Genomic DNA, 57489 nt, shown 5'->3' with positions numbered 1-57489 from the left:
GACCCCTCCGCGGTGATCCTCTCCGGCGGCCCCTCCAGTGTGTACGCCGAGGGCGCCCCGCAGGTCGACCCGGCCCTGTTCGAGGCGGGCGTGCCCGTGCTGGGCATCTGCTACGGCTTCCAGGCCATGGCCAAGGCCCTGGGCGGGGAGGTCGCGCAGACCGGTCAGCGCGAGTACGGCGGGACCGCCGCGGACCTGCCGGACCCGGCCTCCTCGACCCTCCTGAGGGACCAGCCGGCCGCGCAGTCGGTGTGGATGTCCCACGGGGACAGCGTGGCCCGCGCCCCCGAGGGGTTCCGCGTCACGGCCTCCACGCCCGGCACCCCGGTCGCGGCCTTCGAGGACGACGAGCGCGCCCTGTACGGCGTGCAGTGGCACCCCGAGGTCAAGCACTCCGACCACGGCCAGGACGTCCTGGTGAACTTCCTGCGCCACGGCGCGAGGATCGACCCGGACTGGACGACCGGCAACGTCATCGAGGAGCAGGTCGCGCGCATCCGCGCCCAGATCGGTGACGGCAAGGTCATCTGCGCCCTCTCCGGCGGTGTCGACTCCGCGGTCGCGGGCGCGCTCGTGCAGCGCGCCGTCGGCGACCAGCTCACGTGCGTGTTCGTCGACCACGGCCTGCTGCGCGCCGGGGAGGCCGAGCAGGTCGAGAAGGACTTCGTCGCCGCGACGGGCGTGAAGCTGCACGTCGTCGACGCCGTCCAGCGCTTCGCCGACGCGCTCGACGGGGTCAGCGACCCCGAGCAGAAGCGCAAGATCATCGGCCGGGAGTTCATCCGCGTCTTCGAGCAGGCCGCGCGCGACGTGGTCGCCGCCGAGGGCGCTGCCGGTGGCGAGGTGAGGTTCCTCGTGCAGGGGACGCTGTACCCGGACGTCGTGGAGTCCGGCGGCGGCACCGGTGCGGCGACCATCAAGAGCCACCACAACGTCGGCGGCCTGCCCGACGACCTCGCCTTCGAGCTCGTCGAGCCGCTGCGCGCGCTGTTCAAGGACGAGGTCCGCGCGGTCGGGGTCCAGCTGGGGCTGCCCGAGGCGATGGTCCACCGGCAGCCGTTCCCGGGCCCGGGCCTGGCGATCCGCATCGTCGGGGCGGTGACCCCGCAGCGGCTGGAGATCCTGCGCGCGGCCGACGCCATCGCCCGCGCCGAGCTCACCGCGGCCGGCCTGGACCGCGAGATCTGGCAGTGCCCCGTCGTGCTGCTGGCCGACGTCCGCAGCGTCGGCGTCCAGGGCGACGGCCGCACCTACGGCCACCCGGTGGTGCTGCGCCCGGTCTCCTCCGAGGACGCCATGACGGCGGACTGGACGCGCCTGCCGTACGACGTCCTGGCGAGGATCTCCACGCGCATCACCAACGAGGTGCCCGAGGTGAACCGCGTCGTGCTCGACGTCACGAGTAAGCCGCCGGGGACCATCGAGTGGGAGTGATCCCCGCCTGAGGCCGGCCGCGGGGTTCGGATCGTTGTGACAACGCTGCCGATCATCGGCAGCGTTGTCACAACGATCGCCACCCCCGCGCCCTCACAGGGAGTCGGCGAGGATCCCGACGGCCGTGGGGATGTGCTGCTCGGTGATGGCGGCGTAGCACAGCCGCAGGTGCGTGGCGTCGTCCTCGGCCACGACGTAGTGCCGGCCGGGGCCGACGACGAGGCCGCGTTCGCGGGTGCGGCGGGCCAGTTCGAGGTCGTCGGTGCCGCGCGGCAGCCGCAGCCACAGCGAGAAACCCCCGCGGGGGCGGTGGAAGCTGCACCCGGGCAGCTGCCGCGCCAGTTCGGTGGACAGCGTGCTCGCGCGCGCCCCGAGCGCCGCCGACAGCGCGCGCAGGTGCGCGTTCCAGCCCGCGCCGGTGACGAGCTCGACGGCGGCCTCCTGCAGCGGCCGGGCCACGATGAGGTGGTCGACGAAGCTCAGCCCGGCGATGCGCTGCGCCACGGGCCCCCGGGAGACGATGCAGCCGACGCGCAGGCTGGGGCCGGAGACCTTGCTGAGGGAGTTCACGGTGATGACGCGCCCGTCGGTGTCGTCGCGCAGCAGGGCCGGGGGTGCGGTGGGGCCGTGCCCGAGCCAGCGCGCGAAGTCGTCCTCGACGACGAAGGCGCCGGCCTTGGCCGCGATGTCCAGGACGGGGCGGCGCCGGTCGGCGGACAGCAGGGAGCCGTCGGGGTTGGCGTAGGTGGGCTGGAGGTAGAGCATCCGCGCGCCGGACTGCTCGAAGGCCCGTTCGAGGAGCTCGGGGCGGACGCCGTCGGTGTCGGTGGGCACCGGGACGGGCACCAGGCCGGCGCTGCGCAGCAGGGAGATGACGCCGGGGTAGCCGGGGACGGCGACGAGCACGGGGCTGCCGGCGGGCACGATCGAGCGCAGCACGGTCGACAGGGCCCCCTGGCCGCCGGGGCTGATGAAGACGTCCTCGCGGTCGGCGCCGAGCTGCTGGGCGAACCAGGTCCGCAGCTCGGGGACGCCGGCCGGCGGCGGGACCGTCCACGCCTCGGGGCGGCGGGCCGCGCGGGCCATGGCCGAGGCCAGCCGCGAGGAGGGTTGCAGGGACAGGTCCAGGTAGCCGCGGGCCATGTCCAGGACGCCGTGGTCGGGCACGGTCAGGGCGGCCAGGACGCCTTCGGAGCGGACGGGGGAGTCGCCGAGGGCGACCCGCTGCCAGGCGGTGTCGACGGTCGCGGTGCGGGTCGCGCGCGCGACGAAGGTCCCGGCGCCGGGGCGGGTGACGACGGTGCCGTCGGCGACGAGGGAGTCGATGGCGCGCTGGACGGTGACCGGGCCGACCCCGAGGTCGGCGACGAGCCGGCGGCTGCTGGGCAGCTTGGCGCCGGGGGGCAGCGCACCGGCCAGCTCCCGGAGGCTGGCGGTGACGCGTTGCACACTGCTACCGTAGTCCATGAGAACAGAGAATAGCGCTATCACCCACCGCGACGGTAGCAGCCGGAGCCGGTCGTGAGCGCCCTCGTCGTCCTGATCCTGCTGGTGGCATTGGCTGTCGCCGCTCCGATGTGCGGGGCCGACACCCGCTGGCCCGGTGCCGGCGCTCGCCCCGACAAGCCGCGGAGGGGAAAGCGCTACCGCTTGGTGCACGATGCCGCTACCGCCCACGCGGTGCGCCGGGACCAGTTCGACCGCACGAGCTGACCGGGCTCACAGCCCCGCCCCGTAGCCTGACCCGGTGGAGGAGGACCGCAGGAGCGCGCCGGGCGGGCGGGTCGTCGTCCTGACCGTCGTCGCCCTCCTGGTCGTCGCGGTCTGCTGCGGCCTCGGGGTCTGGCAGTGGCAGCGGGGCAACGTCGTCATCTCCGAACCCCCCGCCCGCCAGCCCGTCGTCCCCGTCGGGCAGGTCGTCGACGCCGGCGCCACGGGCGCCGACCGGGTCCTGTCCTCCGACGAGGTCGGGCACCGCGTCGAGGTCGCCGGCACGTTCGACCCGGCCGTGGACCTGCTCGTGCCCGGGCGCGCGCTGGACGGGGTCGTGGGCTCGTGGGCGCTGGGCGTCGTGGTGCTCGCGGACGGTTCCGGCGTCCCCGTCGTGCGCGGCTGGGTCCCGCCGGGGCAGTCCGCACCGGCCCTGCCGGCCGGCCCGGTCGACCTGACGGGCGTCGTGCAGCCGCCGGAGAGCTCCGACATCGCCCCCTCGACGGACGCGCTGCCGCCGGGGCGGACGTGGATCGTCAGCGCCGCCGACCTCGTCAACCGCGTCGACTACCCCGTCGCGAACGCCTACGTCACCGACGCCGCCCCGCCCGCCGGCCTGCGGGCCGTGCCGCCCGCCGACCCCGGCCAGGCGACCCGCCGGCTGGACCTGCGCAACCTGGCCTACGCCGCGCAGTGGTGGGTCTTCGCCCTGTTCGCCGTCGTCGTCTGGTTCCGGGCCGTGCGCGACGAGCGCCGGGAGGCCGGGCAGGATGACCCCGGACCGCAGGGGGAGCCCGGTGCTGGCCCCGTGAGCGATGGAGGACGAGACATGAGTGGTGCCCGGTGAGCGCTGACGGAGTGACCGGGCTGCGGTCCGCGCCGAAGGTGCGCGCGGCCCTGACCCGCTACCGCGTGATGGCGTGGCTGACCGGCATCGGGCTCGTCGTGCTCGTGCTCGTCGGCATGCCGCAGAAGTACCTCGGCCTCTTCGGCGGGGGCGACTCGGTCGTGGCGACCGTCGGCGTCGCCCACGGCTGGCTGTACGTCGTCCTGCTCATCACGACGTTCGACCTGGGCAACCGCGTGCGCTGGTCGTGGCGGCGGATGATCCTCACGGCGCTGGCCGGGACCATCCCCTTCCTGTCGTTCTACGCCGAGCACCGCAACACCCGGGCCGTGCGCGCGCAGCTGGGCACCCCCGCCGCGTGAGCCGCCTGCAACGGGTCGCGGTCCACGCGGCCGTCGTCGCCGACGGCTCGCTCCTGGTGCGCGACGGCGTGCTGCCGTGGGCGCTGCTGGCCCACGGGGAGACCCCGGCCGCCGCGCTGCAGCGGGTCCTGGGCCCGGGCGCGCGCGTCGGGGAGCTGCTGGCCGTGGTCGACGGCCGGCGCGCGCACGAGGGCCTGGACCTGCACACCGTCCACCTCGTCCTGGCCGCCACCGCGGCCGGGGACCTGCCGGGGACCCGGCGCGTGCCCGTCCCGACGGACTGGCCGCTGGCCGCCGACGCCCTCGTGGCCCTGGACCCGGCCGAGCTGGTGCGGCTGGCGCCGGCCGCCGACGCGGGCGCGCCCGTGGTGCGGCAGCGGCTGGCCTGCTACGCCGTGGTCGTCTCCGGGGGTTCGCTGCTGCTGACCCGGCTGAGCGCGCTGACGCCGAGCCCGGGGCGCTGGACGCTGCCGGGCGGTGGTGTCGACCACGGCGAGCACCCGCTGACGGCCGTGGTCCGCGAGGTCCACGAGGAGACGGGGATGGACGTCACGGTCACCGGTCTGGCCGAGATCGGCGCCGAGCACTTCACGGGCCGCTCCCCGCGCGGGGTGCTGGAGGACTTCCACGCCGTGCGCATCCTCGTGACGGCCGAGCCGGTGCAGGTCCGGGAACCGGAGGTCCTCGACGTCGGGGGCAGCACGGACCTCGCCCGGTGGGTGCCGCTCGCCGAGGCGGACGGTATCGGCCTCGTCGGTGTAGCTCAACGTGGCCTGAACATCGCACTGAGTAGTTTTTGAGGAGTTCAACCCCGCTGAGCAACCTGAAGTTCACGTGAGACCCCGCTCAGGGGTTCCCTTGACGTCACCGTGACTGACAGGATCGCGGCTCGCCCCCGACCCCCCTTGTGGAAGCGAGCCCATGCGTCCAGGTCGTCCCCTCGTCCGGTTCCTGTGTGCCGGTGCCGCCGTCACCGCCCTCGCGACGCCGCTGCTCGCGGTCCCCGCGCAGGCCGCGACCACGCCGGGCCAGATCCCGGACGTGCTGCCCGCGCCCGGGCCGGGGGTCACCCGGATCCAGATCGGGGCCTTCAACGACCTGCACGGTCGTCTCGAGGCCCCCGACGAGACCGACGACGGTGCCCCCGTCGGCGGCGCCGCGCAACTCGCGGGCGTCTTCGACGCGATGCGCGCGAAGAACCCCGACACCCTCGTGGTGTCCGTCGGCGACAACGTCGGCGCCTCCACGTTCACCTCGTTCATCCAGCAGGACGCGCCCACCGTGAAGGCCCTCAACGCCATGGGCGTGGCCGTCTCCGCCGCGGGCAACCACGAGTTCGACCAGGGGTACGCCGACCTCACCGACCGCCTCGGCGTGAACGGCCGGCCCGGAGCGGACGGCGCCGCCCCCCTGGCCGCCTTCCCCTACCTCGCGGCCAACGTCCTGCGGGCCGACGGGTCCCACGCGCTGCCCGCCTTCGCCACCACCGAGGTCGGGGGCGTCCGCGTCGGTTTCGTCGGGGTCGTCACCCAGCAGACCGCGAGCCTCGTGGCGCCCGACGGCATCCAGGGCCTGCAGTTCACCGACCCCGTCGCGGCCGCGAACTCCGTCGCCGCGCAGCTGTCCGACGGGAACCCCGCCAACGACGAGGCCGACGTCGTCGTGCTGCTCGCCCACGAGGGTTCGTCCGGGACCGACTGCGCGACCGTCGGGACCGAGGGCGCCTTCGGGCGGATCGTGCAGGGCGCCGACCCGCAGTTCGACGCCATCCTGTCCGGGCACACCCACCTGCGCTACGACTGCGAGTTCCCCGTCGCCGGCCGGGCCGTCCCGCGCCCGGTGCTGTCCGCCGAGAGCTACTCCACCGCCGTCGACGACCTGGTGCTGGACGTCGACACCGCCACCGGGGACGTCGTGGCCGCCGGCCACCAGGTCCTCGACGTCGTGGGTTTCGCCCCGAACGCGGCCGTGCAGCAGATCGTCGACGACGCCGTCGCGTTCGCCGACGTCCGGGGCCGCGAACCCGTGGGTTCGGTCACCGCCGACATCACCCGCGCGTTCTCCGGCGACGACGACGACCGCGGCACGCAGTCCCCGCTGGGGAACCTCATCGCCGACGCGCAGCTGCAGCAGACCGAGGGCGCCGGCGCGCAGATCGCGTTCGAGAACCCCGGCGGGATCCGCGACGACCTGCTGTTCGCCGCCTCCGGTGGCGAGGGCGACGGCGTGGTCACCTACGCCGAGGCCGCTGCGGTGCAGCCCTTCGCGAACTCCGTCGTCACCCTCACCCTCACGGGGGCCCAGGTCCGCCGGGTGCTGGAGGAGCAGTGGCAGCCCGCGGGGTCCTCCCGGCCCTTCCTCGCCCTCGGGGTGTCCCAGGGGTTCTTCTTCACCTACGACGACGCCGCCCCCGCCGGCCAGCACGTGAAGTCCGTGACGCTGGACGGCGCCGAGATCGACCCGGCCGCGCAGTACCGCGTGACCGTCAACAGCTTCCTGGCCTCGGGGGGCGACAACTTCACCACCCTGGCCGAGGGCACCGACCGCACCGAGCTCGGCAGGACCGACCTGGAGGCGTTCACCGCCTACCTCGGGCTGCCGCAGAACCAGGGGCTGGCCCCCGACACCGAACCGCGGTACGCGGTGGCGGCCGCGCCGGCGCCCACCGTCCCGGCGCCCGCGCCGACGACGACCGCGCCCGCCGCGGTGGTCCCGACGACGCCGCCCGCCGCGGTGGCCCCGACGGCCCGTCCCAGCACCCGGCCGACGAGCACGGCCGTCGCCGCCGCACCCTCGGGCGGGGGACCGCTGGCCTACACCGGGGCGCAGACCGCGCCGTGGCTCGCCGCGGGCGCCGCGCTCGTCCTGGCCGGTGGGTTGCTCGTCACCGCGGCGGCGCGGCGCCGCCGCGTCTGAAGAGGGGGCCGGTCGCCCCGAGCGTCGCCTCTCGGCGAGCGGCCGCTCCCAGCGGCTGGGGTCGAGGCCCGGGGACACGTACCGGGGCGACCGTCCCCCGACCATCGGCCTTCCGACCGCGTCCCTCGAGGGGCCGGGTCCGCGCGCGTCGTGCCGGCCGGTCCGGTCAGGCGCTGGGCGCCGGCCGCCCGGTGGCCGGCCCGCGGTCCCCGGCCGGCGCGGGCCGCCGTTCCAGCGCGGCCCCCTCCACGTCCAGCACGGGCAGCCAGCGCAGCCACCGCGGCAGCCACCACGCCGCCCGCCCCAGCAGCGCCAGCGCGGCCGGCACCGCGACCATCCGCACCACCACCGCGTCGGCGAGGATCCCGATGGCCAGCGCGAACGCGATCGGCTTGATCGTCGCGTCGCCCTCGGGCACGAACCCCGCGAAGACCGCGAACATGATCGCCGCGGCGGCCACGACGACCGGCGCGGCCTGCCGGAACCCCGTGCGCACCGCCTGCACCGGGTCGGCCCCGTGGGCGTGCGCCTCGTGCATCCGCGAGACGAGGAACACCTGGTAGTCCATCGCCAGGCCGAACAGGATCCCCACGACGATGATCGGCGCCAGGCTGAGCAGCGGGCCCGTGCTCTCGGCCCGCACCACGTCCTTCAGCCAGCCCCACTGGAACACCGCGGTCGTCGCCCCCAGCGCCGACCCGATGGTCAGCAGGAACCCCAGCACCCCCACCACGGGGACCAGCACCGAGCGGAAGACCAGCACCAGCAGGACGAACGCCAGCCCCACGACGAGGGCGAGGTAGACCGGCAGCGCCTCGGCCAGCGTCGCGGACACGTCCACGCTCACGGCCGTCTGCCCCGTCACGTACGCCGGGGTGGCCGAGGCGTCGGCGGCGACGAGGTCCCGCATCCGGTGCACGAGGTCCGTCGTGGCCTCCTCACCGGGGCCGGTCGTGGGGACCACCGTGACGAGCGCGGCGTCGCCGTCGGCGCTGGGGGTCGGCGGGGTCGCCAGCGCCACCCCGTCCAGCGCCCCGAGCTCCTGCGTCAGCTGCGCCCCGCGCGCCGCCGCGTCCGGCCCCTGCACCAGCACCAGCAGCGGACCGCTCACCCCGGCCCCGAAGTGCTCGGACAGCACCTCCTGCGCCCGCTCCTGCGTGCTGCCCTCCGGCCAGGCCGTCGCCAGCGTCGTCCGCATCGAGAACACCGGGACCGCCACCGCGCCCAGGGCGACGACGGCGAGCACCAGGCTCACCCAGCGGTGGGTGGAGACGGCCCGGCCCCAGCCGGCGAAGAACCCGCTGTCGCGGGAGTCCGTCGGGACGGCGGCGTGCCTGCCGCCCTCGTGCGTCAGCGCCCGCCTCGCCGAGCGCGGCAGCGCCCGCAGGCCCACGAACCCCAGGGCCGCCGGGACCAGCGTCAGCGCGACGAGCACGGCGACGACGATCGTCGCGGCCGCCGCGACACCCATCTCCGTCAGGAACGGGATGCCCGCGACCGCCAGCCCCGCCAGGGCGATGACCACGGTCGTGCCGGCCGTCAGCACCGCCGAACCGGCCGTCCCGACCGCCCGCGGGACCGCCTCGGCCACGGGCCGGCCCTCCAGCAGCTCGTGCCGGAACCGCGTGACGATGAACAGGGCGTAGTCGATGCCCACCGCCAGCCCCAGCATGATCGCCAGGATGGGCGTCGTGGACTGCAGGTCAACGAAACCCGTCAGGGTCGTGATCCCCAGCGCGCCGATCCCGACGCCCACCACGGCCGTCAGCAGGTTCATGCCGGCCGCCACGAGCGAGCCGTAGGTGATGGCCAGCACGACCAGCGCCACCACGACGCCGATCGCCTCGGCGGGCCCGCCCACCGAGGAGACCCCCTGGGTCGCGTCGCCCGTGACCTCGGCGGTCAGCCCGCCGGTGCTCGCGGCCGCGACCGCGTCGAACAGCGCCTGCCGCTGCGCGTCGGTGATGTCGGGGGACTGCACGGTGTAGGTGACCGTGCTGTAGGCGGCGCGCAGGTCGGGGGAGACGGTGGGGTTCGCCGCGTCCAGGGGGTTGCTCGCCCCGGCCACGGCGGGCAGCCCGCCCAGCGCCTGCACGGCCGCCAGGACCGCCGCGGCGTTCTCCGGCGAGGTGACCTGCTGCCCCTGCGGCACCTCGAACACCACCTGCGCCGAGGCGCTGCTGGCGGTGTCGCCGAACTCCTCGCCGATGAGCCGCAGCGCGGTCGTGGACTCCTGGCCGGGGATCTCGAAGGAGTTCACGGTCTGGCCCGACAGGGTCGCGGCACCGACCCCGGCCAGGGCCAGCAGCAGGACCCACAGCCCGACGACGAGGCCGCGGAAGCGGAACGCCCCGCGGCCGAGGCGGTGCAGGAACGTGGCCATGTCAGTCCTCCGGGGTGCGGTGCGGGACGGGGTGCCCCAGGGCGCCGAGGGCGGCGGCGACCAGGTGCGGGCGGACGAGGTCGAAGGGGATGTCGGCGCAGGCCAGCGAGGCGACGGCGAGACCGCCGACGGCGGTGGTGATGCGCGCGCCCCGCTCGGGGAAGGCGGGCGTGGTGGCCGGGTCGGGTTTCAGCTGCGCCCCGAAGGCCCCGAACAGGACCTCCCCGAGGGCGTCGAGCTGCTCGGTGCCGATGGCGCCGTCCTGACCGCTGAGGGCGGTGAGCACGAAGGCGACCAGGCCGGGTCGGCGGGCCGTGAGGTCGACGAGGGCCTCCACCACGGCGCGGTCGCGCTCGGGGCCCAGCGGGACGTCGCCGACGTCCGCCGCGACGGTGCGCAACGCCCCCAGGGTGTGCGCGACCGTGGCGTCCTGGAGGGCGTCCTTGCCGGGGAACCGGTGCAGCAGACCGGTCTTGGAGTAGCCGACGGCGTCGGCGATGCGCTGGATCGAGGTCTGCTCGACGCCGTGGCGGGCGAACAGCGCCGCGGCCGCGTCGAGGATCTCCTCGTCGATCTGGTCCTTCGTCATGCGAGGCACTGGACCACTGTAGACCGATGTGGACCGGAACGGTCCACCATCGACCGGTCTGGACCGTCCGCCGCCCGCCGGGCCCCTCCTCCCAGAGGACCGCGCCCCGGCCCGGCGCGCGCGCCGGCCCGTGTCCCCCCCCGCTCGCCCCCGCCCCGGACCCGCGCGCGGACCCGGCGCGCGCGGCGGGCCGTGTCGTCGCGGAGGCCTACCCTTGACGGACGATGAGCACTCTCTTCGACGACCTCCCCTTCGGCTCCGGCGACGGGACGTCCGGCCCCACCCCGGGCGCGCCGGTCCCCGCCGCCGCGCCCGCGCGCCGCGGCGGCCTCGACCCGGCCTCGCTGGTGGCCGGGCTGAACCCCCAGCAGCGCCAGGCCGTCGTCCACGCGGGGTCCCCGCTGCTCATCGTCGCCGGCGCCGGGTCGGGCAAGACCCGCGTGCTGACCCACCGCATCGCGCACCTGCTCGCCGAGGGGCGCGCCACGCCCGGGCAGGTCCTGGCGATCACCTTCACCAACAAGGCCGCGGCCGAGATGCGCGAGCGCGTCGCCGCCCTCGTCGGCGACGTCGTGGGCATGGGCGCGCGCAGCATGTGGGTCTCGACGTTCCACTCCGCCTGCGTGCGGATCCTGCGCCGCGAGGTCCAGCACCTGGGCCTGCGGTCCTCGTTCTCGATCTACGACTCCGCCGACTCCCAGCGCCTCATGGCGATGGTGGGCCGCGAGCTGGAGCTGGACCCGAAGAAGCACGCGCCGCGCGCCATGTCGCACATGGTCTCGAACCTCAAGAACGAGCTGGTCGACGAGGAGACGTTCTTCGACCGGGCCAACTCCGGGGACGGCACCGAGACCGAGCGGGTCCTGGCCCGCGCCTACCGGCTGTACCAGGAGCGGCTGCGGCAGGCCAACGCCATGGACTTCGACGACCTCATCATGTCGACCGTCCACCTGCTCCAGGCGTTCCCCGACGTGGCCGAGCACTACCGCCGCCGCTTCCGGCACGTGCTGGTCGACGAGTACCAGGACACCAACCACGCCCAGTACGTGCTCGTGAAGGAACTCGTCGGCACCGGCGAGGGCTCCGTCCCGCGCGGGGAGCTGACCGTCGTCGGTGACGCGGACCAGTCGATCTACGCGTTCCGCGGCGCGACGATCCGCAACATCGTGGAGTTCGAGCAGGACTACCCCGACGCGACGACGATCCTGCTGGAGCAGAACTACCGCTCCACGCAGAACATCCTCACGGCCGCCAACGAGGTCATCAAGCTCAACGACGACCGCCGCCCGAAGAACCTGTGGACCGCGTCGGGCGCGGGCGAGAAGATCACCGGGTACGTCGCCGACGACGAGCACGACGAGGCCGCGTTCGTGGCCGAGGAGGTCGACCGCCTCCACGACCACGCCGACGTGAAGTACAAGGACGTCGCGGTGTTCTACCGCACGAACGCGCAGTCGCGGTCGCTGGAGGAGGTGTTCATCCGCACCGGACTGCCCTACAAGGTGGTCGGCGGGACCCGCTTCTACGAGCGCCGGGAGGTCAAGGACGCCGTCGCGTACCTGCGGGTCCTGGACAACCCCGACGACACCGTCAACCTGCGGCGGGTCCTCAACGTCCCCAAGCGCGGGATCGGCGAGCGCGCCGAGGCCGCGATCGTCGTCCTCGCCGAACGTCAGCGCATCGGGTTCAACGCCGCCCTCGAACGCGCCGACGAGGCCGTGGGGCTGGTCTCCCGGTCCCTCAACGCCGTCAAGGGCTTCGCCCAGCTGATCGCCGACCTGCGCACCCTCGCCGAGTCCGGCGCCTCCCCGGCCGTCGTCCTCGAAGCGGTCCTGGAGCAGACCGGCTACCTCGCCGAGCTGCGCGCCAGCGCCGACCCGCAGGACGAGTCGCGCGTCGAGAACCTCTCCGAGCTCGTCGCGGTCGCCGAGGAGTTCGCCGAGGACAACCCCGAGGGCACCCTGTCCGACTTCCTCGAGCGCGTCTCCCTCGTCGCCGACGCCGACCAGATCCCCGCCGGGGCCGAGGACGACGGCGTCGTGACGCTCATGACCCTGCACACCGCGAAGGGCCTGGAGTTCCCCGTCGTGTTCCTCACGGGCCTGGAGGACGGGACGTTCCCGCACTCGCGGTCCCTGGGCGACCCCGAGCAGCTCGCCGAGGAGCGCCGGCTGGCGTACGTGGGGCTGACGCGCGCCCGGGAACGGCTGTACCTGTCGCGCTCGGCCGTCCGCAGCGCGTGGGGCGCGCCGCAGCAGTACCCGCCGTCGCGGTTCCTCGACGAGGTCCCCGCGACGCTGGTGGACTGGAAGCGGGGGGAGTCGACGTTCCAGGGCGCCTCCTCCTCGACGGCGATGTCGCGCGTCGGGCAGCGGCCCGGGGTGCGCTCGGCGGGCAGCCGCCCCGTCATCGCCCTGAACCCCGGCGACCGCGTCACCCACGACTCCTTCGGGCTGGGGACGGTCGTGCGGGTCGAGGGCGAGGGCGACAAGACCATCGCGCACATCGACTTCCGGTCCGAGGGCACCAAGCGGCTGCTGCTGCGGTACGCGCCGGTCGAGAAGCTCTGACGGCCCGGCGCCCACGCTGCGCGACCGGCCCCTGCGCCGGTCGGGTGGTGGGGGGTGCCGCGGTGAGGCCGGTCGGGTGAGGCGCCCTGCTGGCATCGGCCGCGGCGGCCGACCCTGAGGGGGAGCGCGTGCCGTGCTCAGGACAAGGGCAAACCCGTCGCGAGGCGGGGACGCAAAGCCCAGGGACCTCACGTCGTGAGGTGGCCCGGCTACCCAGGAGGAACGATGACCCGCCGCACGACCACCCTGACCCTCTCCCTCGCGCTGGCCGCCGCGATCGCGCTGCCGACCGCGGGCACCGCCGTGGCGGCCCGCCCGGGCACCCCGCAGCCCTCGACGACCCCCACCGCGACCTCGACGGTCACCGGGACGCCGACGGCCACCCCGACGGCCACCTCCACGGTCAAGCCCGGCCGCGGGTCCGCCCCCGTCGTGACCCGCGGGACGCGCACGCCCAAGGTCGTCGTCGCCGGGACGCTGAAGGCCGTCGACGCGGCCGCCGGCACGGTGACCGTCACCGTCCACGGCGGCCGGGACAAGGGCCTGCGCGGTCAGGACGTGACCGTCGCCCTCACCACCACGACCGTCGTGCGCCAGGACGGGGCCCTCGTCGCGGCCACCGCCCTGCGCGTCGGGGCGCACGTCAACGTGCAGAGCACGCGCGCGAAGGACGGTGCCCTGACCGCCCTGCGGGTGACCGTCGGCGGCGAGGACGCGACGGCCCCGACCGCCGCCCCCACCGCGGCCCCGACCGCCGCCCCGACCGCGACGCCCACCGCGACGGTCACGCGGACCACCTCCCCGACCGCGCACGCCTGAGCGGTCCCCGCACGGACGTCGTCCGGATCCCCCGGCAGCGCCCGCCGCACGCGGCGGCGTCCCCCGGGCGACGTCCTCCGGTCCCGGGGCCCCCGCAGGGCCCCGGGACCACCCCGTGCCGCGGTCAGCGCGCCCGGCGCCGGGGGGAGCGCACGACGTGCCCGGCGGGGATGTGGTCGGTGAGGGCGCGGGCCGCGCTGGCCCGCGCGAACGTCAGCTGCGCGACCCGCACGTAGAGGCAGTCCACCACGAGCAGCTGGGCGTGCCGGGCGGCGAAGGGGCCCTCCCGGAACGTCGTGCCCCCGGCGGCCACCGTCAGGACGACGTCGGCCAGCTGGGACAGCGGTGAACCCGGGTCGCCCGTGACGGCCACCGTCGTGGCGCCGCGGCGGGCGGCGAGCTCGGCGGGTTCGACGACCTCCCGGGTGGCCCCGGAGTGGGAGATCGCGATCGCCACGTCGGCCGGGGTCAGCAGCGCCGCTGACGTCGTCGCGGCGTGCACCTCGGTCCAGTTCCGCACGGGCACGCCGATCCCGAACAGCCGGGCGTCGGTCTCGGCCGCCATCGCCGCACTGCCGCCGACGCCGTACACGTCGACGCGGTGCGCGCGCGCCACGGCCTGGGCGGCCCGTTCCACCGCGTCCAGGTCGAGCCGGCGCGCGGTGTCCTGCAGGCTGCGGACGTCGGCGGCCGCCACGACGGCCGCGACCCGTTCGAGGTCGTCGTCGGGCCCGATCTCGGGGCCCACCTCCGCGGTGCCCCACACCGACGCGCCGGCCTCGTGGGCCCGGCGCCCCTGCTCGCGGGCGACCCACCGCACGAGGCCCTGGTACCCCTCCAGCCCGATGGTCTGGCAGAACCGCGTGACCGCGGCCTGCGACGTGCCGGCGCGGCGGGCCAGTTCCGCGGCCGAGCACTCCTCGACGAGCTCGGGCCGGTCGAGGACGAAGTCGGCGACCTTGCGCAGCGACGGCGGCAGCCCCGCCCGGACCGCGAGGATCCGCTGCGCCGGGTCGTGGGCGTCGACGCTCACCACGACCTCCTCGGGTGGGTTGGGTGGTGGATGACCGATCCAGTCGAAGCAGGCTAGCACCGGGGTGGGCGGCCGCCGACGCTCCGCGCGCGCAACGAGAACGTAACGGGCAGATGCCTTGACACCCCCTCTCCCCTGAGTGAACCATCCATGCAAACCGCAATGGCGCGGTGAATCAACTACTCAGGGGGATGCCTGTGCCCACCTTCAGCGACCACGTCGGACGGTTCGAGCGCGAGGTGACCGACCGCATCGGCCGGTTGTCCGCGCTCGCCACCGGGGGCGGTCTGAACGAGGCCGTGGAACTGCTCGCCGACTGCGTCGAGGGGGGCGGCATCGTGCACGCGTTCGGCACCGGGCACTCCGAGGCCTTCGCCATGGAGATCGCAGGCCGGGCCGGCGGCCTCATCCCGACGAACAAGGTGGCCCTGCGCGACGCGGTGCTCCTCGGCGGCCACGAGATCGCCGAGCTCACCGGCGAACCCCCGCTGGAACGGGACCCCCGCATCGCCGAGGACGTGTTCGCCACGGTGGTCCGCGACCCCCGCGACGTGTTCGTCATCGCCTCCAACTCCGGGGTGAACGGTTCGGTCGTCGGGCTGGCCCTGCTCGCCAAGCAGCACGGCCACCGCGTCGTGGCCGTGACCAGCCTGGAGCACACGAACGCCGTGGAACCCAAGCACCCCAGCGGAAAGCGGCTCGCCGAGATCGCCGACGTGGTCCTCGACAACCTCGCCCCGTACGGCGACGCCACCCTCGAGGGCGTCACCGACGTGGCCGTGGGGGCGGTCTCCTCGCTCACCGCGGCCTACCTCGCGCAGCTGCTGACCATCGGCACCGTCACGGCCCTGGCCGCGCGGGGGAAGGAGACGCCCCTGTACGTCTCGGCCAACGTCCCCGGCGGCCACGACCGGAACCTGACCATCGAAGCCCGGTACGGCGACCGCCTGCGTCGCAGTGCCTGAACGAGGAGGAACCACCGTGAGCGAGTCCACCCCCGTGCAGCGCCGCCGATTCCTCGGGCTGGCCCTGGCCGGCACCCTGCTGCCCGCCGCCACCGCGGCGTGCGCGGCCTCCGGCGGCGGCGACGAGCCCGCCGACGCCGGACCCACCGGGCAGGTCAGCGACGACAACCCCTTCGGCGTCGCCGACGGCACGGCCGTCGAGGCCGTCATCTTCGACGGCGGGTACGGCACCGACTACGTCTCGGCCGTCGCCGCCACCTACGCCGACCTGCACGGCGGGGCGGAGGTCACCGTCGCCCCCTCCACCCAGATCGCCCAGGAGCTGCAGCCCCGGTTCGTCGGCGGCAACCCCCCGGACCTGCTGGACAACTCCGGCGCGAACGCCATCGGGCTGGCCACCATCGCCGCCCAGCTGGAGGACCTCACGCCCCTGACGGAGGCGAAGAACACCGACGGCGAGGTCATCGCCGACACCCTCTACCCGGGCATGCTGACCGACGGCACCTACGACGGCCGTCTCGTGCAGCTCAACTACGTGCTCACCGTCTACGGGCTCTGGTACTCCAAGTCGCTGTTCGACGCCAACGGCTGGAAGGCCCCCACGACGTGGGACGACGCCCTCGCCCTGGGCGCGGCGGCGAAGTCGGCCGGCAAGTACCTGTTCTGCTGGGGCAAGGAGGCCGCGTCCTACTACCTCACCCTGGCCGTCGAGTCGGCGATCAAGGAGGGCGGCGACGAGGTCCGGGTCGCGCTGGGCAACCTCGAGGCGAACGCCTGGAGCCACCCCGCGGTGCAGGCGGTGTTCGCCAAGATGGCCCAGGCCGTGCAGTCCGGGTACTTCCGCCCCGGCGGCGCCGGGACGCAGTTCACCGCCGCCCAGGCCCAGTGGAGCCAGGCCCAGGAGGCGGTCCTGTACCCCTCGGGGTCGTGGATCGAGAACGAGATGAAGTCCCAGACGGCCGAGGGCTTCCAGATGACCGGCTGCCCGGCGCCGTCGGTGACCGCGGGCGCGGCCCTGCCCGCGACGGCCTTCCACGCCAGCGCCGGGGAACCCTTCGTCGTCCCCAGCCAGGCGAAGAACAAGGCCGGCGGCATGGAGGTGCTGCGGCTCATGCTGTCCAAGGAGGGCGCGTCGAACTTCGCCGAGACGAAGCTGTCGTCCACCATCGTCAAGGGCACCGTGCCCGCCGACGCCTTCGGCTCGACCGCGCTGGCCTCCCAGATCGCCATGCTGGACGCGGCGGGGGAGGACACCTTCACGTTCAACTTCAACGACGTCTACGGCTTCACCAGCCAGAACAACGTCCTGTGGAACGGCTTCCTGTCCGGCCAGCTCGACGTCGCGGGCCTGACGAGCGGGCTCCAGCAGCAGTTCGACCAGACCCGCGAGGACAGCAGCATCGTCAAGGTCCAGGTCAAGTGAGGGGTGCCGCGAGCAGTCCGGTGAAGACCCCCGCCGGACCCCGCCGGAAGCTGACGTTCGACCGGGTCAGCCTCGTGGTGGTGTTCCTCGGGATCCCCGTGGCGCTCTACCTGCTGTTCGTCCTCTACCCCTTCACCCAGGCCGCGTGGTACTCGCTGACGTCGTGGTCCGGCTTCACCGCCACCCAGGAGTTCGTCGGGCTGGACAACTACGTGAAGCTGGCCCGCGACGGGCTGTTCCTCGAGGCGGTCGGCAACAGCCTCGTGCTGCTGCTCGTCGTCCCGGCCCTGACGCTGGTGCTCAGCTTCGCCCTGGCCTGCCTGCTGACGTTCGGTGGCTCCTCGACGGGGGCGGTGCGGGGGCTGGCGGGCGCGTCGTTCTACCGCGTCGTCTCGTTCTTCCCCTACGTGGTGCCCGCCATCGTCGTGGGCATCATCTTCGGGCGGGTCTACGACCCCAGCGCCGGTCTGGTGAACGGCGTCCTCACCGGCGTCGGGCTGGACCGGTTCACCGACTTCGCCTGGCTCGGGGACCCCTCGACGGCGATGGCGGCCACGATCGCCGTCATCGTCTGGAGCTTCGTCGGGTTCTACATGGTGCTGTTCGTGGCCGCGATCCGCGGCATCCCCGCGGAGGTCTTCGAGGCCGCCCGCCTCGACGGGGCCGGCCGGTTCCGGACGGCCGTGTCCGTCGCCGTCCCCGGCATCGCCGGGTCGCTGCGCACGGCGTACGTGTACCTGGGGATCTTCGCCCTCGACGCGTTCGTCTTCCTCGCCGCCCTCAACCCCGACGGCGGCCCGGGCAACTCCACCCTCGTCATCACCCAGCAGATCTTCACGACGGCGTTCAAGGAGGGCCGGTTCGGCCTGGCCTGCGCCATGGGCGTGCTGCTGGCCGTCCTGACGTTCCTGTTCACCGGGATCGTCTTCGGCGCCGGGCGCGTGCTGGCCCGCCGCGGGGAGCGGACCGGCCCGCGGGGGGTGCGCCCGTGAGCGCCGTCACCGAGCGGGCGCTGGCCCCGCGCGCGGCCGCGCCGACCCGGCGCGGGCCGTCGGGGGAGCGGGCCGTCGCGGTCGGCTCGCACACGGTGCTGGGGATCTGGTCGCTGCTGGTCCTGCTGCCGTTCGCGTGGACGCTCGTGTCCAGCTTCAAGACGACGCGGGAGATCTTCGCCTCCCCGTTCTCGCTGCCGCAGGAGTGGCGGTTCGAGAACTACGTCAACGCCTGGCGCACGGCCGGCATCGGGTCGTACTTCCTCAACTCCGTCGTCGTCGTGGTGTGCGCCCTGGCGCTGACGATGGTCATGGGGGCGATGTCGGCGTACGTGCTGGCGCGGTTCTCCTTCCGCGGCCGCACCGTCCTGCGCTACCTCGTCGTGGCGGGCCTGACGTTCCCGGTGTTCCTCGCCGTCGTGCCGCTGTTCTTCATCCTGCGCCAGGTCGGGGTCCTGAACACCCTGCCCGGGCTGATCCTCAGCTACGCGACGTATGCCTACCCGTTCACGGTGTTCTTCCTCATGAGCTTCTTCGAGGAGCTGCCCGGGGAGGTCGCCGAGGCCGCCTCGATCGACGGGGCCAGCGAGTGGCGCACGTTCTTCCAGGTCATGCTGCCGATGGCCGGCCCGGGCCTGGCGGCCGTCGCGATCCTCAACTTCGTCGGGTTGTGGAACCAGTACCTGCTGCCGGTGGTGCTGAACTCCGACCGCGACAACTACGTGCTGACGCAGGGGCTGGGGGCGTTCGCCTCCTCGTCGGGCTACGACGTCGACTTCGGGGCCCTGTTCGCCGGGGCCGTCATGACGATCCTGCCCGTCCTGGTCGTCTACCTGGTGTTCCAGCGCCGGCTGCAGGGGGCGGTCGCGGCCGGCGGGCTGAAGTGAGCCGCCGGTGAACCCGGCCGGTGTCGTGCTGGCGGTCGACGCGGGGGGCAGCACCACCCGCGCGCTCGTCCTCGACGGGGCCGGGGAACCGCTGGCCCGGGCCACCACGGGCCCGGGCAACCCCACGGCCGTCGGGGTCGAGACGGCGCTGAGCGCCCTGCGCGGCGCGGTGTCCGCGGCGCTGGCCCGGGCCGGCCGCGGCCCCGGCGAGGTCGTCTCGGCCGTCGTGGCCAGCGCCGGCTCGGACCGGCTCGTCAGCGCCGGGCGCCTGGCCGCGCACCTGGGGCTCGACCCCGCGACGCCGTTCCGCCGCGTCCCGGACCTGCTCGCGATGTTCCACTCCGCCGCCGACGAGGACGACGGGGCGGGCCTCATCGCCGGCACCGGGTCGGTGGCGGCCCGGGTCCGCGACGGCGCCCTGGACCGCGTCGTCGGCGGGACCGGCTGGCTGCTGGGCGACGCGGGGTCCGGCTTCTGGGTCGGGCACCGCGTGGTGCGGGCCGTCACGGCCGACCTGGACGGCACCGGCCCGCCCACGACGCTCACCGCGGCCGTCCTCACCGAGTTCGGCCTGGCCGACGACCGGCGGCCGCGGGAGGGCCGGCCGTTCGTGCTGGGTGAGCTCGTCGACGCCGCCTACGGCGCCGAGCCCGTGCGGCTGGCCCGGCTGGCCCCCTCCTGCTTCGCGGCGGCCGGGGCCGGTGACGCCGTCGCCGCCGGCATCGTCGCGGCGGCGCAGGACGAGCTGGCGGTCCTCGTGCGCGCGGTCGCCGGGCCCGGCCCGCTCGTGGTGGGGGGCAGCGTGTGGCGGCGCGGCATCGAGGCCACGCTCACGGGGGCGGCCACCGGTGCGCTGCGCGAGGCGCTGGCCGGCCGGGACGTGCGGCCCGCCGACGACGGGCTGCTGGGGGCGGCCGTGCTGGCGCTGCGCCCCCTGGGGTGCGACCCCCTCAGGCTCCGCGCAGCAGCTGCACGGCCAGCACGGCCATGACGACCGCGACCGACAGGTCCAGCACGCGCCAGGCCGCGGGCCGGGCGAACACCGGTCGCAGGAAGCGGGCGCCGCGGCCCAGCAGCGTGAACCACAGCACGCTGCCCAGGGCCGCGCCGGCGCCGAACCACCACCGCTGCGCGCCGTGCGCCGCAGCGACCGAGCCGAGCAGCACGACGGTGTCCAGGTAGACGTGGGGGTTCAGCCAGGTCAGGGCGGCCGCCGTCGCCACGACCGGGCGCAGGCCGGCGGCCCGGCCCGAGGTGTCGGCGTGCAGCGCCCCGGGGCGCCACGCGCGGCGCAGGGCGAAGGCCCCGTAGGCCAGCAGGAACACCGCACCGGCGACGCGCAGGACGGTCAGGACCCCCGGGGCGGCCTGGACGAGCGCCCCGGCGCCGGCCACCCCGGCGCCGATGAGGACGACGTCGCTGACCACGCACACCGCGACGACCGCGCCCACGTGCTCACCGCGCACGCCCTGCTTGATGACGAAGGTGTTCTGCGCGCCGATCGCGACGATGAGGGACAGGCCGAACAGCAGGCCCGACAGGAGGGTGAGCACCCGCCCGACGGTAGGCAGCCGCGGGCCGTGACTCCAGTTCAGGGTTCTACACCGTCCTTAGGATCGCTTCATGGACCTCGACCTCGCCCAGCTGCGCGCCCTGGCCGCCGTCGTGGCCGAGGGGACGTTCGAGGCGGCCGCCCGGACCCTGCACCTGACCCCCTCGGCGGTCAGCCAGCGCATCCGCGCGCTGGAGGGCGCCGCGGGCCGGGTGCTGGTCGTGCGCAGCAAGCCGGTGCGGCCCACCGAGGCCGGCCGGGCGGTGCTGCGGCTGGCCCGCGAGGTCGAGCTGCTGGCAGCCGACGCCCGCCGCGAGATCGGCGGCACCGACCGCGCGCCCGTGCTGCCCGTCGCCGTGAACGCGGACTCCCTGGCCACCTGGTTCCTGCGCGCCGTCGCGCCGCTGGCCGGTGAGTTCTGCTTCGACCTGCGCCGGGAGGACCAGGAGCGGACGGGGGAGCTCCTGCGGACCGGCGCCGTCGTCGCCGCCGTCACGACCGAGGCCGTCCCCGTCCCCGGGTGCACGTCGACCCCGCTGGGCGCGGTCCACTACCAGCCGTGCGCCACGGCCGCCTTCGCCCGCCGCTGGTTCGGCGAGGGCGCCACCCGCGAGGCCCTGGCCCGCGCGCCGGTGGTCGTCTTCGACCGCGACGACGACCTGCAGGACGGGTGGCTGCGGGGGTTCGGCGCGCCCGACCCGCCCCGGCACCACGTCCCGGCCACCTCCGACTTCGCCGAGGCCGTCCGGTGGGGGTTCGGCTGGGGGATGCTCCTGCCCGAGCAGGCCGCGACGTTCGGGCCGGGGGAGCTGGTGGACCTCGACCCCGGCGGCGGCGTCGACGTGCTGCTGCACTGGCAGCGGTGGAAGATCCGCTCGCCGTCGCTGGACCGGCTCACCGAGGCGGTCCTGGCCGCCTGGCGGTGAGGGGCGCGGGCGGGCAGGCTCGGGGCGTGGCCGAATCCTGCTGGGACTACCCGCGCCCACCGCGCCTGGAACCCGCCCGCCGTCGCGTGCGGGTCCTGGCTCCCGACGGCGCCGTCCTGGCCGACGTGCCCGCCGACCCCTCGGCCCCGCGCGCCTGGCGGGTCCTGGAGACCTCGCACCCGCCGACGTACTACGTCGCCGGGGACGCCGTGGCGGCCGGGCGGCTGCGCCCGGCGGCCGGGACGAGCTGGTGCGAGTGGAAGGGGCAGGCGTCGTACGTGGACCTGCTGGACGCCGGGGGGCGGGTCGTGCGCGAGCGCGCGGCGTGGACGTACCCGCACCCCACCCCCGGGTTCGAGCCGCTGGCCGGTGCGTTCGCGTTCTACCCCTCCGGGGTGCGCTGCCTGCTCGACGACGAGGAGGTGCTGGCCCAGGAGGGGGACTTCTACGGCGGGTGGATCAGCTCGGAGGTGACCGGGCCGTTCAAGGGGGCGCCCGGGACGCTGGGCTGGTGAGCCGGGCTCAGAGGTGGGTGGCGGCGACGTCGCGGCGCCGGCGGCTGCGGGCGTGCTGGGACCGGGCGGCGTCCAGCGCCCCCACGACCGGGGCCGCGCTGATCCCGTGCACGGCGACCGACAGCGCGACGGTGAAACCGACGGTCGCCCACAGCTGCTCGGCGGGGAACTCGCCCTCGCCCAGGGCGTAGGCCAGGTAGAACAGGGACCCGATCCCGCGGACGCCGAAGACGGAGATGACCCACCGCTCCCGCGGCCCGCCGGGGCTGCGCAGCAGGCTCAGGTACCCCACCAGGGGCCGGACCACCACGACGAGCAGGACCCCGACGAGGGCCAGCCGCCAGGTCAGCGCGTCCAGCAGCCCGTCGGTGAGGGCCGCGCCGAGCAGCAGCAGCACCCAGGCGGTCAGCATCCGCTCGACCTGCTCGACGAACTCGTGGGCGACCCGGTGGGCGCCGTGCGCCCGCTCGGCCGAGCGGATGGTGCAGGCGGCGACGAAGACGGCGACGAACCCGTACCCGTGGACGAGCTCGGTCACGCCGTAGGCCAGGAACGTCACGGCCAGGGCGGTGAAACCCTCGGCGTCGTCGGCCAGCCGCAGCGACGGCAGCGGGGAGTGGAAGAACAGCCGGCCCAGGACCCAGCCGATGAGGCACCCGGACACGACGCCCACGACGCCGCGCAGCGCGACGTCCTCGAGGAACCAGTCGCGCAGCGCGACCACGGAGAAACCGGTGGTCGCCAGGACCACGGCGAGGTGCACGACGGGGAAGGCGGCACCGTCGTTGAGCCCGGCCTCGCTGGTGAGGGCGAAGCGGACCTCGTCCTCGGTGCCCTCCTCGTCGGCCGGTTCCCCGACCTGCACGTCACCGGCGAGCACCGGGTCGGTCGGGGCCAGGGCCGCGCCCAGCAGGAGGGCGGCCGCGACGGGCAGACCCGCCAGCGCCCAGCCCGCCCAGGCCACGAGCGCGATGGTCAGCGGCATCGCGACGACGATGAGCCGCCAGGTGGAGGCCCAGCGCCGCCAGCCGACGGCGCGGTCCAGGGCCAGGCCCGCCCCCATGAGGGAGATGATGACGACGAGCTCGGTGACGTGCTGGGTGGCCTCGCTGTGCTTGAGCGGGTCGACGGTCGGCAACCCGGGGACGAGGCCCAGCAGGACCCCGCCCCCGAGGAAGGCCATCGGCAGGTTGACCGGCAGCCGGTCCACCACCCGGGGCAGCAGCGCCGCGACGAGGGCGCTGGCGCCCGCGAGGGTGAACAGGACCGGGGAGAGCACCTGGGTCAGCGGTGGTGGGTCGGCGGCGACGCGTCAGCGGCGACGGCCGCGGAGCGAACCCACGATCGAGACGCCGATGGCCGCGACGACCACCTGGAAGACGAGTTCGATCCAGTCGAACCCGTTGGTGTCCGCGACGCCGAGGCCGCGGGCCAGCGCGGTCCCGATGAGGGCCGCGACGATGCCGACGATGATCGTCAGCAGGATGCTGATGTTCTGCCGGCCGGGCAGGACCAGGCGCGCGAGCGCGCCGATGATCAGGCCCACGACGATGGCGGTGATGATGCCGGTGACGGTCACGAGTTCCTCCAGTTCTAGGCTGCCCGTGAATCTCTGCGGGTCAGCGCGGCAACGGTTCCGTTTCCGCGACGCGCCCGAACACTGCCACGTTTCGGGACCCTGCGCGCGCTGGAACCGTCCGGCCCCCGGTGGTGCCCGGCCCGCTCACCAGCGGTGACGTCCTCGTCACCGTCTCGTCACCCCGTGGTGACGTCCCGCCCGGGGCGCTGCCCGGGCGGGACGTCACCGGCTCACCGGCTCACCGGCTCACACGGCTCACACGGCTCACACCGCCGCGTTCATGGCGTCGGCGAACTCCTGCGGCGTGACGGCCAGGCCGAACAGCTTCTCGATGTTGTCCAGCAGCGCCTCGGCCTGCGTGGGCGACAGCGCCTGGTCCCAGGACTGCTGGAAGGACGGCGCCCCGGAGGCCAGGTCGTAGACGAACGTCAGCCAGTCGGCGTCGTCGGAGCCGGCGAACTGCGCGTCCACGCCCGTGACGACCGGCACCGAGCCCGAGGCCGCCCACGCCTTCGTCGTGGCGTCGGTGACGACGCCCTCGGCGAAGAACTGCTTGGCCGCCGCCTTGGCCTCGTCGGTGGCCTTGGAGGACATCGCGTAGTAGCCGGCGGGGTTGCCGACGGTGTTGGCCGGGTCGCCCTTGCCGCCGGTCACCGTCGGGAAGGTCGTGTACGCCAGGTGGCCACCGGTGACGAAGTCGCCGCCGTCGGTCTTCATGGAGCCGTAGGTCCAGGCGCCGTGCAGCATCATCGCGGCCTTGCCGCTGTAGAGCAGGGCCTGGTCGGCGTTGGAGTCGGCCGTGATGGAGGCGAACCCCTTGATGAAGCCGTCGGCCTTCACGAGGTCCTGCACCTTGGTGAGGGCGTCGATCGAGTCCGGCTGGGACCAGGCGTCGGGCTGGCCGTCGTAGATGGAGGTGAACAGCTCCGGGCCGCCGATGCGGTCGTAGAGGTACTCCAGCCACATCATGTTCGTCCAGCGCGACTGCCCGCCCAGGGCGAACGGCGCGATGCCGGCGGCGTTGAACTCCGGGACCAGCGCCATGACGTCGTCCCACGTCTTCGGCAGGTCCGCGCCGATCTTCTCGAAGGCCGTCTTGTTGTAGTACATGACGATGGGGGAGACGTTCTCGCACGGGAGGGCGTAGATCTTCCCGTCGACCGTCGCGGCCCCGAAGGCGCTGGCGAACAGCTTGTCCTTCAGCTCGGCGTTCTCGGCGAAGAACGGCGTGAGGTCCTCCACCTGGCCGTTCTTGACGTAGTCGCGCAGGCCACCACCGCCCCAGGTGGGGATGATCGTCGGGGCCTGGTCGGCCCCGATGGCGGTGCGGATCTTCGCCTTGTACGCGTCGTTCTGGAACGACGACAGGCCGATCTTCGCGTCGGGGTGGGACTCGTTGAAGGCGGTGACGGCGTCGGTGCGGATGCCCTCGGCCGGCTGGCCGGTGAGGATCCACATGGTGGCCGCGGCGTCCGCGCCGCCGCCGCCACCGCCGCTGCTGCCGCCGGGGCCGGAGTCGCCGCAGGCGGCCAGGGAGGCGGCCACGGGGGCGCCGAGGGCGAGCGCCAGGAAGGCGCGACGGGGGGTGGTGCGAGGCGACATCTTCGTCCTCCGGGTCGTGGTGCCCCGCTGGGGCACCGGTGCAGGGCCCGCCACCACGTCGCGACGGCCCTGTGTATCGATAACATCGCCTCGCACCGGGCCGGTGTCAAGCTCCTCGGCGGATCCGGGCGCGTCAGCGGGCTCCCGGTGCCTCAGCGCGGGCGCGTCGTCGACTCCCGCTCCACGAGGCGGTAGCCGACGGTGACGTCCTGCGGCTCGGCGGCCGGGGTGGCGATGCGGCGGGCGAGCAGGTCGACGGTCCGGTCGACCAGCCCGTCCAGGTCCGGGGCCACCGAGGTCAGCGAGGGGATGTGGAACTGCGCGTCCTCGACGTCGTCGAACCCCACGACGAGCACGTCGTCGGGGACCCGCACGCCGTGGTCGGCCAGGGCCCGCACCACCCCGAAGGCCAGGGTGTCGGTGACGCAGAAGATCCCGTCGGGGACCTCCCCGCGGGCCAGCAGGTCGCGGGCGCACCGGGCGCCGTCGGCCTGCGTCACGCCGGCGTAGGCGGCGCGGGCCCGCACGCCGGCCCCGCCCACGACGTTCGCGAACCCCCGCGCCCGCAGGGCGAACGCCGCGCCCTCGGGGAGGCTGACCTCCTCGAGGTGGTCGACGGTGGGGAAGCCGACCAGCGCCAGGTCCCGGCAGCCCCGCTCCAGGAGCAGCCGGGTCGCGGCCTCGGCCCCGGCGACGTTCGGCATGCTCACGTGGTCGACGGTGCGGTGCAGCTCCTGCTCGCCCAGGACCACGACGGGCACCTCGCGGCTGAGGGCGTCGATCTCGGGCTCGTTCAGCCCCAGCGCGGCGATGACCAGGCCGTCGTAGGCGTTGAGCCGGGAGTCGCGGAACGCGGCCAGCTCACCCTCGCGGCTGGCGCGCGTCTCCTCCACGACCGTCGCCAGCCCGGCCCGGGAGAACGCCAGGACGAGGCGGTGGCTCAGGCGGCTGTAGTAGTGGCTGTCGAGGGTGGGGACCGCGATGCCGACCACGCCCGTGCGGCCCTGCCGCAGGCTGCGGGCGGCGACGTTGACCTGGTAGCCGAGCCGCTCGACGGTCTCCAGGACCAGGCGGCGGGTGGCGTCGCTGACCGGCCTCCGGCCCGTGAGGGCGTTGGAGACGGTCATCGCCGAGACGCCGGCCTCGGCCGCGACGTCGCGCATGGTGACCACGCCGGGCCCTCCTCCTGATCGGGAACGGGTGCGGCTCCGCGCGCCGCGCTGCCGCGAAACTACCGTCGCGACCCGCCGGGGGTCTTGACAGTCCGCCCGGTGCCTCGCACTATATCGATACACGCAGCGGGGTGAGCACCGAAGACGGTTCTCCCCCAGGCGGTGTGACGACTCGAGGACGATCGCCCCCACCCGCCGACGCACCGCCCCCGACACCTTGCGAGGCCCCCGTGCTCACCGACGACGACCGCCCCACCGCACTCGACGCAGCGACCACCACCGGCACCCGGCCGACCCAGCGCGTCCACGCCGTCCTGGACGTGGACCTGCCCGGCCCGCGCATCAGCCGGCACCTGTACGGGCACTTCGCCGAGCACCTCGGCCGATGCGTCTACGGCGGGTTCTGGGTGGGGGAGGACTCCCCCCTGCCCAACGAGGGCGGCCTGCGCCTCGACGTCGTCGAGGCCCTGCGCGCCCTGGACATCCCCAACCTGCGCTGGCCCGGCGGCTGCTTCGCCGACACCTACCACTGGCGCGACGGGGTGGGCCCGCGCGAGGACCGCCCCACGATGGTCAACTCCCACTGGGGCGACGTCGTCGAGGACAACTCCTTCGGCACGCACGAGTTCATGGCCCTGTGCGAACTGCTCGGCGCCGACCCCTACGTCTCGGCGAACGTCGGCAGCGGCACCGTCCGCGAGGCCGCCGAGTGGATCGAGTACCTCACCCGCGCCGACGACTCGCCCATGGCCCGGCTGCGCCGCGCCAACGGCCGCGACGAGCCGTGGAAGGTCCCGTTCTGGGGCCTGGGCAACGAACCGTGGGGCTGCGGCGGCGGCATGAGCTCGGGCGCCTACGCCGAACTCGCCCGCCAGTTCGGCACCTACAGCCTCGACCACGGCGACAACCACCTCTACCGGATCGCCGCCGGCGCCGCCGACGCCGACTACCGCTGGACCGAGGTGCTCATGCAGAACCTCGGCCGGTACCTCGGCGTGGGGGAGGTCTCCGGCCACGGGACGAACACCTACCAGGCGATCTCCTTCCACCACTACACGATCGTCGGGGAGAACTGGGACGCCAAGGGCTCGGCCACCGAGTTCGACGCCGACGAGTACTACCGCACCATGGTCAAGGCCACCGAGATCGAGCGCATCATCGCCGGTCACGCCAACGTCATGGACGCCTACGACCCCGACAAGCGCGTCGGTCTCGTCCTGGACGAGTGGGGCACCTGGTTCGACGTCGAGCCCGGGACGAACCCCGGGTTCCTCTTCCAGCAGAACACCCTGCGCGACGCCCTCGTCGCCAGCGTCCACTTCGACGCCTTCCACCGGCACGCCGACCGGCTCGTCATGGCCAACATCGCCCAGACGGTCAACGTGCTGCAGGCCATGCTCCTGACCGACGGCGACGCACTCGTCCTCACCCCCAGCTACCACGTGTTCGCCATGAACAAGGGTCACCACGACGCGGCCTCCCTGCCGCTGGCCGTGCGCGGGGTCGCACCCTCGCGCCTGGTCCAGGGGGCGGACCTGCCCACGTTCTCGGCCTCCGCCAGCACCAAGGACGGCCAGGTGCTGGTGTCGCTGACCAACCTCGACGCCGAGGAGCCGCTGGACGTCGAGGTCGACGTGCGCGGCGCCGCGGCGGGGACCCCGGTGGGCCGGGTACTGACCGCCCCGGAGATCACCGCCCACAACACCGCCACCGCCACGCCCGTGCAGGTCCGCGCGCTCGACGACGTGAGCCTCACCGACGGGGTCCTGCGGGTGACGCTGCCCGCGCACAGCTTCGCCACGGTCACGTTCCCCACCCGCGACTGACCCACCAGCCACCACCCGACGCCACACCCGACGCCGCACCCGACGTCACGCCCGACGCCACGCCCCACGCCACACCCACGACTCCCCGAAGGAGGGGCACCTCGTGAACGCGCTGCCTCGCACGTCCTCCCGTCCGTCCACCGCCGCCCTGGCGATGACCCGCCGGCGGGCGCTGGCCCTGTCCGCGCTCGCCGGGGGCCTCGGCCTGGGAGCGGCCGCGTGCTCCTCCGGCTCGGGCGCCTCCAGCGACCCGAACACCTTCGAGTTCTGGTCCTTCACCGGCATCAACCAGAAGACCGACGTCGAGGCGTACAAGAAGCTCGCCCCCGACGTCACCGTCAAGCTGACCGAGGTGGGCAACGCCCAGGAGACCGCCCAGGGGCTGACCACCGCCCTGGCCGGCGGCAAGGTGCCCGACCTGGTGCTCGTCCAGGCCGGTGACCTGCCCAAGTTCATGAAGAACCCGGGCAACTTCACCGACCTGAACACCCTCGGCGGCGCCGACGTCAAGGGCGACTACGTGGACTGGGTGATGGCCCAGGCCACCGCGACGTCCGGCGAGCTCGTCGGCATCCCCACCGACGTCGGCGGCATGGGCGTCGCCTACCGCACCGACCTCATGGCCGCCGCGGGCCTGCCCACGAACCGCGACGAGGTCGGCGCGCTGTGGCCCACGTGGGACGACTTCATCGCCACCGGCCAGCGCTACACCCAGGCCACCGGCAACGCCTTCATCGACAACGCCGCCACCACCGTCTTCCTCCAGGCCGTCTCGCAGGGCGAGGAGCAGTACTACTCCGCCGACGGCGAGGTGGTCTACGCCACCAACCCCATCGTCAAGGACTCCTTCGACCTGGGCCTGAAGGCCATCGCCGCCGGCATCACCGCGAAGCTGGAGAGCTTCACCGACGGCTGGAACGCCGGCATGGCCAAGGGGGCGTTCGCCGCCGTCGCCGCCCCGTCCTGGATGCTCGGCTCCATCCGCTCCGCGGCCCCCGACACCGAGGGCAAGTGGGACATCGCCGTCATCCCCGGCGGCAGCGGCAACTGGGGCGGCAGCTACCTGACCATCCCCGCCCGCGCGGCCAACCCCAAGGCGGCGTGGAACTACATCAAGACGATGCAGTCCCCCGAGCAGCAGCTCCAGCACTTCCTCGACTCCGGCTCGCTGCCCACCACCCCGGTGAACTACGACAAGCCGGAGCTGGTGAACCACACCGACCCGTTCTTCAGCGACGCCCCCACCGGCAAGATCTTCACCCAGGCCGTCCTGGGCCTGAAGCCGTTCATCAACGGCGAGTACAACACCGAGATCAGCACCGAGCTGCTCAACGCCCTCAACGGCGTCGAGGGGGACGGCGCGCCGGCCGACGCCGCCTGGGACACCGCCGTGAAGAACATCAAGACCGCGATCGGCGCCTGATGAGCGCCACCCTGACCCCGGGTACGCTGCGGCCGGTCAAGCCGGCCACAGCGACCCGGCCGGTGGAGAAGCGGTGGGAGCGGATCGCGCCGTACGGGTACGTGGCCCCCTTCTACGTCCTGTTCCTCGTCTTCGGGCTGTTCCCGCTGCTGTTCACGTTCTACGTCTCGCTGTTCGACTGGAACCCCATCGGCGAGAAGACCTTCGTCGGGCTGGAGAACTTCCGCCAGCTCGGCGAGGACCCGCGCTTCTGGAACGCCCTGCGCAACACGTTCAGCATCTGGGTCATCTCCACCGTCCCGCAGCTCGTCATCGCGCTGGTCCTGGCCCAGGTGCTCAACAACGCCTTCCTGCGCCTGGCCAACTTCTTCCGCATGGCGATGCTGCTGCCGTACATCACCTCGGTGGCGGCGACGGCGATCGTCTTCGCCCAGCTCTTCAACCGCGACTACGGGCTGCTCAACTGGTTCCTCGGGGCGCTGGGCTTCGGGCACGTCGACTTCATGTCGACGTCCTGGGGCAGCCACGTCCTCATCTCCGCCATGGTCATCTGGCGCTGGTTCGGCTACAACACGCTGCTCTACCTGGCGTCGCTGCAGGCCGTCCCCCGCGACCTGTACGAGGCGGCGTCGGTGGACGGGGCCGGGCCCGTCAAGCAGTTCTTCAGCATCACCCTGCCCTCGCTGCGCCCGGTGATCGTCTTCACCGTCATCATGTCCACCATCGGCGGCCTGCAGATCTTCACCGAGCCGCTGCTGCTGTCCAACGGCACGCTCACCTGCGGCACCGCGCGCCAGTGCCAGACCCTGTCGCTGTTCCTCTACGAGCAGGGTTTCGGGTCCTTCAAGTTCGGCTACGGCTCGGCCATCGGCGTCGCGCTGTTCGCCATCATCGTCGTCGCGGCGCTCGTCAACTTCCTGCTGTCGAGCCGTCTGGGGAGGAAGGGCTGACATGGCCACCACCACCGACCCCCGTCAGCGGGGCGACCTGCGGCTGCGCACGTCCCGGACCGGCCGCCGCCGCGGCATCGTCCGGGTGCGCTGGTACACCTACCTCGTCCTGGCCCTCGCGGCGGCGGCGTGCATCTTCCCGGTCTACTGGATGTTCGTCGTGTCCTCGGTCGGTTCCGCGGCGGCCACCCAGCTGCCGCCGCGGGTGGTCCCCGGCGGGAACTTCCTGAACCTGCTGAAGCTCGTGTTCGAGACCGTGCCCTTCGTGCGGTCGCTCATCAACAGCTTCATCGTGGCCGCGCTCATCGCCGTGGGGCAGGCGTTCCTGTGCTCCCTGGCCGGGTACGCCTTCGCCAAGATGACCTTCCGCGGCCGCGACGTGCTGTTCCTGATCCTCGTGCTGACCATGACGGTCCCGGCGCAGCTGGCCGTCATCCCGCAGTACATGGTCATCTCCCGGCTGGGCTGGGTGGACACCCTGCAGGCCCTCGTCGTGCCCGGCCTGGTCAGCGCGTTCGGCATCTTCTGGATGCGCCAGCACATCAGCGCCACCATCAGCGACGAGCTGCTCCAGGCGGCGCGCATGGACGGCGCGAACTCCTGGCAGATCTTCGCCCGCATCGCCTTCCCCGTCGTCCGCCCCGCCGCGGCCGTCCTGGGGCTGCTCGGCTTCGTCAACGCCTGGAACGACTTCCTCTGGCCGTTCATCGTCCTGAAGTCCCCGGACACCTACACCGCGCAGATCGCCATCAAGGCCCTGCAGTCCAACATCTCCATCGACCTCGGCCTGGCCATGGCCGGCTCGTTCCTCGTCACCGTCCCGCTCCTGGTGCTGTTCGCCTTCTTCGGCAAGCAGATGGTCTCCGGGATCATGGACGGCGCCTTCAAGGGCTGAGGCCCGCCCACCCGGAGGACCCCGTGAGCACCAGCACCACCGGCACCACCGCACCCCTCACCGACGCCCAGGTCGAGCACTTCCTCACGCGGGGCTACGTCGTCCTGGAGGGCTGCTTCGACGCCGAGCAGGCCGCCCCCCACGTCGACCGGGCCTGGGAGCGGCTCGGCGTCGACCGCGACGACCCCACCACCTGGGACCGTCCCCGCGTGCACCTGCCCTCGCTGCAGCACGTCGACGCCGCCGAGTTCGCCCCCACCGCCTTCCACGCCGCCTGCCAGCTCCTCGGCGGCCAGGACCGGGTGCAGACCCCGTGGAACTGGTCCGACGGGATGATCGCCAACCTCGGGGTCGGGGCCGACCGGCCCTTCGACCCGCCGTCGGCGAAGGTCGGCGGCTGGCACAAGGACGGCGACTTCTTCCGGCACTTCCTGGACTCCCCCGAGCAGGGGCTGCTGACCATCGTCCTGTGGACCGACGTCCACTCCCGCGGCGGCGGCACGTTCGTCGCGACCGACTCCGTCGGCGTCGTGGCCCGCTTCCTCGCCGAGCGCCCCGAGGGGGTCCTGCCCGACGAGCTGCAGCAGACGCGGCTGGTCGAGCAGTGCCACGACTTCGTGGAGCTGACGGGCAAGCAGGGCGACGTCGTCCTCATGCACCCCTTCGTGCTGCACGCGACGTCGCAGAACGTGCTGCGCGCCCAGCGCCTCATCACCAACCCGCCGCTGGCGCTGCGGGAGCCGATGGACTTCGACCGCGCCGACCCCGCGCAGTTCTCGCCCGTGGAGCGCGCCGTGCTCGACGGGCTGGGCGTGGACCGGTTCGCCTTCACCCCCACCCGCCCGCGGGAGGCGGTCGTCCCGCGCGGGCGCTGACCCCCCGACGACGCGACGGGCTCCCCACCGGCCGGTGGGGAGCCCGTCGCGCGTCAGCGGTGCGTCACAGGATCGGCGTGCCGCCCGTCACGGCCACCCGGGCGCCGGAGACGTAGCTGCCGTCGTCGGAGGCGAGCAGCACGTACACCGGCGCCAGTTCCGCCGGCTGCCCCGGCCGGCCCAGCGGCGCCTGCTGGCCGAAGCTCTCGACCTGCTCCGGCGGCATGGTGGAGGGGATGAGCGGCGTCCAGATGGGGCCGGGTGCGACGCTGTTGACCCGGATCCCCTTCTCACCCAGCAGCTGCGCCATCGAGGCGCACATGTTCGCGATCCCGGCCTTGGTGACCGAGTAGGGGATGAGCGTGGGCTTGGGGTTGTCGGAGTTCACCGAGCTGCTGCCGATGATCGACGACCCGGGTCCCATGTGGGGCAGCGCGGCCTTGCTGAGGTAGAAGAACGCGCTGAGGTTGGTGTTCATCGTGAACAGCCACTCCTCGTCGGAGATCTCCTCCAGCGTGTCGTGGCTCATCTGGTAGGCGGCGTTGTTGACCAGGACGTCGACCTTGCCGAACTCCTGCACGCACTCGTCGACGATCGCGCGGCACTGCGCGGCCTCGGAGACGTCCCCGGGGACCAGGACGGCCTTGCGCCCGGCCTCCTCGACCCACCGCGCCGTCTCGCGGGCGTCCTCGTCCTCGGACAGGTAGCTGATGACGACGTCGGCGCCCTCGCGGGCGAAGGCGATGGCCACGGCGCGGCCGATCCCGGAGTCGGCGCCGGTGATGATCGCCACCTTGCCGGTCAGCTTCCCGCTGCCGCGGTAGGTCTGCTCCCCGTGGTCGGGGGTCGGCTGCATCGCCGAGGTGGTGCCGGGCGGTTCCTGCTGCTGGCTGGGCTGCGACACGGGGTGCTCCTGTCCGGGTGGGTCGGGCTCTTCCGACCGTCGCCTACCCGTTCTGCCTCACGCGAACCGCGACGGGTCCCCCGCGCCGACCCGCACGACCTCGGGGTAGCCCTGCGACCAGTCCACGACCGTCGTGGGCTCGGTCCCGCACTCACCGGCGTCCACGACGGCGTCGACGACGTGGTCGAGCTCCTCCTTGATCGTCCAGCCGTCCGTGAGGGGCTCGGCGTGACCGGGCAGCAGGAGGGTGCTGGACAGCAGCGGCTCACCGAGCTCGGACAGCAGGGCCCGCACGAACGCGTTGTCCGGGATGCGCACGCCGACGGTCTTCTTCCTCGGGTGGGCGAAGCGGCGCGGCACCTCCTTGGTGGCGGGGAGGATGAACGTGTACGGGTTCGGGGTGGCGGCCTTCACGGCGCGGAACTGCACGTTGTCCAGGTGCACGAACTGGCCGAGCTGGGCGAAGTCGGAGCACACCAGCGTGAAGTGGTGCCGGTCGTCCAGGTGCCGGATCCGGCGGATCCGGTCGGCGCCGGTGTGGCTGTCCAGCCGGCAGCCCAGCGCGTAGCAGGAGTCCGTGGGGTAGGCGAGGAGGGCGTCCTCGCGCAGCATCGCGACGAGCTGGGCGACCGCCCGCGGCTGCGGGTTGCGCGGGTGCACCTCGACGAACCGGGCCATGCCGCCACTGTAGGACCGCCCGCCCCGCCGGGCCCCCGCTCCCGGCCCCCCCGTGATCGAGCACTGCGGTGATCGAGCACTTCCGTCCACGAGTGCTCGATCACCGCGGGGGAGGGGGGAGGGTCAGGCGTCGGGGGTGCGGACGGTGGCGAACTGCAGGGTGCGGCGCAGCGTGAAGCCGAGGTGCTCGTACAGCCCGATCGCGCGCGTGTTCTGCGCCGCGGCGTGCAGGAACGGCAGCTCCCCGCGGTCGCGGACGCCCTGCGCCACCGCGCGCACCAGCGTCGTCGCCAGCCCGCGCCCGCGCGCGGCCGGGTCGGTGCAGACCGCGCTGATCTCCGTCGCCGACCCCAGCCGCAGCCGTTCCCCGGCCATCGCCAGCAGCCTGCCGTCCTCCCGGACGCCGAGGTAGGTGCCGAGCAGCCGCGTGCGCCGGCCGAAGGGGCCGGGCCGGGTGCGGGCCACGAGGTCGAGCATGTCGTCGACGTCGGCCTCGCCCAGCTCGGTCACGACGTCCGAGCGGCCCGAGGTGAAGGCGTCGGTCGCGACGAGCTGCACCCCGGGCAGCCCGCCGGCCACGGTGAACCCGGGCGGCGGCGCGTGCTCCAGCGCCGGGAAGACGAGGTCCACCCCGGGACCGGCCACGGCGGCCAGGTCCGCCCAGGCCAGCGGGTCGGCCTGGTCGGCGACCCCGCTGAACGGCGACACGTCGGCGGGGTAGCGGCGGCCGAGCCCGTCGCCCTCGGCGAGGTGGGCGTGCACGCCCGTGAGGGCGGACCAGACGGGGTTGTCGAGGGGGTCGGGCGCGTTCGTCACCGGGTCATGGTCACAGACGCCCCGGTCGCCCCGGACGGCCGCCTCGACCGCTCCAGCAGCACCAGGCACGCCACCACCTGCGCCGCCGTCAGCGCCGACACGACCGCGAGCAGCGCGGGGGAGTGCCAGGCGGCGGTGCCGCCCAGGGCGGTCGCGTGACCGGCGTGCCCCGCCGACCCGGCCACGTCCAGCCGCACCCCCGGCGACGGGACGGACAGCGGGGGCGCCAGCAGCAGGGCCGCGTGGGCCACGAGCACCAGCGACCCGGCCAGCGCGACCGCCCGCCACGTGCGGGGCGAGGGGGCGCGCCACAGGTGACCGGCGCACGGCAGGCAGACCAGCGCCATCACGAGCAGGACCAGCGCCAGGGGCAGCGAGGCCCCGGCGTGGGCCAGCGCCAGCGGGACGTGCAGCACGGCCGCGACGGCCCCCGCCACCGCGGCGCCCCGGGACGCGGGGGTCGCGGTGGCGGGGCACGACGGCCGGTTCACGCCCCGCAGCAGCCGTCCCCGGCGGCGGCGGGGGCGGAGCAGGAGGAGGCCGAGGAGGAGCCCTTCGGCACCCCCAGCGCCGGGTTCCGGTCGAAGAACCCGACGGGCTTGAGCGTGAACCCGGCGTGGTCCACGGGCATGACCGGCCAGTCCTCCGGGCGCGGGAAGTGCGTCAGCCCGAACGTGTGCCACAGCACGACGTCCTGGCCGTCGAGGTCGCGGTCGCCGGCCACGAACTGCGGCAGGCCCGCGCCGCCGGGGTTCTGGTTGACGAAGTCGCCCGCGGGGTAGCGCTCCTCGCTGTCGTAGCGGGTGACCCACAGGTGCTTGGTGCCGAACGTCGCGCGGTCGTGGACCACCGACGTGTCGTCGGCCAGCAGCAGCGGCTGGTGCTCGGGGTGCAGGGCGTACCCGGTGGGCTGGCCCAGGGCGTTCGTGCGCTCGGTGCTCAGGACGTGCCACACCCGGCCCACCGCGCCGTTCGCCTCGCGCTGGGCGACGGCCTCGCTCGTCAGCCGGGTGGCCTTGCGGGCGAAGGCGTTGCCGTACGGGTTGCCCTCGCCGCGCGGCACCCGGACCGCGTCGACCTCCTCGACGGCGTTGGCGGTCCCGTCGACCGCCATGTCGAGCCGGGCCGAGAACAGGTGCTGGTGGAACGGGGCGGCCAGGCCGGGGGCGATCTCGGTGGAGAACTCCAGCCCGCCCTCGGGGTACGCCGCGGTGAACACGACCCCCGTCGCCTTGGCCTCCAGCTCGATCGTCCCGTCGAGGTAGAGGTACCAGTAGAACCCGTAGTCGTAGTTCCCGATGGTCGTGAAGAACGAGATGACGAGCCGGCGGGAGCGGCGGGTCTCGTTCATGCCGTTGAACATGTCGGTGTGCTTCCACAGCACGCCGTGGTCCTCCTCGTGCAGGCAGATCGCGTTCTGCACGGTCTTGGGGTGGCCGGTCTCGTCGGCCAGGACGGCGTCGAAGTAGTGGATCTCGCCCAGGCAGTCGCAGCCCAGGGCCAGGGAGTTCACGAACCGGCCGAACAGGTACTCGCCGGTGTCGAAGTAGTTCTGCCAGAACCGGACGGGGGAGGGGTCGGCGTAGGGGACGACCATCTCGGCGATCGAGGCGCGGTAGACGACGTCGCGCTGCACCGAGGGGTCCGGGCCGGTGGAGTCGGCCACCGACAGCTGGTGCAGCGTCAGCCCCTCGCGGGCGTCGAACCCGACCCGCACCTTCCAGCCCTGCCAGGAGATGACGTCGCCCTCGACGGAGAAGCTGGGCCCCTCCGGCTGGGTGATCGAGATGGGCTTGAGGTCGGTGCGCTCGGCCTGGGCGTGCGGGGCCTCGTCCCAGTTCCCGCTCTGCTGCGGCACCTCGAACCGCTGGTGGTCCAGGACCTGCAGGACCTTCGCCGCGGACAGGTCGACGTAGGCGACGATCCCGTCCACGGGGTGCGCCCACGGCAGCGCCGAGGGGTCCGGCTGGGCGAAGGCGAACACCCGCAGGATGCGGGCCGCGCCCGGGTCGGTCGCGGGGATGTCGTCGTAGTGGCCGGCCGACAGGGGCACGGTCACGACGTCGGCCGGGGTCAGGCCGCGCGAGGCCAGCGTCGAGACCCAGCGGTCGTCGGCGTTCAGGATCGGCTCGATCGCCCCGAACTCCTCCTCCAGGATGGGCAGGTGCCCCTCCACGGCGCCGTCGACCTCGCGGTCGGACACGATCCGCCCGTCGGACAGCGAGACCCGCACGTCCCGGCCCGTGCCGGTGGCGGTGTCCAGCAGCAGGACCCGCACGGTGCGTTCCACGGCGTCGCCGGGGGTGAAGGCCAGCACGGCGGGTTTGGGGGGTTCGAGCAGGCCCAGGTAGGCGAACCGGGTGGTCGGGGTGAGGGTGGGGGCCAGGAGCTCGCGGGTCGCGTCGACCTCGGCGGCGGTGAGCCGGTCGAGGGGGTGCGACACCGACGGCGACGTCCCGGTGGCGGGGGTCTCGAGCAGGCTCACGCGTGGTCCTCCGTGCGGTTCTGGTGCGGGACGGCGGTGGGGTGTTCGAGGGCGGCCTCGAACCGGGCGATCGCCAGCGGGTCGGCGCTGGGCTTGAGGACGCCGACCAGCGGGCCGACGAGGTAGGAGGCGGCGGTGAGGACGAGGAACACCGCGCCGACGGTCCAGCCGCCGACGAGCAGGCCGAAGTTCGTCGCCGTGAGGTACGCGGTGAAGGCCAGGCCGACGACCCCGACGACGGGGGCGACCCTCGTGTTCCACACCCGGGTGTCGACGCGGTTGCGCGTGAAGAACACCAGGACCGCGACGCAGGTCAGCAGCATCAGCAGGATGAACCCCAGCGTCGCGACGCCGGACATCCACGTGTAGACCTGCATGACCGGGTCCAGGCCCGCTGCGGCGAACACCCCCATGAGCAGCACCGAGACGGCCGTCTGCAGGAGCGAGGCGACGTGCGGGGAGTGGTGCCGCCCGTGGCTGCGGCCCCAGGCCCGCGGCAGGACGCCGGTGTTGGCCATCGAGAACACGTAGCGGTTCAGGACGTTGTGGAACGACAGGACGCAGGCGAACAGGCTGGTCAGCAGCAGCACCTGGACGGTGTCCCCGGCGACCCTGCCGACGTAGTCGGCGGCGGTCTGCACCACCATGCCCTCGGGGTCGTCCGCGGCCTCGGTCAGCGCCCCCGTGTCGCCCCAGGCGGAGACCACGGCCCAGGCCGAGACGGTGTAGAAGACGCCGATGAGCGCGAGCGAGACGTAGGTGGCCCGCGGGATGGTGCGGTCGGGGTCGCGGGCCTCGTCGCGGAACACCGCGGTGCACTCGAAGCCGATGAAACCCGCCAGGGCGAACATGAGCCCGATGCCGGGCGCGCCGGCCGTGATGCCGGACGGCGTCACCGACGCGGTGGACAGGCCCTCCGGCCCGCCGCCGGCCAGCACGACGCCCGCGTCGACGACGAGGACGATGCCGATCTCGGCGATCAGCAGGACCCCCAGGACCTTGCTGGACAGGTCGATGTGCCGGTACCCCAGGAAACCCACGAGGGCGATCGCCGCCCCGGCCCACACCCACCACGGCAGGTCCGGCCCGCCGAGGTCGTCGGCGACGACGCCGCCGAGGGCGGCGCCGAGGTACCCGTACACGGCGGCCTGGATCGTCTGGTACGTCAGCAGGGCGAGGAAGGAACCCCCGAGGCCGTGCAGCCGGCCCAGGCCCGCGCCGATGTAGGTGTAGAAGGCCCCCGCGTTCGGGACGTAGCGCGTCATGGCCACGAAACCCACGGCGAAGAAGAACAGGACGACCGAGCCGACGGCGTACATGGCGGGGAACCCCGCGCCGTTGCCGATGCTGATGCCGATCGGGACGCTGCCGCCGACGACGGTCAGCGGCGCGGCGGCCGCGACGACCATGAAGACGATGGAACCGACTCCGAGCCGGCCGCTGAGGCGGCGGTCGGCTGCCGGTTCCGCGGCGACGGTGGTGTTCGCCATGACGCTCCTCCCGTGCGAGGGTGGGCGGCCGGCTGGCCGCTCCGGGGCGATCCTGCTCCCCGGGCGTTTCGGTCGTGTTGCCGCCGCGTGACGGCCGGGCGCGGCGAACGGGACGCGGCCGGCGCCGCCGTCCCGATCCCCGGCGACGACCCGAAACGGGCCGGAAACCGGCGCGAAACACGGGACGGGCACCGTGCCCCCGTGACGGTACCCGCGCTGCGCTCCACCTCGCCCGTGACGGGCCTGCGCCGTCGCCGGCTGGGGCGCTGGGACGTCCTGGCGCAGTCGGTGGCGGCCACCGCGCCCGCGGCGGCGATGGCCACCTCCCCCGGGCAGGCCCTCGCCCTGGCGGGTTCGCCCCCGTCCGCGCTGGCCTACCTCGTGGCCACCGTCCTCGTCCTGCTCGTCAGTTCCTGCGTGGGGCAGTTCAGCCGCCGCATGGTCGCCCCGGGGTCCCTCTACTCCTTCACCGCCAAGGGGCTGGGGCCCACCGCGGCGACCGTGGCCGGCGGTTCGCTCGTCGTCGGGTACGGGTTCCTCGTGGCGGGCGCGCTGACCGGCGCGTCGATGGCGGCGGCGGCCCTCGTCGGGCACCTCGTGCCCGTGCCGGACGGGCCCGTCCCGCTCGTGGCGGGCGTGCTGCTGGCGGCGCTGCTCGTGGCGGCCCCGGTCGTGCGCGGGGCCGGGGTGTCGGCCCGGCTGGCGCTGACCCTGGAGGCCGTCGCCATCTCCGCCGTCGCCGTCGTCCTCGTGGTCGTGGTGGTCGCCGCGGTGCGCGCCGGGGCGCCCGGTCCCGCCGGGGTCGGCGTGGTCCTCGACGGCGGCGGCCACCCCTTCGGCCCCGGCGGGCAGGGCCTGCTGCTGGCCGTCACCGCGTTCGTGGGTTTCGAGAGCGCCGGGGCGCTGGCCAGCGAGAGCCGCCGGCCGTTCTCCGTCGTCCCCTGGGCGGTGCGCACCACGGCGCTCGGCGCGGGGCTGCTGTACGTCCTGGCCGCCGCCGCCCAGGCCGTCGTCTTCGCCGGCACGCCCGGCCTGGGGGCCACACCGCTGCCGCTGGCCGAGGCGGTGCGGGTGCTGACCGACCCCCGGCTGGTGACCGTCCTGGAGCTGGGCGTCCTCACGTCGTTCGCCGGGTGCGCCTCCGGCTCCCTCACGGCCCTGGTCCGGCTCGTGTTCACCACGGGCCGCGAGGGCGTCGCCCCCCGGGCGCTGGGCCGGACCGGGCGCTGGGGGACCCCCGCCACCGCCGTCGCCTGGGCCACCGCGGTCGCCGCGGCGGTCCCCGCGGCGGTCCTCGCGGCGGGCGTCCCGGTGGCCGACGCGCTGCGCGGCCTCCTCGTCGTCAGCACCTGCGGGTACGTCGGCGCGTACGTCCTCGTCTGCTGCGCCGCGCCGGTGTTCCTGCGCCGCATCGGCGAGCTCACGGCCCTCCCGGTCCTCGTGGCCGTCGTCGCCACGGCGTCGCTGGTCGCCGTGCTGGCCGCCTGCACGGCGTGGGCGCTCGCGGCCGGCGGCGGCTGGGTCCTGGTCGCCGCCGCGCTGCTGGTGGCCGCGGTCGTGCGGGCGCTCGCGCTGCGCCGGTGGCGGCCGGACCTCCTGACCGCGGTCGGGCTGTACGACGAGACCCGGCAGCAGGACGTCCTGCAGTGAGCGACCTGACCGGCCGGCAACCCAGGGCCCTCAGCTCCGCGCTCGAACTGCTCGAGGCCGTGGCCCGCGCCGGGCCGGGGGTGAGCGCCGCCGAGCTCGCGGCCGCGACCGGCATCCCGCGCGCCACGACCTACCGGCTGCTGAACCTGCTGGTCGCGCAGGAGCACCTCGTCCGGCTGCCGGACCTGTCCGGGTTCGCCCTCGGCGCGCGCGTGCAGGGGCTCGTCGAGGCCGCCGCGCCCGTGCGCGTGGTCACCGCCGCGCGCGACGAGCTGGCGCGGCTGCGGGCCGGTGTCCGCGCCGGGGTGCACCTGCTCGTGCTGCGGGCCGGCGCCGCGCGGGTCGCCGACGCCGACCCCGACGTCCCGCCCGGCCCCCACCTGGACCGCGAGCAGGCCGTCCTGACCGTCCTGGGCGGCCGCGACGAGGGCCTGGGGCGGGGCAACGTCCTGGCCGTCGCGGTGCGCGAGCCGGCCGGGGGCCTCGTCGGCGTGCTCGTCGTCACCTCCACCTCGGCCCTGGGCGTGGAGACGCACGCGGAGCGGTTGCACGCCGCGGCGAAGGTCCTCGGCCCCCTGCTGGCCTGACCCGGGTCCCCTCGGGCGCGGCGGGGGTCAGGCGCCGGGGGCGGGGAGCAGGCCCATGGCCTCGACCGCGGACCGCGCCGCCTCCAGCGAGGTGTACCCGGGGGAGTAGCCGAGGAGGGTGCGGGCCTTGTCGGTGCTCGCGGAGTGGCTGCGGGACAGGTGCTCCCAGCTCGCGTCGGCGTGCTCGCCGGCCGCGGCGCGGAACTGCTCCCAGGAGACCGACCGCAGGTTCGCCTCCCGTCCCCACCAGGCCGCGGCGGCGCGGGCGAAGCCGCGCACCGTCAGCGCCCGGTCGGAGACGACGTGGAAGCTCTGCCCGGCCGCGGCGTCCGGCCGGGCCAGGGCCAGCTCGAAACCCTGCGCGACGTCGTCGGCGTGGACGTGGTGCAGCGTCTCCAGGCCGAGCCCGGGCACGAGCAGCTCGCCCCCGCTCGACAGCGCCCGCCAGACCCCGGGGTCGAGGTTGCCCAGCGGCGTGATGACGGGCCAGCCGGGGCCGCTGATGTGCCCGGGGTGCAGCACCGTGCAGCGCAGCTCGCGCTCGGCGAGCAGGAACTCCTCGATCTGCGCCTTCCGCGTGCCGTACTCCCCGAAGGGTTCGCGGGGGTCGTCCTCGCGCAGCGGCGAGGCCGCGGCCGGGCCGTGGACCCAGATGGTCCCGCAGTGGGCCAGGAACGCCCCCGTCGGGCGCAGCGCCTCGACGAGCACCCGCGTCGAGGTCAGGTCGAAGCTCACGAGGTCCACGACGGCGTCGGGGGCCAGGGCCGCGACCCGCGCGCCGAACGCGGCGCCCTCGGCGTCCCGGTCGGCCACGACGCGCTCGACCCGCGACCACGCCGGGTCCGGGTGGTACGGCTCGCGGGTGCCGCGGCTGACCGCGGTGACGTCGTGCCCGGCCCGCACGAGCCGGGGCACGAGGTAGCTGCCGATGTGACCGGTGGCCCCCACCACCACGACGCGCACCGGTCAGTCCCTCAGCTGCTCGGGCAGGGCCGCGGCCGGGACGCCCTGGAAGGCGACGGGCCGTTGCCAGCGGTCGATCGCGGCCGTCCCCACCGACGTCGTCGTCGGCGCCGTCGTCGCCGGCCACGGACCGCCGTGCTGCTGGGCGGCCGAGACCGTCACGCCCGTCGGCCACTCGTTCCACACGACGCGGCCCACGCTCTCGGCCAGCAGCAGCGCCACCTCGCGGGCGAGGTCGTCGTCCGCCGACGCGGCCTGCACCGACCCCGTCAGCTGACCGGGCAGGACGTCGAGGACCTGCTCGAGCTCCTCGGCCGAGGAGTACCCGACCACGAGGCCGGCGGGGCCGAACGCCTCGATGTCCAGGACGTGCGGGTTGGCCAGCACGTCGGCCGCCGAGACCGTCAGCACCTGCGCCGCGACGCCCTCGCCCGACTCCGGGCCGCGGGCGGCCACGCTCACACCGGGCTGCTCGCGCAGCTGCGCGGTGGACGTCCCGAACCCCTCGACGATGCCGGGGTTCAGCATCGGGCCGGGCACCGGCAGGTCCACGGCGGACGTGAACGCGTCCGCGTCCGGGACGAGGACGACGCCGGGGTTGGTGCAGAACTGCCCCGCGCCCAGCGTCAGCGACCCGACCCAGCCCTCGACGATGCCGGTGCCGCGCTCGGCCCACGCCGCGGGCGTCACGACGACGGGGTTCACGCTGCCCAGCTCGCCGTAGAAGGGGATCGGGTCCGGGCGGCCTGTGGCGATGTCGAACAGGGCGCGTCCCCCGCGCAGCGACCCCGTGAACCCGGCCGCCTTGACGCGCCGGTCGCGCAGCGCCGCGATGGAGGCCTCGACGCCCTCGATGAGCGCGAACGCCCCGACGGGGTACCCCACGCCCTCGAGTGCCTCCACGACGTGCGCGGCGGTGGCCCGCGACAGCTCCGGGTGGCCCGGGTGGGCCTTGACGACGACGGGGCACCCGGCCGCGAGCGCCGAGGCGGAGTCGCCGCCGAAGACGCTGAAGGCGAAGGGGAAGTTGCTCGCGGCGAAGACCAGGACGGGCCCCAGGGGCACGACGGTCCGGCGGATGTCCGGGCGCGGGCCCATGCCCCAGTCGGGGTCGGCGTGCTCGACGGTGGCCGGCACGAGCGAGGCGTCGCGCAGCCCGGCGGCGAACAGCCGCGCCTGGAAGACGGTGCGGGTGAGCTCGCCGTTCAGGCGCGCCTCCGGCAGGTGCGTCTCGGCGGCGGCCAGCGCGACGAGCTCGGTGCGGGCCTCCTCGAGCGCCCGGGCGACCGCCTCGAGGGCGTCGGCGCGGTCGGCGGGGGAGGTGCGGGCGAGCGGTCGTCGGGCGGCGTCCGCGGCGGCGAGGACGGACTCGAGGTCAGCGTCGGTGGTGTCCATGGTGATGGACATCGTCCACCCTCCTGGCCGTGGGGGCGAGCCGGTGTGACCGGCGTCTCCGGACCTGGCCGAGAGGGGCACCGGTGGCGGGTCTACTGTGCGTAAGGCCCGGTGCCGGCCGACGAGGACGCCCGCCCAGCGACCCTGGGAGCGGTGCCACCGGCACGACGAGTCGAATCCCGACGAAGACGAGGAAGACGAGGAACACTGGTGGACCTCTTCGAGTACCAGGCGCGCGACCTGTTCGCGGCGCACGGCGTACCCGTGCTCGACGGCCGCGTCGCGACCACCCCCGAGGAGGCCCAGGCGGCCGCCGAGGCGATGGGTGGCGGGACCGTGGTCGTCAAGGCGCAGGTCAAGGTGGGTGGCCGCGGCAAGGCCGGTGGCGTCAAGCTCGCCCACTCGCCGGCCGAGGCGGCCGAGAAGGCCCGCGAGATCCTGGGCATGGACATCAAGGGACACACCGTCCACCAGGTCATGGTCGCCGAGGGCGCGAAGATCGCCGAGGAGTTCTACTTCTCCGTGCTCCTCGACCGCTCCAACCGCACCTACCTGGCGATGGCCAGCGTCGAGGGCGGCATGGAGATCGAGCAGCTCGCCGTCGAGCGCCCCGAGGCCCTGGCCCGCGTCCCCGTCGACGCGCTCACCGGGATCGACGCCTCGAAGGCCGCCGAGATCGCCGAGGCCGCCGGTTTCTCCGACGAGCTGAAGGCCCAGGTCACCGACGTCTTCCAGAAGCTGTGGACCGTCTTCGCCAGCGAGGACGCCACCCTCGTCGAGGTCAACCCGCTGGTGCGCACCGAGTCCGGCGAGGTCGTGGCCCTCGACGGCAAGGTCACCCTCGACGAGAACGCCGAGTTCCGGCACGCCGGGCACGCCGACCTGGCCGACGCCGCGGCGGCCGACCCGCTGGAGGCCAAGGCGAAGGCGCTGGGCCTGAACTACGTGAAGCTCGACGGCGAGGTCGGCATCATCGGCAACGGCGCGGGCCTGGTCATGTCGACCCTCGACGTCGTCGCCTACGCCGGCGAGGCCCACGGCGGGGTGAAGCCCGCGAACTTCCTCGACATCGGCGGCGGCGCGTCCGCGCAGGTCATGGCCAACGGCCTCGACGTCATCCTGGGCGACGCGCAGGTCAAGAGCGTGTTCGTCAACGTCTTCGGCGGGATCACCGCCTGCGACGAGGTCGCCAAGGGCATCGTGTCCGCGCTGGGCATCCTCGGCGACGAGGCCACCAAACCGCTCGTCGTGCGCCTGGACGGCAACAACGTCGAGGAGGGTCGTCGCATCCTCGCCGAGGCCGACCACCCGCTGGTGACGGTCGTGGACACCATGGACGGCGCGGCCGACAAGGCCGCCGAGCTGGCGAACGCGGGGGCCTGAGCATGTCGATCTTCATCAACTCCGACTCCAAGGTCCTCGTCCAGGGCATGACGGGGTCCGAGGGGCGCAAGCACACCCAGCGCATGCTGGCCTCCGGCACGAAGGTCGTCGGCGGGGTCACGCCCGGCAAGGGCGGCCAGTCGGTCGACTTCACCGGCCCCGACGGCTCGCCCGTCCAGGTCCCGGTGTTCTCCTCCGTCGGTGAGGCCCGCGAGGCCACCGGCGCCGACGTCTCGGTGATCTTCGTCCCGGCGAAGTTCACCAAGGGCGCCGTCGTGGAGGCCGTCGAGGCGGCCACCCCGCTCGTCGTCGTCATCACCGAGGGCGTCCCGGTCCACGACTCCGCCGAGTTCTACGCGCTCGCCGCCCGGTCGGGCACCACGCGGCTCATCGGCCCGAACTGCCCCGGCCTCATCAGCCCCGGGCAGTCCAACGTCGGGATCATCCCGGCCGACATCACGGAGTCCGGGCGCATCGGGCTCGTCTCGAAGTCGGGGACGCTGACCTACCAGATGATGTACGAGCTGCGGGACATCGGGTTCTCCTCCGCCGTCGGCATCGGCGGGGACCCCGTCATCGGGACCACGCACATCGACGCGCTGCAGGCCTTCCAGGACGACCCCGACACCGACGTCATCGTCATGATCGGCGAGATCGGCGGTGACGCCGAGGAGCGCGCGGCCAAGTTCATCGAGGCCAACGTGACCAAGCCCGTCGTCGGCTACGTCGCCGGGTTCACCGCCCCCGAGGGCAAGACCATGGGCCACGCCGGCGCCATCGTGTCCGGCTCGGCCGGCACCGCGCAGGCCAAGAAGGACGCCCTCGAGGCGGCCGGGGTCAAGGTCGGCAAGACGCCGTCGGAGACCGCGAAGCTGGCCCGGGAGATCTTCCAGGCCCTCTGACCCGCCCCGCGCACCGCACCGCACCGCGAGCCCCCGCCGACGACGTCGGCGGGGGCTCGCGCGCGTCACCGCCGGTGGACCCGCGGTGAGGACGGGACCGCCGAACGGGGAGCGTCGCTGCCCCGCCCGGGTGGCCGCGCCGCCGACCCGGCCCTGCCCGGTGCCCGGTCCCCGCACCCTCGTCCGGTGAGCGACCTCCCCCTGGACACCGTCGAGCTGGCCCGCACCGCCACGGCGCTCGACCAGGTGTCGACCGCCCTGGCCGCGACCGACCGCGCCGCCGACGTCGCCGCCGACGGGGTCGGGCACCGCGGCCTGGCCGCCGCCGTCCAGGAGTTCGCCGACGGCTCCGCCCGGCAGCGCCACGAGATCGCGGAGGCCACCACCGGGTACGCCAAGGCCGTCCGCGGCGTCGCCGACGCGTTCACCCGGGCCGACGCCGCCCTGGCCGCCTCGGCGCGGGGGGAGGGCTGATGCAGCACGCCGGAGGGGGCGCCCGCCCCGCCGACTGGCACCCGCTCGCCGCCGCCGACCCCGTCCCCGGGGACGCCCTCGACGTCCGCGACGTCGCCCGCCGCTGGCGCGACGTCGCCGAGGAGCTGGAACGGCAGGCCGCGCAGATCCGCCGGCTCGCGCAGGGCTCGCACGACGTCGGGGAGGCCGCCGACGCGCTGCGCGAGGGCGCCGAGGACCTCGCCACCCGGCTGACGGGGGCCGTCGGCCGCTACCGCGCCACCGCCGGCGCGCTCGAGGAGTACCTGCCGCACCTGCAGGACGCCCAGAGCCGCAGCCTCGACGCGCTGCACGCCGCCCGGGAGGCCCAGGCCCGGCACGACGCCGCCGCGGCCCTGCTCGCCGCCAGCTCCACCCCGGCCCCCGCGCCCGTCCCCGGCGACGACGCGCGCGGTGCCGCCGCGAACGCCGCCGCGACCGTCGCCCACGACCGCGCCGAGGCCGACCGCAGGGCCCGCGCAGCCTCCGCCCGCCGCGACCTGGACACGGCCACCGCCGCCCTGGCCGCGGCCCGGGCGCAGCTGCGGGCCGCCGAGGCCGACCGCGACGCCGCCGCCGAGCGGGCCGCGCGCGCCATCACCGCCGCCACCGACGACGACCCCCTGCGCGACAGCCGGTTCGACCGGTTCCAGCAGTGGGTCCACGAGCACGCCGACGACATCCGGTGGATCTCGGACGCGGCGGGCAAGGTCGCCGCCGGGGCCGCGCTCTTCGGGCTGGCCGTGGCCTGGATCCCCGTGATCGGGCCGGCGCTGGCCGCCGCCGCCGAGCTCCTCGCCCTCGGCACGGGGCTCGTCGCCGTCGCCGGGCACGTGCTGCTGCTCGTGTCCGGCGACGGCAGCTGGGTCGACCTCGCCGTCGACGTCGTCGGCCTGGCGACCTTCGGCCTCGGCAAGGTCGCGGGGGCCGTCGCCAAGGCCGCCAAACCGGCCCTGGGCACCGCGGGGACGGCGGCCGCGGCCAGCCGGGCGGCCGTCCCGGCCCTCGAACGCGCCGCCGCCGCCGAGGGGGTGGACCTCGCCGCCCACGGCGTCGACGCCGCCGGGGCCGCCCTGACCGTGGCCGCCGCCGGGAGGCAGGCGGCCCGCGCCGAGCTCCGGGCCGCCCTCGGGGTCAGCGGCAAGGGCGTCGCCCGCATGACCGCCCCCACCCGGGCCGCCTGGAAGACCGTCGACACCGACCTCGAGGCCGGCCGGGCGCTCCTGGAGGTCCGCACGGCGCTGGGCCGGGGGTTCCTCCCGACCCTGCGGCAGGAGCTCGGGACCACGGTCTCGCAGGTGCGGGACCTGACCTGGGCGAACGTCCGCCAGGCCGGCACCGAGCTGCGCGCCGCGGGCGTGGGCGGCAACATCACCGCCGCGACGCAGGGCCTGCGCGACACCGCGACCGCCGCCGCCGGGGTCGCCCGCCACCCCGTGCAGGCCCACCGGGACGCGCGCGCCGCCGTCGAGGGCGTCGGTAGCGTGCTGGGTGCCCCCGCCGCGGCGCGGGCGGTCGCCTCGGTCGTCACGAGCACCGGTCTGGCGTTCGACGGTCTCGAGCAGGCCGTCAGCGACCTCACGGGCTGGTCGGAGGACCACGACCCGCCGACCGTCGGCGGGACGAGCGAGCGGGTGCTGGAAGGGATCTCCGGATGAGCGTGGCCACCGACCGCCCGGTGCGGGGCTACCGCCTCGCCGTCCCCGCCTGGTGGGACCGCGTCGACCTCACCGCCCCGGAGCCGGAGCGGCAGCGGGTCGTCACCGACCTCGTCGCGCGCCAGTTCCGCGGCCGCGACGACGCCCCGCTCGCCCGCCGGGACGTGACCCGGCTGCTGCTGGAGCAGGTGCGCCACGCCCACGAGGTGGGCGGCCTGGAGCTGCACCTGTCCGCCCGCGCCGTGGCCGGGGTCGTCGTCCCCGTGTCGCTGCTGGTGCACGCCCTGCCCGCCGACGCGGTGCACGCCGAACCCGGTTTCGAGACCTGGACCACCGGGGCCGGGACCGGCGTCCGGCGCCGGCGCGAGCAGCACCTCGACGGCGGTCCCGAGGGCCCCGTGGCGACCACGGTCGTCGAGCACCGGGTCCCGGCGCCCGTCGCGGCCGGCACGTGGCTGGCGCTGACGACCTCCACCGTCAGCGGGCCGCTGGCCGACCCCGTCGCCGGCCTCGCCGACGCCGTCGCCGCCACCCTGCGGTGGGTCGCCTGATGCGGGGCCGGCGCCGGCGGGAGCAGCAGCCGACCGGCGACGTCGTGACCCTGGAGGTCAGCGCCGACGACCCGACCCCCGGCTGGGTGCTCGTCCCCCTCGACGACGAGGTCCCCGCGCACGAGTGGGCCCTGGCCGTGCACCGGTTCCTGGCCGAGGAGGTCGAGCTGGCCGGCGGGACCGTCGACCACGACGCGGTGACCCGGGCCGCGCAGCGGCTGGCGGACGTCACCGTCCAGGCCCGCGACCTGCTGCGCGGGCGCGGCGGGTTCGCGCACGCCTGGGTCCCCGACCCCGCCGAGCCGCTGCCGCTGTGGCTGGACGTCGTGGCCCGCCCCGAGGACGGTTTCACCGAGTGGGCCGAGCGGCTGTTCGCCGAGGGGTTCGCGCAGGCGGACCCGCACTGCGAGGTCACCGACGTCGACCTGCCCGCGGGGCCGTCGGTGCGGGTGCGTTCCGTCGTCGTCCCCGACGAGCCGGGCGTCCCGGCCACCGAGGCGGTCGACGTGCTCGTGCGCCCGCCCGGCGTGCCCGGCCGGGTCGTCCTCAGCTCCCGCTGGGTGGACCTGGCCCGCGGTGACGAGCTGGCCGCCGTCGTCGACCGGTACGCCCGCACGGTGCGCGTGCGGGCCGTGCGCCCGCAGGACGGCGACGCGGCCGGGTCCTCCTCCGCCGGGGGGCCGGGGGCGTGAGCGGGACCCCCGCCGCCGCGGCGGGGACGGCACCGGGGGCGACGGCGGGAGCCACCCCGGCGCCCGGTCCGCACCACCGCCGCGACCGCGGCGCCCCGGCCCGCGCGTCCTTCGACGGGCCGCACGCCCGGGCGCTGGGGGACTTCCCCGGGCTGCCGGGGTCCCGCGCCGGGTACGCCACGGCCACCCCCGAGGAGGTCGTCCACCACGACGGCGAGGGCGGGGCGACCGTCTGGCCGCTGCGCGACCCGCACCGCCGGGTGGTCCGGGCCCTGCTGCTGCACGGACCGGCGGCCTCGGCCTGGCAGGTCGACCGGGGCGGGGCCGCTTCGCGGCCCCCTCCACCGACCGCACCCCCGACGGCGCCCCGCGCGGGGACCGGGGCGACTGGCGCCCGCCGCACGTGCTGCTGCTGGACGCCGACGACGCCCCCGTCCACTTCGTCCCGCTGCACCGCTGGCACCCGTGGGGGCCGGTCCACGGCACGGGGGACCGCACCGGCCGGCCGCTCGCGGGCCCGCGGGCGTCCGCCGCGGCCGCGCGCGGTGTCCTGGAGCGCACGGGTTGGGCCGGTCTGCTGGCCGCGGCCGGGCTGCCCCTGACCACGGCGCACTCGGTGCGGGACGAGGACGTGCAGCGGGTCGCACGGGCCGCCGCCGGTCGCCCCGCCGGGGCCGTCTCGGCCCCCGTCACCACCGCCGGCGAGCGCCGGCGCTCGCTGCTCGTCCTGCTCGTGGTGCTGTGCGCGGCGGCCGTGCAGGTCCTCGGCCTGCCCCACCGCGGCGGCGGGCCCACCGCGCACGACCCGGGCCTGCAGGCCGTCGTCCTGGGGGCGTGGGCGGTGGCCGTGGCGGCCTTCGCCTCGGGTCGGTTGAGCCTGGCGCGCCGGGACCGGCGGGCGCGGCGGCTGCTGCCGGCCGAGGTGCTGCTGGGGGACCGGCGGGGCGTGCAGCTGCTGCTGGGGCACCGCCCCGACGGGACGGTCGAGCTGGGCCTGCGCGAGGGGGGCGTCGAGGCGTGGGTGCCGTCCCGGGGGCCGGGGGCGCTGGCGGCCGTCACGGTCGCGCACTGCCCGGGGCCGGTGGACCGGCGCGCCGCGCACCCCGACCGCCGGGCCCCCCGGCCCCCGGAGGTCCGGCTGACGACCGCCGACGGCGGGTTGCTGTCGAGCGTCGGCGTGCCCGCGCTGCTGGGGGAGCGGCGCGGGCGGGTGCTCCGCCTGGAGGACGCCCCGGTCGCGGCGCTGGTGGAGGGGCTGCGGGCCGTGGCCGACCGCCTCGGCGCGCGGTTCGAGGTCGTCCCGTGGCCGCCGGTGCTGCCGGCGGCCGGCCCGCCCGGAGGCGGCCGGGGGTACCCCGCCGGCGGGACGTGGGAGGTGCCGGCGCTGGTCGTGCAGGCCCTGACGGTGTGGTGGTCCCTGAAGCTGGCGGTCGGCGGGAGCGTGGCGTGGTGGGTCGTCCCGGCCGGGGTCCTGGCGCTGGGGGCCTCGCTCGCGCTGCTCACCCCGCGCCGGCCCGGGGGCGCGGTCCGGGGTCCGCGGGCCCTGCCCTGAGGGCCCCGCTCCCGGCTCCGGGCCCTGGTGGCCGGGGGGAGATTCCGGTGCCGGGTCGCGCGTCGTTCGCGCGCCCCGGCGCGGGGACGGGGGACGATCGGGACGATGTCCAGCCCCGGTAGCCCCCCCACCACCAGCCCGCACCCGCGCACCCGCCGTCCCCGCCGGGGGCAGCTGAGCGCCGACCTGCTGCCCCTGGGGTCGGCGGCCGTCCGGGCCGTGCTGACCCTGCTCGTGCCGATCCTCGCGCTGTGCGTCGTGGCGTGGATCGCCTCGGTGCGCTCGACGTCGTCGCTGGCGGCGGTCGCGCGGGTCGGGGCCGACGTGTGGTTGCTGGCCCACGGCGCCGACGTCGCGGTCGTCGGCGGGACGGTCGGCGTCGCGCCGCTGGGGGTGACGCTGCTGGCCGTGCTCTCGGCGCGGCGGGCGGTGCGGATGTGGGTGGGCGACCAGGTCGAGTCCGGCCGGGGCGTGCCCCCCGGCCCGGCGCTGGGCGTGTTCACCGGCGGCTACGGCCTCCTGGCGCTGCTCGTCGCGCTCGTCGCCCGCAGCGGCGTCGGTGCCGCCTCGCCGCTGGCGTCGCTGCTGGGCGGCTGCCTCGTCGGCGGGACCGGTGCGCTGTGGGCGCTGTGGGCCGCGCGCCCGGCGTGGGACGCCGAGCGCCTCACGCCCGGCTGGTCCGTGCCCGGCTGGTCCGCGGCGGCCTGGCGGCCCGCGCTGCTCGCCGGGCTGGGCCTGCTGGTGGCGGGCGCGGTGCTCGTCGCGGCCGCGCTGGTGCACGGCCGCGCCGACGCGCTCGCGCTGCACGAGGCGCTGCGTCCCGGGCTGGTCGGCGGGGCCCTGCTGGTCGCCGGTCAGGCGCTGCTGCTGCCCACGCTCGCCGTGTGGGCGCTGGCCTGGACGAGCGGGACCGGTTTCGCCGTGGGGACCGGCACGTCGGTGGCCCCGGGGGGCACGAGCCTGGAGGTGCTGCCCACGTTGCCGGTGCTCGGCGCCCTGCCCGCCCCCGGGCCCACGCCCGCCCTGGCCTGGGCCGCCGTGGCGGTCCCCGTGCTGGTCGGGGCGGCGGCGTGGGTGCTGGGGGCCCGGCGCGGCCCGGCCGTGGCGGGGCTGCTGCCGCGCTGCGCGGCGGGCCTGGTCAGCGGGGCGCTGACCGGGGTCGTCGTGGCGGTGCTGTGCTCGCTGGCCTCGGGCCCGCTGGGGCACGGGCGGATGGGCGAGGCCGGGCCGTCGGCGCTGCTGACGGGGGCCGTCGTGGCGGGCGAGGTCGGTGCGGGGGCCGTGCTCGCGGTGCTGCTGGGCCGGGCCTGGCGCGCCTGGCGCGGGACGAAGCTCGTCGTGACGCTCCCGGACACCGGGCGCGGGAACGCCCCCGGGACCGGCCGCAAGCTCCTCGGCGGCGACTGAGGCCCCACCCGGCGATCGGGGCGAGGGGTTCGGGGGATTCGGGGGAGCCCGTGCCGGCGGCTAGAGTCTGCCCACGTGCCCGCACGTGTGGTCGTCCTCGCCTCCGGTTCCGGCTCGACCCTGCAGGCGCTCCTCGACGCCCGCGACGAGGCGTGGCAGGTCGTGGCCGTCGGTTCGGACAAACCCGGGGTGCAGGCCCTGGACCGTGCCGCCGCCGCCGGGGTCGAGACCTTCACCGTGCGCCCCGCCGACTTCACCGACCGCCCCGCCTGGGACACCGCCCTGGCCGCCGAGGTCGCCCGCCGGTCCCCGGACCTGGTCGTCCTGGCCGGGTTCATGCGCATCCTGGGGGCCCCGGTGGTCGAGGCCTTCGCCGGGCGGCTGGTCAACACCCACCCCGCGCTGCTGCCGTCCTTCCCCGGCGCCCACGGCGTCCGCGACGCCCTCGCCCACGGCGTGAAGGTCACCGGCTGCACCGTGCACCTCGTCGACGCCGGGGTGGACACCGGCCCGATCCTGGACCAGGTCGCCGTGCGCGTCCTGCCCGACGACGACGAGGCCTCGCTCCACGAGCGGATCAAGACCCACGAGCGCGAACTGCTCGTCGACGTCGTCGGGCGACTGGCCCGTGCGACCACCCACCCCGAGAGGACGGCACCCCGCTGATGGATCCCCAGGGCACCCAGGTCCCCGTGAAGCGCGCGCTGGTCAGCGTCTACGACAAGACCGGCCTGGCCGAACTCGCCCGGGGGCTGCACGCCGCGGGTGTCGCCATCGTCTCGACCGGCTCGACCGCCACCCGCATCGCCGAGGCCGGTGTGCCGGTCACGCCCGTGGAGGAGCTCACCGGGTTCCCCGAGTGCCTCGACGGGCGCGTCAAGACCCTGCACCCGCGCGTGCACGCCGGGATCCTCGCCGACCGCCGGCTGCCCGACCACGTCCGTCAGCTCGCCGAGCTCGACGTCGAGCCGTTCGACCTCGTCGTGGTGAACCTGTACCCCTTCGCCGCGACGGTCGCCTCCGGCGCCGGGTACGACGAGGTCGTGGAGCAGATCGACATCGGCGGCCCGTCGATGGTCCGCGCCGCCGCGAAGAACCACCCCAGCGTCGCCGTGGTCGTCGACCCCGCGAAGTACGACGACGTCCTCGCCGCGGTCAGCGCCGGCGGGTTCGACCTGCCCGCGCGCAAGCGGCTCGCCGCGGCGGCGTTCGCGCACACCGCCGCCTACGACACGGCCGTCGCGTCCTGGTTCGCCGAGCAGACGCTCGACGACGGCGACGAGGGCTGGCCGGCCGTCGCGGGCCTGGCGCTGGAGCGCACGGCCGTCCTGCGCTACGGCGAGAACCCGCACCAGCAGGCCGCCGTCTACGCCGATCCGACGTCCGCGCCGGGCATCGCGCAGGCCGTCCAGCTGCACGGCAAGGCCATGTCCTACAACAACTACGTCGACGCCGACGCCGCCCTGCGCGCCGCGTACGACTTCACCGCCCCCGCTGTCGCGGTGATCAAGCACGCCAACCCCTGCGGCGTCGCCACGGGCACCGACGTCGCCGACGCCCACGCCAAGGCGCACGCCTGCGACCCGGTCTCGGCCTACGGCGGGGTCATCGCCGCCAACCGCGTCGTGACCGCCGCCATGGCCGCGCAGGTCGCGCCCGTGTTCACCGAGGTCGTCATCGCGCCCGGGTTCGAGCCCGAGGCGCTGGAACTGCTGCAGGCCAAGAAGAACGTGCGCCTGCTCCAGCTGCCGGAGGGCTACGCCCGCGGCGGCCGGGAGTGGCGCCACGTCTCCGGCGGCGTCCTCGTCCAGACCCTCGACGCGGTCGACGCCGACGGCGACGACCCCGCGAACTGGACGCTGGCCGCGGGGGAGGCCGCCGACGAGCGAACCCTGGCCGACCTGGAGTTCGCCTGGCGCGCGGTGCGCTCGGTGCGCTCCAACGCGATCCTGCTGGCCAAGGACGGCGCGTCCGTGGGCGTCGGCATGGGCCAGGTCAACCGCGTCGACTCCTGCAAGCTCGCCGTGGAGCGGGCCGGGGCGGACCGGGCCGCCGGTGCGGTCGCCGCCTCCGACGCCTTCTTCCCCTTCGCCGACGGCGCGCAGATCCTCCTGGACGCCGGGGTGAAGGCCGTCGTGCAGCCCGGCGGGTCGATCCGGGACGCCGAGGTCGTCGAGGCCGCGACGAAGGCCGGCGTGACGATGTACTTCACCGGCGCGCGGCACTTCGCCCACTGAGGCCGCGCCGGTAGCGTCGCGGGCGTGTCCACCGAGCGCGTCCCGACCCCGGGCAACGCGGTCCTGCTGGCCCTGGTCGGCGGGATCGCGCTGGCCCTGCTGGTGACGCTGCTGGCGGGGCCGGCCCCGGGCGGGGTGCTGCTCGGGGCCGACCTCGCGGTCGCGGCCGTCCTGCGGCTGGTCCTGCCCGTGCGGGTCGCGGGCGCGCTCGCGGTCCGCTCCCGCGCGGTGGACGTGGCGGTGCTGCTGGTCCTGGCCGTGTCCTGCCTCGTGCTGGCCGGCGTCGTGCCCACCCCCGTCTGACCCCACCCCCGCCCGACCCCACCCCCGCCCCACTCACCCGGCCGGCTCCGCCCACCCGGCCGCGTTCCCGCTCGAAGCACGGTTCGAGCCCTCGGGAACCGCTTCCCAAGGGCCCCAACCGTGCTTCGAGCGGGACGCCGGGACGCCGGGTCAGCCGGTGGGGTCGCCGGTGCCCAGGTCGCGGTGGGGCAGCAGCGCGGCGGCGACCACCCCCAGGGCGAAGACGAGGGCGACGGTCAGGAAGACGGGGGTGAAGGCGCGGCCGTAGTCGTCACCCGCCAGGGCCTGCGGGGCCGCGTGCGCGAGCCCCGCCGCCAGCAGGCCCCCCAGCAGCGCCGTCCCGACCGTCGCCCCGGTCTCGCGGACGTAGGCGACGGTCCCGGTGATGCCCGCGACGTGGTGGCGCGGCGCCGCGTCCTGGGCCAGGACGGTCAGCAGCGCCATGAAGGACCCCGCGCCCAGGCCGAAGGCGACGAGCACGGCGGCCGTCGCCGGCAGGGGCAGGTGGGGACCGGCCAGCGCCAGCGTCGTGGCGGCGGTGGCGGCCAGCGCGCACCCGCCCACGGGGTACCGGCGCCAGCGGCCGGTGCGGCGCACCAGGCGGCCGCTGGTGTTGACCCCGGTCACCAGGCCGGCGGTGACGGGCAGCAGGAGCAGCCCGGAGACGGTGGCGGAGGTCCCGTGCACGCCCTGCACCCAGCTGGGGACGTAGGCGATGACGCCGAACATCCCGAAGCCGACGGTGGCGGCCAGGAACGCCGACAGGGACACCCCCCGGGTCCGCAGCACCTGCACGGGCAGCAGGGGGTGGGCGCTGCGCAGCTGGTGCCCGGCGAAGACGGCGACCACGACGAGCGTCCCGGCGACCGCCACGGCCGAGGTCACCCCCCAGCCCTGCCGGGGCAGGACGGCCGCGGCCCAGGCCAGCGCGGAGGTGCTCAGGGCCAGCAGCGCGGTGCCGGTGACGTCGAACCGCCCGCGGCGCGCGGGGCGGGGCCCGGCGCGCAGCACGGTGCAGGCCAGCAGCAGCGCGAGCCCGCCGGTGGGCAGGTTGATCCAGAAGACCAGCCGCCAGGACCCGGCGTCGGTCAGCCACCCGCCCAGCAGGGGCCCGACGACGGTGGCGACGGCGAACACGGCGCCCAGCGGACCGAGCACCGCGGCCCGGTCCCGGGCCGGGACGACGTCGGCGACGAGCGCCTGCGGCAGCACGAGCATCCCGGCGCCGCCGAGCCCCTGCAGCGCGCGGGCCAGCGCCAGCGCCTCGACGCCCGGTGCCGCCGCGCAGACGACCGACGCCGCGACGAACACGACGACGCTGACCCGCAGCAGCCGCACGGCGCCGTAGCGGTCGCCGAGGGACCCCACGACGGGCATCGCCACCGACATCGCCAGCAGGTACGCGGTCAGCACCCACGCCGAGCGGTCGACGGCGTCGAAGTCGGTCACGATCGTCGGCAGGGCGGTCGCGACGATGGTCTGGTCCAGCGCCCCGAGGGCGGTGGTGAGGACGAGGCACCACAGCAGCGGGCGCAGCCGGACGGCCGCGGCGGTGCGGTCGTGGACCGGGTCGGGGTCGAGCACGGGGACCTCCGTCGTCCGACGGGGCGTTCGGCGCGCTCGGGGCCGGTGCGGCCCGGCGACGGGCCGGGAGACCCCGACCCCACCGTCGCTCCCATGGTGGCGGACGGGGAGCGCCCGCGGTGCCGGTGCGCCCATCCGGGTCCTCGATGCGGGGTATACCGACTGACTATTTCCCGTGCGGTCACCGCTCGCGGAAACTCGGCGGGAGAGCCTTCACCCTGACGACGAGGTCCCGGGAGTTCGACGTGCACGAGCTGCAGCAGTCCCAGCGATCCAGGTCCCGCCGGTGAGCCCGGCCGCGGCGGTCCGGCCCGACGCCACCGGTTCGGTGCCGCCGCCCGCCCCGGGTGGGGGCGGGCGCGTGCCGCGGCGCCGGCGCGCCGCCTCGCGGGTGGCCGCCTGGTGGTGGTCGCTGCCCGCGCTGGCGCTCATCGCGGCGGTCCACTACGCCACGACGATCGCCGGTTCGGCGTACGCCTTCACCGACTTCAACGGTTTCCGCTCGCCGGAGTTCGTGGGTCTGGCGAACTTCCGGGAGATCCTCACGGGTGCCGCGCCCCTGCGGGCGCTGCTGAACACCGTCGTCATCGCGGTCGCGTTCCTGGTCCTGACCAACGTGCTGGGCATGGCGTTCGCGGTGGCGCTGAACCGGCAGCTGAAGAGCCGGTACGTGCTGCGCACCGTGCTGTTCGCCCCGGTGGTCCTCAGCCCGCTGGCGGTGTCGTACGTCTGGAAGTTCCTGTTCCAGCAGGACGGCCCGATCAACCAGGTCCTCGGCGCGGTGGGGCTGGAGTCGTTGCAGCGCACCTGGCTGGGGGACCCGCTCACGGTGGTGCCGGCCATCACGACGGTCATGGTGTGGCAGCACATCGGCCTGACGATGGTGATCTACCTCGCGGGCCTGGCCGGGGTGCCGCCGGAGAACGAGGAGGCGGCCGCGATGGACGGGGCCGGTCCCTGGTCCCGCTTCCGGCACGTGGTCCTGCCGGCGCTGCGCCCGACGATCCTGGTGGCCAGCACGATGATCCTCGTCCAGGGGCTGCGCGTGTTCGACCAGGTGCAGGCCCTCACCGGCGGTGGCCCGTTCGGTGCCTCGGACACCCTGGCCACCAGCGTCTACAAGGAGACGTTCGTCAACGGCCGGTTCGGCTACGGCTCGGCCCTGGCCCTGGTCATGACCGCGATCGTGCTGCTGTGCGCGCTCGTCCAGATGCTGCTGCTCCGCGAACGCAAGGAGAAGTGACCCGTGTTCCGCTACACGCGCCGCACCGCCGTCCGCGAGGTCCTCGTCGTCCTCGCCGCGCTCGTCGTCTTCTCGCCGCTGCTCATCCTGCTGAACGTCTCGCTGAAGACGACGCAGGACTCGGTGAGCACGTCGGCGTTCTCGCCCGCCTCACCGCTGACGGTGGACGGTTTCCGGCAGGCCCTGGGCGGTGAGGGGCAGAACAGCCTGGTCACCGGGGCGCTGAACAGCGCGGTCATCACCGGCTGCAGCGTCGTGGTGCTCATCGCGCT

53 protein-coding genes and 1 riboswitch (2 of these 54 running past the window's edge) are annotated in these 57489 nt (G+C 75.0%); of the genes, 35 read left to right on the top strand and 18 right to left on the bottom strand.

Going from position 1 to position 57489, the window contains the following annotated elements; translation table 11 throughout:
- On the top strand, positions 1–1434 hold the 3' portion of the coding sequence (guaA, locus tag BJ968_RS07675; protein WP_179756370.1) for a glutamine-hydrolyzing GMP synthase. 147 nt of this gene lie to the left of the window's left edge; only the last 1434 of its 1581 coding nucleotides appear in the window; the start codon falls outside the window, past its left edge; it ends in the stop codon at positions 1432–1434.
- A gap of 93 nt (positions 1435–1527) precedes the next feature.
- Here guaA and BJ968_RS07670 read toward each other — a convergent pair whose 3' ends face one another.
- Entirely contained in the window at positions 1528–2883 is a 1356-nt protein-coding gene (locus tag BJ968_RS07670; protein ID WP_343077883.1) for an aminotransferase-like domain-containing protein, read from the bottom strand.
- A gap of 72 nt (positions 2884–2955) precedes the next feature.
- Here BJ968_RS07670 and BJ968_RS07665 point away from each other — a divergent pair, with 72 nt between their 5' ends.
- The 5 genes from BJ968_RS07665 to BJ968_RS07645 all read left to right on the top strand — a co-directional run bounded on the left by BJ968_RS07665 (position 2956) and on the right by BJ968_RS07645 (position 7269).
- Positions 2956–3147: a hypothetical protein gene (locus tag BJ968_RS07665; RefSeq protein WP_179750660.1), complete on the top strand. Its 192-nt coding sequence runs from the start codon at positions 2956–2958 to the stop codon at positions 3145–3147.
- Between the two features lie 34 nt (positions 3148–3181).
- Positions 3182–3991: an SURF1 family cytochrome oxidase biogenesis protein gene (locus BJ968_RS07660; RefSeq protein ID WP_179750658.1), complete on the top strand. Its 810-nt coding sequence runs from the start codon at positions 3182–3184 to the stop codon at positions 3989–3991.
- Positions 3988–4353, top strand: coding sequence for a DUF3817 domain-containing protein (locus BJ968_RS07655; RefSeq protein WP_343077882.1), 366 nt, complete (start codon positions 3988–3990; stop codon positions 4351–4353). The genes BJ968_RS07660 and BJ968_RS07655 overlap by 4 nt, the downstream gene beginning before the upstream one ends.
- Positions 4350–5153, top strand: a complete 804-nt coding sequence (locus tag BJ968_RS07650) for an NUDIX domain-containing protein (protein WP_179750656.1) — start codon at positions 4350–4352, stop codon at positions 5151–5153. The genes BJ968_RS07655 and BJ968_RS07650 overlap by 4 nt, the downstream gene beginning before the upstream one ends.
- A gap of 121 nt (positions 5154–5274) precedes the next feature.
- Positions 5275–7269 carry a bifunctional metallophosphatase/5'-nucleotidase gene (locus BJ968_RS07645; RefSeq protein WP_179750654.1) on the top strand — a complete coding sequence of 665 codons (1995 nt, stop codon included), beginning with the start codon at positions 5275–5277 and terminating at the stop codon, positions 7267–7269.
- A 166-nt stretch (positions 7270–7435) separates the two neighbouring features.
- Here BJ968_RS07645 and BJ968_RS07640 read toward each other — a convergent pair whose 3' ends face one another.
- Positions 7436–9652, bottom strand: a complete 2217-nt coding sequence (locus BJ968_RS07640) for an MMPL family transporter (RefSeq protein WP_179750652.1) — start codon at positions 9650–9652, stop codon at positions 7436–7438.
- A gap of 1 nt (position 9653) precedes the next feature.
- Positions 9654–10241 carry a TetR/AcrR family transcriptional regulator gene (locus BJ968_RS07635; protein WP_218884924.1) on the bottom strand — a complete coding sequence of 196 codons (588 nt, stop codon included), beginning with the start codon at positions 10239–10241 and terminating at the stop codon, positions 9654–9656.
- A gap of 224 nt (positions 10242–10465) precedes the next feature.
- On the opposite strand from BJ968_RS07635, the gene pcrA reads away from it, so the two are divergent.
- On the top strand, positions 10466–12811 hold the full coding sequence (gene pcrA, locus BJ968_RS07630) for a DNA helicase PcrA (RefSeq protein WP_179750648.1): 2346 nt from the start codon (positions 10466–10468) through the stop codon (positions 12809–12811).
- A gap of 137 nt (positions 12812–12948) precedes the next feature.
- A riboswitch (cyclic di-GMP riboswitch) is annotated at positions 12949–13028 on the top strand.
- A gap of 8 nt (positions 13029–13036) precedes the next feature.
- Positions 13037–13630 (top strand): DUF5666 domain-containing protein, encoded by a 594-nt coding sequence (locus tag BJ968_RS07625; protein WP_179750646.1) that lies wholly within the window; start codon positions 13037–13039, stop codon positions 13628–13630.
- Positions 13631–13754: 124 nt separating this feature from the next.
- Here the strand turns inward: BJ968_RS07625 and BJ968_RS07620 are convergent, their stop codons facing one another.
- Positions 13755–14663: a MurR/RpiR family transcriptional regulator gene (locus BJ968_RS07620; protein WP_218884922.1), complete on the bottom strand. Its 909-nt coding sequence runs from the start codon at positions 14661–14663 to the stop codon at positions 13755–13757.
- Between the two features lie 191 nt (positions 14664–14854).
- Between BJ968_RS07620 and BJ968_RS07615 the strand changes: the two genes are divergently transcribed.
- The 5 genes from BJ968_RS07615 to BJ968_RS07595 are packed head-to-tail and all read left to right on the top strand — an operon-like array spanning position 14855 to position 19921.
- Entirely contained in the window at positions 14855–15628 is a 774-nt protein-coding gene (locus tag BJ968_RS07615; protein WP_179750644.1) for a sugar isomerase domain-containing protein, read from the top strand.
- Between the two features lie 16 nt (positions 15629–15644).
- Positions 15645–17051, top strand: coding sequence for an N-acetylglucosamine/diacetylchitobiose ABC transporter substrate-binding protein (ngcE, locus tag BJ968_RS07610; protein WP_218884917.1), 1407 nt, complete (start codon positions 15645–15647; stop codon positions 17049–17051).
- A gap of 20 nt (positions 17052–17071) precedes the next feature.
- Positions 17072–18043, top strand: a complete 972-nt coding sequence (locus BJ968_RS24275) for an ABC transporter permease subunit (protein ID WP_218884914.1) — start codon at positions 17072–17074, stop codon at positions 18041–18043.
- A complete protein-coding gene (locus BJ968_RS24270; RefSeq protein WP_179750642.1) occupies positions 18040–18930 on the top strand; it encodes a carbohydrate ABC transporter permease in 891 nt (296 codons plus the stop codon). Before BJ968_RS24275 ends, BJ968_RS24270 begins: the two co-directional genes overlap by 4 nt.
- Before the next feature lie 7 nt (positions 18931–18937).
- Positions 18938–19921 carry a BadF/BadG/BcrA/BcrD ATPase family protein gene (locus BJ968_RS07595; RefSeq protein WP_179750640.1) on the top strand — a complete coding sequence of 328 codons (984 nt, stop codon included), beginning with the start codon at positions 18938–18940 and terminating at the stop codon, positions 19919–19921.
- On the opposite strand, the gene BJ968_RS07590 is transcribed toward BJ968_RS07595, so the two are convergent.
- A complete protein-coding gene (locus tag BJ968_RS07590) occupies positions 19881–20483 on the bottom strand; it encodes a LysE family transporter (RefSeq protein ID WP_179750637.1) in 603 nt (200 codons plus the stop codon). The two genes, BJ968_RS07595 and BJ968_RS07590, sit on opposite strands and share 41 nt — an antisense overlap.
- Positions 20484–20553: 70 nt before the next feature.
- Between BJ968_RS07590 and BJ968_RS07585 the strand changes: the two genes are divergently transcribed.
- Both BJ968_RS07585 and BJ968_RS07580 read left to right on the top strand, forming a co-directional pair.
- Positions 20554–21408 carry a LysR family transcriptional regulator ArgP gene (locus BJ968_RS07585; RefSeq protein WP_179750635.1) on the top strand — a complete coding sequence of 285 codons (855 nt, stop codon included), beginning with the start codon at positions 20554–20556 and terminating at the stop codon, positions 21406–21408.
- Positions 21409–21434: 26 nt separating this feature from the next.
- Positions 21435–21923, top strand: coding sequence for a DUF427 domain-containing protein (locus BJ968_RS07580; protein ID WP_179750633.1), 489 nt, complete (start codon positions 21435–21437; stop codon positions 21921–21923).
- 7 nt (positions 21924–21930) lie between these two features.
- On the opposite strand, the gene BJ968_RS07575 is transcribed toward BJ968_RS07580, so the two are convergent.
- The 4 genes from BJ968_RS07575 to BJ968_RS07560 all read right to left on the bottom strand — a co-directional run bounded on the left by BJ968_RS07575 (position 21931) and on the right by BJ968_RS07560 (position 26267).
- On the bottom strand, positions 21931–23202 hold the full coding sequence (locus BJ968_RS07575; protein ID WP_179750631.1) for a cation:proton antiporter domain-containing protein: 1272 nt from the start codon (positions 23200–23202) through the stop codon (positions 21931–21933).
- A 33-nt stretch (positions 23203–23235) separates the two neighbouring features.
- A complete protein-coding gene (locus BJ968_RS07570; protein WP_179750629.1) occupies positions 23236–23502 on the bottom strand; it encodes a GlsB/YeaQ/YmgE family stress response membrane protein in 267 nt (88 codons plus the stop codon).
- A 264-nt stretch (positions 23503–23766) separates the two neighbouring features.
- Positions 23767–25104, bottom strand: a complete 1338-nt coding sequence (locus BJ968_RS07565; RefSeq protein WP_179750627.1) for an extracellular solute-binding protein — start codon at positions 25102–25104, stop codon at positions 23767–23769.
- A gap of 152 nt (positions 25105–25256) precedes the next feature.
- Positions 25257–26267: a LacI family DNA-binding transcriptional regulator gene (locus tag BJ968_RS07560; RefSeq protein ID WP_246314865.1), complete on the bottom strand. Its 1011-nt coding sequence runs from the start codon at positions 26265–26267 to the stop codon at positions 25257–25259.
- A gap of 239 nt (positions 26268–26506) precedes the next feature.
- On the opposite strand from BJ968_RS07560, the gene BJ968_RS07555 reads away from it, so the two are divergent.
- The 5 genes from BJ968_RS07555 (at position 26507) to BJ968_RS07535 (ending at position 32245) form a co-directional block, all read left to right on the top strand.
- Positions 26507–28102 carry an alpha-N-arabinofuranosidase gene (locus tag BJ968_RS07555; RefSeq protein WP_179750623.1) on the top strand — a complete coding sequence of 532 codons (1596 nt, stop codon included), beginning with the start codon at positions 26507–26509 and terminating at the stop codon, positions 28100–28102.
- 103 nt (positions 28103–28205) lie between these two features.
- Positions 28206–29525, top strand: a complete 1320-nt coding sequence (locus BJ968_RS07550; protein ID WP_343077881.1) for an ABC transporter substrate-binding protein — start codon at positions 28206–28208, stop codon at positions 29523–29525.
- Entirely contained in the window at positions 29525–30475 is a 951-nt protein-coding gene (locus tag BJ968_RS07545) for a carbohydrate ABC transporter permease (RefSeq protein WP_179750621.1), read from the top strand. The genes BJ968_RS07550 and BJ968_RS07545 overlap by 1 nt, the downstream gene beginning before the upstream one ends.
- A gap of 1 nt (position 30476) precedes the next feature.
- Positions 30477–31370 (top strand): carbohydrate ABC transporter permease, encoded by an 894-nt coding sequence (locus BJ968_RS07540; protein WP_179750619.1) that lies wholly within the window; start codon positions 30477–30479, stop codon positions 31368–31370.
- Between the two features lie 23 nt (positions 31371–31393).
- Positions 31394–32245 carry a phytanoyl-CoA dioxygenase family protein gene (locus BJ968_RS07535; protein WP_179750617.1) on the top strand — a complete coding sequence of 284 codons (852 nt, stop codon included), beginning with the start codon at positions 31394–31396 and terminating at the stop codon, positions 32243–32245.
- Positions 32246–32309: 64 nt separating this feature from the next.
- Here BJ968_RS07535 and BJ968_RS07530 read toward each other — a convergent pair whose 3' ends face one another.
- The 6 genes from BJ968_RS07530 to BJ968_RS07505 all read right to left on the bottom strand — a co-directional run bounded on the left by BJ968_RS07530 (position 32310) and on the right by BJ968_RS07505 (position 38618).
- A complete protein-coding gene (locus tag BJ968_RS07530) occupies positions 32310–33149 on the bottom strand; it encodes an SDR family oxidoreductase (protein ID WP_179750615.1) in 840 nt (279 codons plus the stop codon).
- A 57-nt stretch (positions 33150–33206) separates the two neighbouring features.
- Complete coding sequence (locus BJ968_RS07525) at positions 33207–33827, bottom strand: L-threonylcarbamoyladenylate synthase (RefSeq protein ID WP_179750612.1); 621 nt, start codon at positions 33825–33827, stop codon at positions 33207–33209.
- Positions 33828–33950: 123 nt separating this feature from the next.
- A complete protein-coding gene (locus BJ968_RS26440; protein ID WP_343077880.1) occupies positions 33951–34643 on the bottom strand; it encodes a GNAT family N-acetyltransferase in 693 nt (230 codons plus the stop codon).
- Positions 34640–35134, bottom strand: a complete 495-nt coding sequence (locus BJ968_RS24260; RefSeq protein WP_179750608.1) for a hypothetical protein — start codon at positions 35132–35134, stop codon at positions 34640–34642. The genes BJ968_RS26440 and BJ968_RS24260 overlap by 4 nt, the downstream gene beginning before the upstream one ends.
- Entirely contained in the window at positions 35131–37128 is a 1998-nt protein-coding gene (locus BJ968_RS07510; RefSeq protein WP_179750606.1) for a primary-amine oxidase, read from the bottom strand. The genes BJ968_RS24260 and BJ968_RS07510 overlap by 4 nt, the downstream gene beginning before the upstream one ends.
- Positions 37125–38618 carry an APC family permease gene (locus BJ968_RS07505; RefSeq protein WP_179750604.1) on the bottom strand — a complete coding sequence of 498 codons (1494 nt, stop codon included), beginning with the start codon at positions 38616–38618 and terminating at the stop codon, positions 37125–37127. Before BJ968_RS07505 ends, BJ968_RS07510 begins: the two co-directional genes overlap by 4 nt.
- Before the next feature lie 201 nt (positions 38619–38819).
- Between BJ968_RS07505 and BJ968_RS07500 the strand changes: the two genes are divergently transcribed.
- On the top strand, positions 38820–40268 hold the full coding sequence (locus tag BJ968_RS07500; RefSeq protein WP_179750602.1) for an APC family permease: 1449 nt from the start codon (positions 38820–38822) through the stop codon (positions 40266–40268).
- Positions 40265–40855 (top strand): helix-turn-helix domain-containing protein, encoded by a 591-nt coding sequence (locus BJ968_RS07495; RefSeq protein WP_179750600.1) that lies wholly within the window; start codon positions 40265–40267, stop codon positions 40853–40855. Before BJ968_RS07500 ends, BJ968_RS07495 begins: the two co-directional genes overlap by 4 nt.
- A 27-nt stretch (positions 40856–40882) precedes the next feature.
- Here BJ968_RS07495 and BJ968_RS07490 read toward each other — a convergent pair whose 3' ends face one another.
- Together BJ968_RS07490 and BJ968_RS07485 are read right to left on the bottom strand one after the other, a co-directional pair.
- Entirely contained in the window at positions 40883–41818 is a 936-nt protein-coding gene (locus BJ968_RS07490) for an NAD-dependent epimerase/dehydratase family protein (protein WP_179750598.1), read from the bottom strand.
- A 3-nt stretch (positions 41819–41821) separates the two neighbouring features.
- Positions 41822–43225, bottom strand: a complete 1404-nt coding sequence (locus tag BJ968_RS07485; protein WP_179750596.1) for an aldehyde dehydrogenase (NADP(+)) — start codon at positions 43223–43225, stop codon at positions 41822–41824.
- Between the two features lie 198 nt (positions 43226–43423).
- Here BJ968_RS07485 and sucC point away from each other — a divergent pair, with 198 nt between their 5' ends.
- From sucC to BJ968_RS07430, 11 genes are all read left to right on the top strand, one after another.
- Complete coding sequence (sucC, locus tag BJ968_RS07480) at positions 43424–44596, top strand: ADP-forming succinate--CoA ligase subunit beta (RefSeq protein WP_179750593.1); 1173 nt, start codon at positions 43424–43426, stop codon at positions 44594–44596.
- Positions 44597–44598: 2 nt separating this feature from the next.
- Entirely contained in the window at positions 44599–45498 is a 900-nt protein-coding gene (gene sucD, locus BJ968_RS07475) for a succinate--CoA ligase subunit alpha (protein WP_179750591.1), read from the top strand.
- A 186-nt stretch (positions 45499–45684) separates the two neighbouring features.
- Positions 45685–45972, top strand: a complete 288-nt coding sequence (locus BJ968_RS07470) for a hypothetical protein (RefSeq protein WP_179750589.1) — start codon at positions 45685–45687, stop codon at positions 45970–45972.
- Positions 45972–47648, top strand: coding sequence for a putative T7SS-secreted protein (locus BJ968_RS07465; RefSeq protein WP_179750587.1), 1677 nt, complete (start codon positions 45972–45974; stop codon positions 47646–47648). The genes BJ968_RS07470 and BJ968_RS07465 overlap by 1 nt, the downstream gene beginning before the upstream one ends.
- Positions 47645–48199 carry a hypothetical protein gene (locus tag BJ968_RS07460; protein ID WP_179750585.1) on the top strand — a complete coding sequence of 185 codons (555 nt, stop codon included), beginning with the start codon at positions 47645–47647 and terminating at the stop codon, positions 48197–48199. Before BJ968_RS07465 ends, BJ968_RS07460 begins: the two co-directional genes overlap by 4 nt.
- Positions 48199–48891: a hypothetical protein gene (locus tag BJ968_RS07455; RefSeq protein ID WP_179750583.1), complete on the top strand. Its 693-nt coding sequence runs from the start codon at positions 48199–48201 to the stop codon at positions 48889–48891. Before BJ968_RS07460 ends, BJ968_RS07455 begins: the two co-directional genes overlap by 1 nt.
- A 403-nt stretch (positions 48892–49294) precedes the next feature.
- Entirely contained in the window at positions 49295–50443 is a 1149-nt protein-coding gene (locus tag BJ968_RS07450; RefSeq protein WP_179750581.1) for a hypothetical protein, read from the top strand.
- A gap of 105 nt (positions 50444–50548) precedes the next feature.
- Positions 50549–51850: a cell division protein PerM gene (locus BJ968_RS07445; protein ID WP_179750579.1), complete on the top strand. Its 1302-nt coding sequence runs from the start codon at positions 50549–50551 to the stop codon at positions 51848–51850.
- 75 nt (positions 51851–51925) lie between these two features.
- On the top strand, positions 51926–52516 hold the full coding sequence (gene purN / locus BJ968_RS07440) for a phosphoribosylglycinamide formyltransferase (RefSeq protein ID WP_179750577.1): 591 nt from the start codon (positions 51926–51928) through the stop codon (positions 52514–52516).
- Entirely contained in the window at positions 52516–54087 is a 1572-nt protein-coding gene (gene purH, locus BJ968_RS07435) for a bifunctional phosphoribosylaminoimidazolecarboxamide formyltransferase/IMP cyclohydrolase (protein ID WP_179750575.1), read from the top strand. Before purN ends, purH begins: the two co-directional genes overlap by 1 nt.
- Positions 54088–54111: 24 nt before the next feature.
- Complete coding sequence (locus tag BJ968_RS07430) at positions 54112–54390, top strand: DUF3017 domain-containing protein (protein WP_179750573.1); 279 nt, start codon at positions 54112–54114, stop codon at positions 54388–54390.
- Between the two features lie 150 nt (positions 54391–54540).
- Here BJ968_RS07430 and BJ968_RS07425 read toward each other — a convergent pair whose 3' ends face one another.
- Complete coding sequence (locus tag BJ968_RS07425) at positions 54541–55974, bottom strand: MFS transporter (protein WP_179750572.1); 1434 nt, start codon at positions 55972–55974, stop codon at positions 54541–54543.
- Between the two features lie 286 nt (positions 55975–56260).
- Between BJ968_RS07425 and BJ968_RS26435 the strand changes: the two genes are divergently transcribed.
- Together BJ968_RS26435 and BJ968_RS26430 are read left to right on the top strand one after the other, a co-directional pair.
- A complete protein-coding gene (locus BJ968_RS26435; RefSeq protein WP_218884912.1) occupies positions 56261–57217 on the top strand; it encodes an ABC transporter permease subunit in 957 nt (318 codons plus the stop codon).
- 3 nt (positions 57218–57220) lie between these two features.
- Positions 57221–57489, top strand: the start of a protein-coding gene (locus tag BJ968_RS26430; RefSeq protein WP_179750570.1) for an ABC transporter permease subunit. Its footprint extends 568 nt past the window's final position; 269 of the gene's 837 nt are visible here — the first part of the coding sequence; it begins with the start codon at positions 57221–57223; its stop codon lies off the right edge, out of view.

Source organism: Kineococcus aurantiacus, assembly GCF_013409345.1.
Classification (GTDB): domain Bacteria; phylum Actinomycetota; class Actinomycetes; order Actinomycetales; family Kineococcaceae; genus Kineococcus; species Kineococcus aurantiacus.
The sequence above is the reverse complement of the archived record's forward strand: the minus strand, read 5'-3'. Positions and strand labels throughout refer to the sequence as shown.

Bases quoted from the DNA above. Each gene is read 5' to 3' on its own strand.
- pcrA (WP_179750648.1), top strand. From the start codon at position 10,466: ATGAGCACTCTCTTCGACGACCTCCCCTTCGGCTCCGGCGACGGGACG.
- purH (WP_179750575.1), top strand. From the start codon at position 52,516: ATGGATCCCCAGGGCACCCAGGTCCCCGTGAAGCGCGCGCTGGTCAGC.
- BJ968_RS07615 (WP_179750644.1), top strand. From the start codon at position 14,855: ATGCCTGTGCCCACCTTCAGCGACCACGTCGGACGGTTCGAGCGCGAG.
- BJ968_RS07455 (WP_179750583.1), top strand. From the start codon at position 48,199: ATGCGGGGCCGGCGCCGGCGGGAGCAGCAGCCGACCGGCGACGTCGTG.
- BJ968_RS07560 (WP_246314865.1), bottom strand. From the start codon at position 26,267: ATGCGCGACGTCGCGGCCGAGGCCGGCGTCTCGGCGATGACCGTCTCC.
- BJ968_RS07545 (WP_179750621.1), top strand. From the start codon at position 29,525: ATGAGCGCCACCCTGACCCCGGGTACGCTGCGGCCGGTCAAGCCGGCC.
- BJ968_RS07505 (WP_179750604.1), bottom strand. From the start codon at position 38,618: ATGGCGAACACCACCGTCGCCGCGGAACCGGCAGCCGACCGCCGCCTC.
- BJ968_RS07525 (WP_179750612.1), bottom strand. From the start codon at position 33,827: ATGGCCCGGTTCGTCGAGGTGCACCCGCGCAACCCGCAGCCGCGGGCG.
- BJ968_RS07565 (WP_179750627.1), bottom strand. From the start codon at position 25,104: ATGTCGCCTCGCACCACCCCCCGTCGCGCCTTCCTGGCGCTCGCCCTC.
- BJ968_RS07635 (WP_218884924.1), bottom strand. From the start codon at position 10,241: ATGACGAAGGACCAGATCGACGAGGAGATCCTCGACGCGGCCGCGGCG.
- BJ968_RS07485 (WP_179750596.1), bottom strand. From the start codon at position 43,225: ATGTCCATCACCATGGACACCACCGACGCTGACCTCGAGTCCGTCCTC.
- BJ968_RS07645 (WP_179750654.1), top strand. From the start codon at position 5,275: ATGCGTCCAGGTCGTCCCCTCGTCCGGTTCCTGTGTGCCGGTGCCGCC.
- BJ968_RS07625 (WP_179750646.1), top strand. From the start codon at position 13,037: ATGACCCGCCGCACGACCACCCTGACCCTCTCCCTCGCGCTGGCCGCC.
- BJ968_RS07445 (WP_179750579.1), top strand. From the start codon at position 50,549: ATGTCCAGCCCCGGTAGCCCCCCCACCACCAGCCCGCACCCGCGCACC.
- BJ968_RS07460 (WP_179750585.1), top strand. From the start codon at position 47,645: ATGAGCGTGGCCACCGACCGCCCGGTGCGGGGCTACCGCCTCGCCGTC.
- sucD (WP_179750591.1), top strand. From the start codon at position 44,599: ATGTCGATCTTCATCAACTCCGACTCCAAGGTCCTCGTCCAGGGCATG.
- BJ968_RS07585 (WP_179750635.1), top strand. From the start codon at position 20,554: ATGGACCTCGACCTCGCCCAGCTGCGCGCCCTGGCCGCCGTCGTGGCC.
- BJ968_RS07640 (WP_179750652.1), bottom strand. From the start codon at position 9,652: ATGGCCACGTTCCTGCACCGCCTCGGCCGCGGGGCGTTCCGCTTCCGC.
- BJ968_RS07465 (WP_179750587.1), top strand. From the start codon at position 45,972: ATGCAGCACGCCGGAGGGGGCGCCCGCCCCGCCGACTGGCACCCGCTC.
- BJ968_RS07540 (WP_179750619.1), top strand. From the start codon at position 30,477: ATGGCCACCACCACCGACCCCCGTCAGCGGGGCGACCTGCGGCTGCGC.